The following is a 56,395-nucleotide window of genomic DNA, read 5'->3' as shown; positions in this document are numbered from 1 at the left end:
ATGCGGTGACCTGGCGACGGGAGGCGCCGAGTGCTCGCAACAGGGCGTTCTCGCGGGTGCGTTGGGCGACGACGATCGCGAAGGTGTTGTGGATGGAGAAGGTGGCGACGAGCAGGGCCACGCCCGAGAACACCAACAGGAAGGCTGTGAAGGCGGTCAGGAACTGGCTGGAGATCATGTCGGTGTTCTCCTCGGTCGACTCCTGACCGGTGATCGCCTCAACGCCCTGGGGCAGTACGCTCGTCAGCCGGTCGACGAGCTCCCGCTGGCTGACACCGGGGCCTGCGCGCACCTGGATGCTCGACGCCTCGCCGGGCCGGGCCGTAAGGTACTTCTCGGCGTCGGCCTGAGTCATGCCCGTGAACGTCACCTGGGCCATGCCGTCTTCGCCGCCGAAGGTCGCGAGACCGACGATGGTCACCTCGACGGGGTCGGGTGTGCGCAGGATCGTCGTGTCGCCGATCCTCAGGTGGCCCTTCTCGGCGGTACCGCGGTTGACGACGACCTCGCCGCGCCTCTTCGGCGCGCGGCCCTCGGCGAGTTGGTACGGGTTGAGCTTCGGGTCGTCGATCCAGTTGCCGGCGAGGGTGGGCGGACCCTGGCCGCCGATGGGCTTGCCGTTCTTGCCGACGAGCTGGCCGGCGCCCTGGATGTCGGGGGCGGCGGCCGCGACGCCGGGTACCTGTTCGACGGTCTCGACCAGGTCGGTGGCGACCGGCTCGCGCACTCCCTGGCTCTCCCCCGGCGTGCTGATGGCCTCGGCGCTGCGGACCACGGCGTCGGTGCCGCCGGTCGCGTTGCCGAACATGGTGTCGAAGCCGGCGCGGAGGGTGTCGCCCATGACGAGTGTTCCGGCGAGGAAGGCGACCCCGAGGAACACGGCGAGGAAGGTCCCGGCGAAGCGGCGCTTGTGGGCACGCAGGGACGACACGCTCAGGCGGAGGGAGGCGTTCATGAGGGATCCTCCGCCCGGGTCGGAGAGAGAGACTCCGGTGCCGCGGTTGGAGAGGGAGTCTCCGGTCCTGTGGTTGGAGAGGGAGTCTCCGGTCCCGGGAGGGATCGGGTCCGCGAGGGCGCCTGCGGCTGCGTGGGGGCTTGCGTGCGTGGGGGCGCCTCGGTCCGGGGGGGACGCCTCCGTCTGGGGCGTCGGCTCGGACCGGGAAGCCCCCTCCGTCCGGGAGGTCGGCTCGGACCGGGAAGCCCCTTCCGTCCGGGAGGTCGACTCGGACCGGGAAGACCCCTCCGCCCGGGAGGTCGACTCGGACCGGGAAGACCCCTCCGCCCGGGAGGTCGACTCGGACCGGGAGGCCTCCTCCGCCCGGGAGGTCAGATCGGTCCGAGAGGGCACCACCGCTCGGGGCGACACCTCCGACCGAGAGGGCATCCCCTCCCCGGAGAGAACCCCCACCCGGGACGACACCTCCGCCCTGGACGACACCCCCGCCCGTGAGGACACCCCCGTCCTGGAGGGCACCCCCGCCCGGGACGTCACCTCGAAGGCCTTCAGGCGGTCCAGGACCCTGTCGGCGGTCGGGGATTCCATCCGGTCCACCAGGCGTCCGTCGGCGAGGAAGACGACCTCGTCGGCGTGGGCCGCGGCCACCGGGTCGTGGGTGACCATGACGACCGTGCGGGCCGTCTGGCGCACCGTCCTGCCGAGGAGACCGAGTACCTCGCCGCCGGAGCGGGAGTCAAGGTTTCCGGTGGGCTCGTCGGCGAAGACGACGTCGGGACGGCCGGCGAACGCCCGGGCCACGGCGACGCGTTGCTGCTGCCCGCCGGAGAGCTCGGAAGGCCGGTGACGGAGCCGGTCACGCAGGCCGACCACGTCGATCAGCGCGTCGATCCACTCGGGGTCCCCCTTGCCTCCCGCGAGGTCCAGCGGCAGTCGGATGTTCTCCTCGACGGTCAGCGTCGGCACCAGGTTGAACGCCTGGAAGACGAAGCCGACGCGGTCCCGGCGCAGGAGGGTCAGGCGGCGGTCGTCGAGGGAGCCCAGATCGGTGTCGCCGATGTAGGAGGTGCCCTCGGTGAGCGTGTCGAGGCCGGCCGCGCAGTGCATGAGGGTGGACTTGCCGGAGCCGGAGGGCCCCATGATCGCGGTGAAGCGGCCGGCCGGGAAGTCGACGCTCACCCCGTCCAGGGCCCGCACGCCGGTGTCGCCGCTGCCGTACACCTTCACGGCGTCGACCACCCGGGCGGCCGGCAACGTCCTCGTCGAGGCGGTCGTGGCGGTCATGCCGCACCGCCCTTGCCCGCCGCACGGCCGAACTGCTCGTCCAGGACGGACAGTCGGCGCCAGTACTCGTCCTCGTCGATCTCGCCGGAGGCGAAGCGGCGGCCGAGCATGGCGATCGGCGAGTCCCCGGAGGGGCCGGCGTCGGCCGGAGTGCGCCAGGGGCCGCGGCGGCCGCGCCAGGCGGTGCGGCGCAGGACCGTGACGACGCCGAGCACGACGGCCGCCCAGATCAACGGGAAGAAGAGGATCCACGGGCCCGGGCCACCGTCCCAGTTCGCGAGAGTCTGCATGTCGGTTCATCTCCCTGGAGTTTCTGAACGTGTCGTTCGGTGCTGCTTCGAGACTGGCTCCGGGGAGGGGGTCGGGTCGTCGTACGGCCAGCGGCAGTGCGCGTACCTCACGGGGAGTACGCGGAGGACTTCCGCCTGCTCCCCAAAGGCCTCGACTTCTGTAACTACTAGTATGTACAGTGAGAGCATGAGCACCTCGGACCGACTGATCGAGTCCACCCGTGAGCTGCTGTGGGAGCGCGGCTATGTGGGGACGAGCCCCAAGGCCATCCTGGAGCGCGCGGGGGCCGGACAGGGCAGCATGTACCACCACTTCAAGGGCAAGCCCGACCTCGCCCTCGCCGCGATCCGAAGGACCGCCGAGGAGCTGCGCGCCACCGCCGAGGGAGTACTCGGCGGGCCCGGCACGCCGTACGAGCGCATCGAGGCGTATCTGCGGCGTGAGCGCGACGTGCTGCGCGGCTGCCCGATCGGTCGGCTCACGATGGATCCGGATGTCGTCGCCAGCGACGAACTGCGCGCGCCGGTCGACGAGACGATCGACTGGATCCGTGAGCGCATCGCCGGGATCGTCGAAGAGGGCAAGGAACAGGGCCAGTTCGCGGCGTCGCTGGACGGCGAGGAGATCGCGGCGACCGTGCTCGCGACCGTCCAGGGCGGCTATGTCCTGGCCCGTGCGTCCGGCTCGCCCGCCGCGTTCGACAGAGGTGTGCGGGGCCTGCTCTCGCTGCTCACTCCCCAAGCGCCGTAGAGGAGGCGACCGATGCACGCGATGCAGTACGAACTCACCCTGCCCACCGACTACGAGATGGACGTCATCCGCGCGCGCGTGGCCCGGGTCGGGCATGTGCTGGACGACTGGGAGGGGCTCGCCCTCAAGACATATCTCATGCGCGAGCGCGGGGTGAGCGGCTCGCCCGTCAACCAGTACGCGCCCTTCTACCTCTGGAACACCGTGGAGGGCATGAACGCCTTCCTCTGGGGAGGTGCCTTCCAAGGACTCAGCGACGACTTCGGGCGGCCGTCCGTGCGTCAGTGGACAGGCCTGTCGTACGAGGAGGGAGGCGCCGCCCGCTCTCCTGCCCGGTGGGCCGTGCGGCGGTGTCAACCTGTGCCGCAGGGCGTGGAGTTGACCGAGGCGATGGCGGACGCCGTGGGTGAGACGGAGCGGCTGGCCGGGCAGGAGGGCGCGGTGCTCGCGGCGGCCGTGGTGGACACGGCCCGCTGGGAGCTCGGGCACTTCTCGCTCTGGGCGCATCAGCCGTCCGGGGCGGACGGCGAGGTGTTCGAGGTGCTGCATGTGTCGGCACCGGGCCGGGGGCGGCTGCCGCGGGGACGACAGTGGTGAGCGCGGTTGCGGTCCGTACGGTGGCCGGTGACGTGCCCGCCGGGCAGCTCGGGGTGTGCGACGCTCACGACCATCTGTTCTTCGGAAGTCCCCGACTGCCGGGTCAGGAACTGCGGAGTGTCTCCGCGGCGCGGGCCGAGCTGGCGGCGTTCGCCGCGCAGGGCGGTGGCGCAGTGGTGCAGTGGACGCCGTACGGGCTGGGGCGGCGAGCCGCCGATCTGCCGCCCCTGGTCCGGGAGACCGGGGTGCGGATCGTCGCCGCCACCGGGCTGCACCAGGCGATCCACTACGACGACGCCACGCTCTCCGGGCTGCGCGGCAGGCTCGCCGATGTCTTCGTCGCCGAACTGACCGAGGGCATCGGGGTGTCGGGGGTCCGCGCGGGACTGATCAAGGTGGCGGGCGGTTTCCACGCTCTGGACGCGCACGCCCGCTGGACCATGTCCGCGGCGGCCGAGGCACATCGTGCGACGGGGGCGCCGATCGCCGTCCACCTGGAGCTGGGGACCGGCGCGCTGGACGTACTGGACCTGCTGTGCGGGGAGTTGGGGGTGCCACCGCGGCAGGTGATCCTCGGTCACCTCAACCGCTCCCCCGACCTCACCGTGCACGCCCAGGCCGCCGCGTCGGGCTGCTACCTCGCCTTCGACGGGCCGTCGCGCGCCAACCACGCCACGGACTGGCGCATGCCGGACGCCGTACGCGCCCTCGCCGAGGCGGGTCACGGGGACCGTCTCCTCCTCGGTGGCGACACCACGACCGCGGCCGCCCGGTCGGTCGACGGGGGCCCCGGGATGCCGTATCTGCTGCGCCGGGTGCGTCCGCGACTCGCCCTCGAGCTGGGTGAGGAACTGGTGCGGCACATTTTCGTCGACAACCCCGGTCGGGCCCTGGCCGTGGAGTGGAGCCGCCCTTGACGCCGCTCACCGGCCGGGCGCTCACCAGGGGAGGGCACTCACCGGCAGAGGGCGTCGATGTCCTCGGAGAAGGCCGGGAACTCGGAGCGGGCGGAGGTGACGATGTCGCGGGTGGGGCGGCGCGGGGTGCTCGCGTGACGCTCGGCGAGTTCGGTCAGCGCCGGGTTCGGGCGGGCGTCGTACTGCTCGTGCTCCACCACCTCCATCGGGCCCAGGCCGTCGGCCAGCACCCACAGGAAGTCGGACAGGTTCGCCGCGACCACACCGCGCTCGCCCTCCGAGCCCAGGAACACCACGGGCTGCTCGACAAGGGGCCGCCCCTGCCGCACGCACCACAGGGCGGCGAGGCCCCCGGTGCCGTCCTGTCCGAAGACCCGGTAGTCGTCGCCGTCCAGTTCGTGGTTGCCGGTCCAGTGGCGCAGCCAGTCGGTGGTCTCCTCGGCGGAGTCGAAGGCGTCGTACGGCTCGAAGTCCACGCCCTCGCCGTCGGCGTAGTCGAACTCCACGCGGGCCACGTCGGCCAGGGCGGGCGGGAAGGCGCGGTCGTCCTCAGTCCTGTCGATCATGCCCGCAGGCTAGTCGCCGCCACTGACAACGGCCCTGCGCCCACCGAGATGTCCACCGAGGGCCGGCGCAGGTCGGCGCACGTCGGCGCACGTCGGCGCTGTGGAGCTTGACGGCACCGCCGGGCGCTCGACCAGACTGACCTGACCGGCCTGACAGCGATGGGATGAACATGCGAGTCGTCGTGATCGGCGGAAGCGGGCACATCGGCACCTTCCTGGTCCCCCGCCTGGTGCGGGCCAGCCACGAAGTGGTCAACATCAGCCGCGGCACGCGCACCGCCTACGCGGAAGCCCCCGAATGGCAGCAGGTGCGTCAGGTGGTCGCCGACCGGGAGCGGGAGGACAGGGACGGCGGCTTCGGGGGCCGGGTGGCCGGGCTGGGCCCGGATGTCGTCGTCGACCTGGTCTGTTTCACCCTGGACTCGGCCACCGCGCTGGTCGAGAGGTTGCGCGGCGAGGTCGGGCATCTGCTGCACTGCGGCAGCGTGTGGCGCCACGGCCCCGCCGACAAGCTGCCGATCTCCGAGAGCACGGGGACCCCGCCCGTCGGGGAGTACGGCATCCAGAAGGGCCGGATCGCCCGGATGCTGAAGGAGGAGACCGCTTCCGGGGGCCTGGTGACCACCTCCCTGCACCCCGGGCACATCGTGGGCCCCGGCTGGCATCCGGTCGGCCCGCTGGGGAACCTCGACCCGGCGGTCTGGTACGCGCTCTCGGCGGGACAGCCGCTGCGGATCCCCGGCAGCGGTGTCGAGCTGATGCACCATGTGCACGCGGACGACGTGGCACAGGCCTTCGAGCGAGCGATCGAGCACCGGGACGCGGCGGCGGGAGAGGACTTCAACGTCGTCGCTCCCAGCGCGCTGAACGTCCGCGGATACGCCCGCGTCGCGGCCGGCTGGTTCGGCCGGGCCGCGACGCTGGAGCCGGTGACCTGGGAGCAGTTCCGCAGGACCACGGCCCCGGAACACGCCGACGTGAGCTGGGAGCACCTGTACCGCAGCCAGTGCTTCACCATCGAGAAGGCCAGGACCCTTCTCGGGTATGCCCCGCGCTACGAACCGGAGGCCGCCGTACTGGAGTCGGTGCGATGGCTGATCGACCACGGGGAGCTGAAGGTGGCGGGCGCGCTCAGCGCCTGACCGGAGCGCGCGCTTCTAGGACCGGCCGGCGTCCAGGCGCTCCACCCGGGCCACATTCTCCCGGTCCTCGGCGTCCTCGCTCGGCTCGGCGGTGAACCAGGCGTCGAGGATCTCCTTGAGGAGCGGCTCGGAGGTGAGGCGGAGGCTGAGCGCGAGGACGTTGGCGTCGTTCCAGCGGCGGGCGCCGTCCGCGGTGTAGGCGTCCGTGCACAGGGCGGCCCGTACGCCGGGGACCTTGTTCGCGGCGATGGAGGCGCCGGTCCCGGTCCAGCAGCACACGACGGCCTGGTCGGCCGTCCCCGCGGCCACCTCACGGGCCGCGGCCTCCGAGCAGACGGCCCACTGCGGGTCGGCGCCGGGGCTCAGGGCGCCGTGGGCGACCACGTCGTGGCCCCGCGCGCGCAGTTCGTCGACGAGGGTGCGCGCGACTGGTTCGTCCATGTCCGAGGAGACGGAGATCCGCATGTCACGAGCCTACTCGGCGGTTTGCCCAACGGACGACGGGTTCCAGGTAGGCGACGTGCGGACCGGCGAGGTCCGGCAGGTCGGCGGGTGCGCCGACGAGGGCGACCCGGTCGAACTCCGGGGCCTGCCCTCGTGCCGTCTCGACGGCCACGAGTGTCTCGAAACGCTCGTGGAGGCGGGGCGCGGGCAGGGGCGGCGCCAGGTAGTGGACACCGACCTGTCCGTCCTCGCCGTGGGTGATCAGACAGCGGGTGAGGTCGGCGGCCGGGAGGTCGACGCCCGTCTCCTCGGCCAGTTCAACGGCCGCGTGGCGGCGCAGTGCGTCCTCGTCGAGCGGCGCCTCACCGGTGGGCGGTTCCACGGAGCCGCCGGGGAACTGCCAGCGGCCGGGCGTGGCGGTGGACGACGACATACGGCCCACCAGTACGCGCCCGTCCTGCGTCGGCTGCACCACGCTCACGAACAGGGACCGCAGAGCGGTGGCGCCCGGGACGCGGCGCAGGGCGAAGTAGCGATAGGTGACGCGGGACCAGGAGACGAGCAGGGTGTCCGGGGTTTCCCGGGACAGTCCCGCGCAGACCACCACCGGACCGTCGAAGAGCGCCGGGTTGGCCAGGACCGCCCGGTCCCACTCGCGGTTCATGGCCGTCCGCGTCCCGGCCGGGACCACCGGGGGCGCCACCTCGACCAGGCGCAGCCCCCGCGTCTCGAGCAGCTCAGCCACGGGTCAGTGCCCGCAGCGGATCGTCCAGCACGGGCTGCCACGCCAACTCTGCCGCTCCGACAAGGCTGTTGTGGTCCAGGGTGCAGGCCAGGATGGGGACGCCGCCGCTCTGTCCCCACAGGCTGCGCTCGGCGACGACGGCCCGCAGGCGCTCGGGGTCGGCGTCCAGGAGGGTGCGGTGGAGGCCGCCGAGGATGATGCGGTCCGGGTTGAGGATGTTGACGAGACCGGCGAGACCCAGTCCCAGGCGGTCGATCAGCGACTCGGCCGCCGTACGGACGGCGGGGTCGTCGTAGTGGTCGCGGACGAGGTCGTCGGCCTGCCGGAGCAGGGACTGTTCGGGGCCGGGGTCGAGTCCCGCCGCAGTGAGCAGGGCCAGCGGGTCGGCCTCGACGTCCAGGCAGCCGCGGCTGCCGCAGTAGCAGGGGCGGCCCTCGGGGTTCACGGTGAGGTGGCCCACTTCCAGGGCCAGGCCCGAACTGCCCGTGTGCAGACGCCCGTCGAGCACCAGCGCCCCGCCCACACCTCGGTGTCCGGTCGCCACGCACAGCAGGTCGCGGGCGCCGCGGCCCGCGCCGTGCCGGTGCTCGGCGAGAGCGGCGAGGTTGACGTCGTTGCCCGCGAAGGCCGGTCCGGTGATGCCGGCGGCGCGCACGCATTCGTCGAAGGTACGGCGGACGGGGGCGCCCGCGGGCCAGGCCAGATGCAGGGGGTTGAGGGCGAGGCCCTCGGGTTCGGCGACCGCGGACGGCACGGCGAGTCCGGCGCCGACGCAGCGTCTGCCGGTCGTGCGCAGCAGGTCGGCGCCCGCCTCCACGACGGAGCCGAGGACCTTCGCGGGGTCGGCGTCGACGGTCTCGCAGCCGGGCGCGGTGGCGACGATACGGCCGCCCAGCCCGACCAGGGCGGCCCGGAAACCGTCGGCGTGCACCTGCGCGGCCAGCACGACAGGACCCTCCTTGGCGACCGCGAGGCGGTGCGAGGGCCTGCCCTGGGAACCGGCGGCCGCGGTGGGCCTCGCGTCGACGCGGATCAGTCCGAGCGCCTCCAGCTCGGCGGCCACCGCGCCGGCCGTCGCCCGCGTCACCCCGAGCTCGGCGGTGAGCACGGCCCGGGTCGGGGCGCGCCCGGTGTGCACGAGCTCCAGCGCGGGCCCGAGCGCACCGCGCCCCCGGTCCAGCCGCGCCCTCGAGGTGGTCCCTTCCCCCGCCGGCCGGGGGTCCGCCTTGCCGCTCATGAGGGCGAGTCTCCCATGATCCGTTCGTCACTCCGGTCAGAGGCCGCTGACGCGCAGCGTGATGTTGAGCCGCCCGGTCAGCCCCAACTCGGGCGGGGCGGTGCCCGGATGCACGCGGGGCACCCCGTGGTACGCGAGTCTCGACGGGCCGCCGAAGACGAACAGGTCGCCGGTGCGCAGCTCGACGTCCGTGTACGGCCTGGTCCGGGTCTCGGGGTTGCCGAAGCGGAAGACACAGGTGTCCCCGAGGCTCAGGGAGACCACGGGGGCGTCCGACTTCTCGTCGCTGTCGCGGTGCATGCCCATGCGGGCGTCGCCGTCGTAGAGTTTGTCAGTGCGATGTCGTAACCGGAGACCTCGGTGTCCAGGGCGTCCCGCACCGCTTCCCGGCCCAGTTCGCCCAGCCAGTCGGGGAAGGGCTTCACCGGTGCCCCGTCGCCGTCGACGACCGTGGGGGCGTAGCCGTACGGGTACCAGTGCCGGCCCAGGCAGACCTGCCGGGCGGTCATCGTGCCGCCGCCGGGGGTGCGGACCGTGCGCGGTCCGGCGGGCGGGCGCGCCCACTCCCGGCAGGCCGCGAGCAGCTCGCGCTGTCGTGCCGGGTCCAGCCAGTCCGGCAGGTGCACCGCGCCCGGCGCGATCTCCGTGCGGGCTCTGGGGAACAGCTCGGCTTCCATGGTTCCATCCTGCCCGAGCGGGCCTGAGCTGCGGCTCGGCTAGCCTGGACGCACGATGGACGACCGAATGACGACGCCCTGGGGCGAGCTCGCCCTCACCCGCTTCCCCGAGGACCCGCGTGACCGGCTGCGCGCCTGGGACGCCTCCGACGCGTATCTGCTGAGGCATCTCGCGGACGAGGGGGTGCCGCTGTCCGGCACGGTCGTCGTGCTCGGCGACCGCTGGGGCGCCCTGGTGACCGCGCTGGCGGCGCACCGGCCGGTGCAGATCACCGACTCCTTCCTCAGCCAGGAGGCGACCCGCGCCAACCTCGAACGCGCAGGTGTCGAGCCCGGTGCCGTCCAGCTCCTCACCACGCAGGACCCGCCACCCGGCCGCGTCGATGTCCTGCTGGTGCGCGTGCCGAAGAGCCTGGCCCTGCTGGAGGACCAGTTGTCGCGACTGGCGCCCGCCGTGCACGAGGGCACCGTGGTGGTCGGCACCGGCATGGTGAAGGAGATCCACACCTCGACGCTCCGGCTGTTCGAGCGGATCCTCGGGCCGACCCGCACCTCGCTGGCCGAACAGAAGGCCCGGCTCATCTTCTGCACACCGGAGCCGTCGCGCGCCCGGCCCGCCAACCCCTGGCCGTACGGCTACACCCTCCCGGACGGTATCGGTGCCGCCTCCGGGCGGACCGTCGTCAACCACGCGGGCGTCTTCTGCGCGGACCGGCTCGACATCGGCACCCGCTTCTTCCTCCAGCACCTGCCGGACAGCCGCGGCTCCCGGCGGATCGTGGACCTGGGCTGCGGCAACGGAATCGTCGGTACGGCCGTGGCCCTGGCCGACCCCGAGGCCGAGGTGCTGTTCGTCGACGAGTCCTTCCAGGCCGTGGCCTCGGCGGAGGGGACGTACAAGGCGAACGGGGTGCCGGGGCACGCGGAGTTCCGGGTCGGGGACGGTCTGACGGGGGTCCCGGCGGGCAGCGTCGACCTCGTGCTCACCAACCCGCCGTTCCACTCCCACCAGGCCACCACCGACGCGACTGCCTGGCGAATGTTCACGGGAGCGCTCGGGGCGCTACGGCCCGGCGGCGAACTGTGGGTCGTCGGGAACCGGCACCTCGGGTACCACGTGAAGCTGCGGAAGTTGTTCGGCAACAGTCAACTGGTCGCCAGTGACCCCAAGTTCGTGGTCCTCAAGGCGGTAAAAAGGCCGAGTGACTGATTCCTCGGCGCGGGACTTCTACGACTCGCTGGCTCCGGACTACCACCGGATCTTCGCGGACTGGGACACGAGCATGGCGCGGCAGGCGGCGGTACTGGGCGCCCTGCTGGGGCCGGGCCCGCACCGGGTGCTGGACTGCTCGTGCGGGATCGGGACCCAGGCGATCGGACTGGCGCTGGCCGGGCACCGGGTCGTCGGCAGCGATCTCAGTCCCGTCGCCGCGGCCCGCGCCGGCGCGGAGGCCGCAGCGCGCGGGACCCGGCTGCCGACGGCGGCCGCGGACATGCGGCGGCTGCCGTTCGTACCGTCCGTCTTCGACGTGGTCGTCTGCGCCGACAACTCCCTGGCGCATCTTCTGACGGCCCCGGACGTGGAGGCCGCGCTCGCGGAGATGCGGCGGGTTCTGCGGGACGGGGGTCTGCTGCTGCTCACCCTCAGGGACTACGACGAGATCCGCCGGACCAGGCCCGGGGCCGCACCTCCGCAGGTCTCCGAGAGCCCCGACGGCCGGGTGATCACCTTCCAGCTGTGGCACTGGCACGAGGACGGCGAGCACTACGACCAGGAGCACTTCCAGCTGCGGCCCGGTGACCGGGACGACTGGGCCGTCCGCGTCCGGCGTACGACCTCGTGGGCGCTGACCCGCGCGCAGCTGACGGAGTTCGTGACCGCGGCCGGTTTCGTCGACGTGCGCTGGCACGATCCGGCCCCCGGCGGGTTCTATCAGCCCGTCCTCACGGCCCGAGCAGCCGGATGATCCGCCGGGCCGCCTCGACCATGGCGTCCCGCCCCGCGCTCAGGTACTTCCGGGAGTCCACCACCTCGGGGTGAGCCGCCAGGAACTCCCGGATCGCGCCGGTCATCGCGAGGTTCAGCGCGGTGCCGACGTTGACCTTGGCGATGCCGCCCGCGACGGCCGCGGTGAGTTCCTCGTCGCGGACTCCGGAGGAGCCGTGCAGGACGAGGGGGACGTCCAGGGTCGTGGAGAGTCGTTCGAGGAGGTCGTGGTCGAGCGTGGCGGTGCGCTCGGTCATCGCGTGGGCGCTGCCGACGGCCACGGCGAGGGCGTCCACACCGGAGTCGGCGACGAAGGCGCGGGCCTCGGCGGGGTCGGTGCGGGCGCCGGGGGCGTGGGCGTCCAGCGGGGGCCGGCCCTGCTTGCCGCCCACCTCCCCCAACTCCGCCTCGACCCACAGCCCTTGGGCATGCGCCCAGTCGGCCGCGGCCCGGGTCGCCGCGAGGTTCTCGGCGTAGGGCAGGTGGGCCGCGTCGTACATCACGGAACCGAAGCCGGCGTCGGCGGCCTGGTGGAGCAGGTCGTCGCTCTGGACGTGGTCGAGGTGCAACGCGACGGGTACGGCAGCGTGTTGGGCCGCGGTGACGGCGGCGTGGGCGAACGGGAGGAGGTTGCCGTGGCGGAACTTGACGGCGTTCTCGCTGACTTGGAGGACGACGGGCGCGTCCAGGGACTCGGCGGCGGCGATGACGGCCTCGACGTGCTCCAGGGTGATGACGTTGAAGGCGGCGACGGCGGAGCGGGTGGCGGCGGCGCGGGTGACGAGCTCGCCGGTGGTGACCAGGGGCACGAGTCTCCTAGGGCCTGTGGTGGGGATCAGGTCGGCTGCGAGGGACGGGAGCGGAGGAGGGAGTCGACGCCGCGCGCACTCCGACAGGCTTTCGGGCCCTTCTTATGGATCTCCGTGCAAGACGGAGCGGCGTTCGGTGCGTGCGATCGGTGAGCGTGCGTGCCGGGCGTCACGATGCCGCGGAGATCCATCAGACGGGCCCTAGGGGCGGGCGAGGATCACCGAGCGGGTGAGGTGGCGGGGTCGGTCCGGGGCGAGGCCGCGGGCCGCGGCGACGGCGACCGCGAGGCGCTGCACGCGGACCAGTTCGGCGAGCGGGTCGAGGGTGCCCGGCACCCACAGTGCGCCGGTCTCCCGGACCTGTGCGGCCAGACCCTCGGGCGCCTCGCCGAGTATCCAGGTGGCGGTGCCGTGGGTGGTGATGCTGATGGGGCCGTGCCGGTACTCCATCGCCGGATAGGCCTCGGTCCAGGCGAGGGACGCCTCGCGCATCTTCAGCCCGGCCTCGTTGGCCAGCCCGACCGTCCAGCCCCGACCGAGGAAGGTGAACTGCGTGCACTCGACGAGGCCTTCGGGCAGGGGTGTCGAGAGTGCGGTGCGGGCGTCGGCGACGACGGCGTCGGTGTGCAGGCCCAGGTGGGCGCGGAGCAGGGTGAGGGCGGTGGTCGCGAACCTCGTCTGGACGACGGAGCGTTCGTCGGCGAAGTCGAGGACGACGACCTCGTCGGCGGCGGTCATGACCGGGGTGGCGGGGTCGGCGGTGAGGGCGGTGGTGCGGGTGCTTCCCTTCAAGTGCCCCAGCAGGTCGAGGACTTCGGTCGTCGTGCCGGACCGGGTGAGGGCGACGACACGGTCGTACGAGCGGCCGTGCGGGAACTCCGACGCGGCGAAGGCGTCCGTCTCGCCCTGGCCGGCGCCCTCGCGCAGCGATGCCACCGCCTGCGCCATGAAGTACGAGGTGCCGCACCCGACGATCGCGACCCGCTCCCCGGCCACCGGAAGCGCGCGGGCGTGATCCGCGGCCTCCGCCGCCGCCCGGGTCCAGCACTCGGGCTGACTGGTCAGCTCGTCCTCGACATGAGTCATGCCGTACCTCTCTGTCATCGTGATTACTCTTGCAAGATATAGCCCTTTTTCGAGCACAAGCAAGCATTCGCACGCAGGCACGGTGCACCCCGTAGTGCTCGGGCCGTTTCCGTGACACCCGCGGCCGATCCTGCATAGGCTGATCCGCAGGAGGCTGCGATGAGCGGATCACCTGGGGATCACACGGGCTACCTGCCGATCGCCGAGCACGGTCTGATCGGCGATCTGCGCAGTGTGGCGCTGGTCGGGACCGACGGCACGATCGACTGGTACTGCTGCCCGTCCTTCGACGCGCCGAGCGTCTTCGCGTCGATCCTGGACGCGGAGCGCGGGGGCGCCTTCGAGCTGGCGGCGGCCGTGCCCGCGCGGACCAAGCAGTTCTACTTCCCCGACACCAACGTCCTGATCACGCGGTTCTACACCGAGGACGGGGTGGGCGAGGTCCAGGACTTCATGCCGGTCGACGGCGACATGGTGGAGACCGACCGGCACCGGCTGATCCGGCGGGTGGTGTGCGTGCGCGGCTCGATCCCGTTCCGCACCCGCGTGGCACCGCGCTTCAACTACGGCGCCCAACCGCACACCCTCCGCATGGTCGGGGACGTCGCGGTCTTCGAGTCCCCCAAGCTGTCGCTGGGCCTGACCGCGACCGTGCCGCTGGAGACCGAAGGGCCGGACGCCCGCGCCGACTTCAAGCTCTCCGAGGGCGAGTCGGCGGTGTTCGCACTGGACCAGGTCGGCGGTGAGGTGACCCCGCGCCGGTGCGCGCGCACCGAGGCCGAGGAGCAGTTCAACAGCACGGTCGCCTACTGGCGGCACTGGCTGTCCGCCTCCAAGTACCGGGGCCGCTGGCGGGAGATGGTGCACCGCTCCGCCCTCACCCTCAAGCTGCTCACCTACGCGCCCACCGGCGCCATCGTGGCCGCGCCGACCACGAGCCTGCCCGAACAGCTCGGCGGCGAGCGCAACTGGGACTACCGGTACGTGTGGGTGCGCGACGCCGCCTTCTGCGTGTACGCGCTGCTGCGCCTCGGCTTCACCAGCGAGGCCGAGGCGTTCATGGACTTCCTGATCCGGCACGTCAGCCCGTCCGCTGACGGCCACGCCGGGCCCTTGCAGATCATGTACGGCATCGACGGCCGCACCGATCTGACGGAGCGTGAACTAGGCCATCTGGAAGGGCATCGGGGCTCCGCGCCGGTCCGGGTCGGCAACGCGGCCGCCGACCAGCTCCAACTCGACATCTACGGTGCCCTGATCGACTCGATCTACCTCTACGACAAGTGGGCCAAGCCGATCTCCAGCGGCCAGTGGGACGACGTGTGCACGCTGGTGGAGTGGGTGTGCGAGCACTGGGACCAGCCCGACGAGGGCATCTGGGAGACCCGCGGCGGCCGCAAGAACTTCCTGTACTCGCGGCTGATGTGCTGGGTGGCGATCGAGCGGGCGATCCGCATGGCGAACCGGCGCGGGCTGCCCGCCGACCTGAACCGCTGGCGGGAGTGCCGCGACACGATCTACCGACGGATCATGGACCGGGGCTGGTCGGAGACCCGGCAGGCGTTCGTCCAGCACGAGGACGGTGACGTGCTCGACGCGGCCGTCCTGATGATGCCGCTGACCAAGTTCATCGCGCCGACCGACCCCAAGTGGCTGTCCACGCTCGACGCGCTGACCGAGGAGCTGGTGTCGGACTCCCTCGTCTACCGCTACGACCCGACGGCGAGCCCCGACGGACTGCGCGGCGACGAGGGCACCTTCTCGATCTGCTCGTTCTGGTACGTCGAGGCGATGGTGCACGCCGGGCGGATCGACGAGGCGCGCCTGGCCTTCGAGAAGATGCTCACCTACGCCAACCATCTGGGCCTGTACGCCGAGGAGATCAGCAACACCGGCGAGCAGCAGGGCAACTTCCCGCAGGCGTTCACGCACCTCGCCCTGATCAGCGCGGCCTTCAACCTGGACCGGGCCCTGGGCTGAGGACCTGGTCGGGGAATAGCTGTCGGCCCGCCCCTCGTTTCTGTCAGCATGACGACGAACGCGCCGCGCACCGAGGTCCTGCGGTACACCGCCTTCTCCAGCAGCCCCGAAGGCGGGAACCCCGCCGGAGTCGTACTGGACGCCACCGGCATGGACGACGGCGAGATGCTGGCCGTCGCCGCCGAGCTCGGATACTCCGAGTCCGCGTTCCTGACCGCGCCCCCGGAGGGGCTGGCCGGGCCGGAGGGGCGGGTGTTCACCATCCGTTACTTCAGCCCCAAGGCCGAGGTGCCGTTCTGCGGGCACGCCACCGTCGCGACCGCTCTCGCGCTGGCGGAGCGGATCGGACCCGGGGAGCTGGTGTTCGCGACGCGCGCCGGGACCGTGCCGGTGGCGGTGACCGAAGAGGGCGGGACGGCCGTGGCCACGCTCACCAGTGTCGAGCCGCATGTCGAGGCGGTCTCCGAGACCGACCTCACCGAGGCGCTCGCCGCGCTCGACTGGCCGGCCGCCGATCTCGACCCGGCGTTCCCGCCCCGGATCGCCTTCGCCGGCGCCCGCCACCTGGTCCTGGCGGCGGCGACCCGTGCCCGCCTCGCGGACCTGGCGTACGACTTCGCCCGCCTCGAGGCCCTGATGCACCGACTGGACCTGACCACTGTCCAGTTGGTGTGGCGGGAGTCGGACACCGTCTTCCACGTGCGTGACCCGTTCCCCGTCGGCGGCGTCGTCGAGGACCCGGCCACGGGGGCCGCGGCCGCCGCGTTCGGTGCGTACCTCCGCGAGTTCGGCCTGGTCCCCGAAGATGCCGTCCTCACCCTGCACCAGGGTGAGGACCTGGGCCGCCCCGGCGAGCTCACGGTGACCCTGCGCACGGGCGACCCCAGGATCCGGGTGAGCGGCGCGGGGACCCGCATCGGCTGAGGACCGGGGCCGTGCCCGCCGGAGGCACCGTGGGAGCCCCCCAGGTCCTCACCCTGACGCGGAGTGAGGACCTCGCCCGCAACGGCGACCTCACGGTCACCCTCCGCGCGGGGCCCCCCGGATCCGGGTCAGCCGCGCGGGAACTCGCATCGGCTGAGAGCCGGGGACCGTGCTCACCGGAGGGCCCGTGAGGAGCCCCAGGTCCCCGGATGACCCGCCGGCCGCGACGGACGCCATCCGCCTCGGCCGTGGTCGCTTGTGCCCTGCCCCGGGCCCGGGATCCGGCGATCAGGCCTGGGACGGCGCCGGTTCCGTCGCTCGGGGCAGCCGGCCGAGGCCCCGGTCGAAGCGTCGTAGGAGGAGCACGGCGGTGGTGGCGAGGCCGGTGAGGAGGCCGAGCCAGAGGCCGAGGGTGTCCAGGCCGAAGGCGAGGCCGAGGAGGGCCGCTGCGGACAGGCCCACGAGCCAGTAGCCGACGAGGGTGATGCGGAAGCCGCCCTTGGTGTCGTCGAGGCCGCGCAGCAGACCGACGCCGATGTTCTGGGTGCAGTCGAAGAACTGGAGGACCGCGGCGACCAGGAGCAACTGCGTGGCGATCTCGACCGCCCGGTCGTCACCGTTGTCGAAGAAGGGGGCGAGCACCAGGCCGGGCACGGTCACGTACACCAGTCCGACCACGGCCGTCACCGCCGCCGCGCAGGCCAGGGCCGTGCTCTTCAGCCGCTGGGCCGCGGCCGGGTTGCGCAGCGCCAGCTCCCGGCTGACGCCGATGGACGCGGCGTGGGAGAGGCCGACGGCTATCTGGAAGACGATGTAGACGAGCTGGTGACGGCGGTGTGCGCGGCCGTTTCACTGCAGGATGCCTGCGGTGCGGGCGGCAGCCAGCCAGTCCGGGAATTCTTGCAGTAGCTGGTCGAAGAGTTCGTGGTTCGGGATGGCTTGTGGGGTGCGGCCGGCGTGGAAGTAACCTGCATTGTCGACGATGCGGCGGGCCGGGACGGCGAGAGTGTCCATCTTGCGCAGGAAGGCGAACTCGTTGTCGTCGGGGTCGCCGAAGCCGATGAACTGCCAGAACAAGGGAAGGCGAGCGGCCTTGCACAGGTAGCGTTCGGCAGCGAACTTGCTGGTAGGGCCGCCGTCGGTTTGGAAAATGACCAGGGCGGGGCAATGACTGCCGGATTCCATGTAGTGGTCGATGACCTCGTCCATGGCCCAGTGATAGTTGGTGCGTCCCATGTGACCGAGGTTTTCGTGCAGCTTGTTGATTCGCCCGCGGTAGCCGCTGAGCGTCAGGTCCGTGGATCCGTCGACGTCGGTGGAGAAGAACACCACGGGAACGGTGCCGTCGTCATCGAGGTGAGCCGACAGCGACAGAACCTGCTCAGCCAGGTGCTGCATGGTGCCGTTTCGGTAGTAGGGCCGCATCGACCCGGAGCGGTCCAGCACGAGATATACCGCCGCCTGCACGTCCTGCAGCCCATGCGTGCGCACGCTGGTACCCGCCGCCTTGTACAGACTGACCAGATCAGGTGCCCTCTCCTGCACCTTGGTCAGACTGATGGCCGTGGCGCGCTCAATGCTGTTCGTCGGGATCACTCCTCCATGGTGGTGCCCTGAGCTTCCGAGCAGGTGATCAGTGCAGCTTGCCTGAGATCGGCCCAACCTGCAGTGGGACAGGTCAGTTGATGGAGCAGCGCCGGGCCGCTGAACGGGAGGCACGGCGGCCGGTCTGCCAGGAGCGCGGGGAGAAGTTCACCGACCAGCGCTGGGAGGAGACCACCACACGCGATCCCTGGAAGACCGGCAACCCGTACCTGGGCCGCAGCTGCTGGACCGACTACCTCGCAGGCAGGAAAGCTGCCGCCGAAGCCGCCCGCGTCCAGACCGCCGCACCTGCCCTCGCGGAGCCGCTCCAGGGTGCGTGACAGCAGCCGGGAGACATGCCTGGTGGAGACACCGAGCCGTTCACAGATCTGGGCCTGGGCCGCTTCTTCGACGAACCTCCAGTACAGGATCTTGCGTGACCGTTCGATCTGCGGCTGTCCGACGGGCGTCGTGGTGCGGTCGGGAGGAGACTGGAACAGTACGGGCGCGCCGGGGGGACCACGGAGTTCGTCATGCATGTACACAAGGTGGGCAGTGACACCACCGTTCTCGCGGACAGTCTCGACGTACCGGGCATCGGATTTCTCCCTGCCAACGCCTTCGTCCTGTTCGCCAGGGAACCGGTCGTCGTCGACACCGGGCTCTCCCTGTCCGACCGGGACTTCGTCGCCACGCTGGGCTCGGTCATGGACCCCGCTGATGTCCGTTGGATCTGGCTGACCCATCCAGACCGCGACCACACCGGTGGAATCTTCGCCCTGCTGGAAGCCGCCCCGCGATGCAAGGTGGTGACCACCTTCATCGGCGCCGGAATCATGTCGACCGAACGGCCACTGCCCCTGGACCGGGTGTGCCTGGTCAACCCCGGCCAGAGCCTCGACGCCGGTGACCGCACGCTGCACGCCTTCCGGCCTCCGCTCTTCGACAACCCCGCCACCGTCGGCTTCTACGACGACCGCACCCGGGTCTGCTACAGCTCCGACTGCTTCGGCGGGCCGATGCCGAGCGAGGACATCGCCGAGAACGGGCACGCCTCCGACCTGTCGCCCGACGATCTCCGGGCGGCGCAGTTGATGTGGGCCACCGTGGACAGCCCCTGGGTGCACATCGTGGATCCCGGGAAGTACCGCTCGACGGTCGAGCAACTGCGGCGCATGGACCCGGAGATCGTGCTTTCCACTCATCTCCCGCCGGCCGTCCGGCTCACCGACCGCATGATCGACACCATCATGGGCGCGCCCGACGCGGACCCGTTCGTCGGGCCGGACCAGCGCGCTCTGGAGCAGATGCTGGCCACCTTCGAGCCCGGGGCGACCACCACACCGCCAGCCCCCGCGTAACGGGCGTGCGTCGGCAGGTGGTTCATGACACGCTCCCGGGACTGCGGCTGCGGCTCCCAGATGACGAGGCGGTACTCCGCCGCGCGCTGCTTCCTGGTGCGGCACCGGCTGACTTGACGCTGTTCGATCGCGTGAAAGGGCTTCCCGTCGGCGGCATCCGCGCCGCTGGGACGGGCACAGCTCTGCCCCGAGGGGGCTGCACCTAGGCGGACAGATATGTGAGTGCCGGATAGGAAGGAACTCGCCAAGGACGTGTCCGCCATGGCCAACCCCGCTGGCGGCATGGTCGGATCCAACCCGCCGGTCCCGACGTGGGCGTCCGGGTCGTGAAGTCCGAGACCAAGGCGGGCAAGATCTACTGAGTGATCACGCCGTTAAACGGTTTCGCGGGGACCCGTCACCGCGCGGGTCGCGTCGCTCACGTGCCTGGCCGGTTTCGCCGCTCCCACGGCTCGCTCCTCAGGAAGTGGTTGTCGTAGAGCTCCTGCACCTCGAGGAGGCTTTCCGGGGTGACCTCGCCGAGCGCGACGCGCTGGAGGTGGCGGAAGTACTCGAAGCGTTCGACGCCCGGGGTGATGACGATGAGCAGGTCGGCGTCGGCGCCGGGGACGGCCGCGAAGGCGTGCGGGCGGCCCGGCGGGACGATGACGAGGTCGCCCCGCTCGGCGGTGACGACGTCCTCCCCGGACAGGAGCTCGGCGGCGCCGTCGAGCACGAAGAACATCTCGGCGGAGTTGTCGTGCCAGTGCGGGCGCGCGCCGTCGGCTCCATCGGTGAGGGTGACGCGCTGGGTGGACAGCGCTCCTCCGGTCGCACTGCTGTCGGCCAGCAGCTTCACCGCGGTGGAAGCGCGCCCGACCACCTCGGCCTCGGCATCGCGGACGATCACGGTCTGGTCGAACTTCGGTATGAACAGCGACATTCCTGGACCCCCTGACATCGGTACGGACCTGCTCAGACGAGGAAGAGCAGCACGGCACTGATCAGTACAACGACCGCCGTGGCGAAGTGGATCCCGAACGCCACGGCCTTGGTGCCGCCGTGCCGCAGCACTATCAGGGTGTCGCCGAGCGGGGTCAGCGCCACGACGAGCATGTACCAGGCCTCGGCCCGGGCGCCCACGAAGAGCAGGAGGGCCAGGCCCAGGACGCCGTAGGTGGCGTCCCGCAACCCCTTGATCGCGAGGTAGGCGGCGTCGCCGTCCGGCTTGGCGGGCACGCCGTAGCCGGCGGCGGCAAGGCGGGGCTGGAGCAGGAAGCGGGCTCCGATGAACAGGATGAACAGGTTGAGCAGAACCGCGACGGTGTACGGGTGGCAGTCATGCCGAGCTCCGTTTTTCTAGCATCGCTAGGGAGACAGGATCGACGCTAGCAGAGCATCGACATATTTTCTAGCAGCGCTAGCATCACTGTATGTCGATCCAGACGCGCCGGGAGCGCGAACGAGCACTGAGGTCAGATCGGACACCGCCCGCGAGGGCCGGTGTCCGCGTGACTCGGGCCACAGGCAGGCGAGCTGCACACCGTACGACCTGGGGAACCTATGGCAACGGGGTGGCGACCGACGGTGTCCTGTGCTGCGATGGACCTCAACGGGTGTTCGGCGTACGGGAGTTCGCGGTGACCGACGGGGTCGGAACGACGAAGGTACGGGACGTGGTGCGTGCGGTGGTGACCGAGCGCGCGCCGAACGAGCTGCCCCTCGTCGAGGGGCTGTTTCGGTTCGACGACGAGGAGGCCGTGCGCGTCCTCGCCGGGCGGGGACCACGCAGGGAACCGCTCGGATTCGGTCTGGCCGAGGCCACCGCCCTGGTCACCGCCGTGGTGTGGCTGACCCTCGACCAGGTGGCCCGGCGCGCCCTCGACGCCGCCGCCGACGGTCTGCTCGCACGGTGCCGCTCCGGTCTGCGCCGGGTCCTGCGCCGGGGAGCCGCCGCTCCTCCGTGCACGCTGCCCGAGCTGGACCGCGACCAACTCACCCTCGTACGCGCACAGATCCTGCGGCTCGCGATCGAGCGCGGTATCGACACGGACGAGGCGGCCTCGCTGGCGGACGCGGTTGTGGTCCACCTGGCGACGGCGGATCCGGCGGCGGACGGGGCTTCCGGCAGCGCTGACACGGGCGGTGAGGTCGACCGGTCGGTCGCCGGCACCGATTCGTGAACGCGGTGAACACGCCCGTCGGCGGGGCGTCCTCAGGACCGCACAGACCCCGGCGGCGCGGCATCGCCGACACCGGGCCCCGTTTCGCGCTGCTGATGACCGTCGTGACAGCGTCCAGCGTGAACATGCTGGACACCGTCCTGACGCCGAAGCCCAACGACACCCCGGGCGACCCGCTGGGCTGTCTGCTCGCGGCCGGGATGGACCCCGACGGCCGCAACCTGGACAACCTGCTGGTCACCATGCGCAGCTCCGAGGCGCTGTCGAAGTGCATGTCCGGGGTACCGACGTTCGAGTACTGGAAGGGCATGGCCGCGACGCTGCTGCTGTTGGCGGTTGCGGCGGCGGTGTACTGGTGCACACCACGGCTGCGTGAGCTCAGGCAGCGCACGGTCCCGGTCGGGGACGTGGACACCGACGGTACGCTGGCCGCCGAACTCGCCGAGCTGCGCGCCCGCTCCGGCATCACCTACGGCCTGGCGTTCCGGGTGGAACCGGCCCGGACCACCGCCGGTGCCGTCGTGTACGGACGGTTCGGGAACTACACGGTGTGCCTGCACGCCGGCCTGCTGGTGCGGCGCAGTACGGACCCGGAGGGCTTCCGCGCGGTCGTCCTGCACGAGCTCGCCCATATCCGTAACCGCGACGTGGACTTCGCCTCCGCCAGTACGGCCCTGTGGCGGGTGTTCGTGGTGCTCGCGCTGCTGCCCTACCTGTACCACGAGGGCCGCCTGCTCTTGAGGGGCCTGTTCGGCACGGCCGACTCACCGTTCTGGCCCGGGACCGCGTCAATGCTGGCGTACTCCCTGCTGGCCGGTCCCGTCCTGGTGGGCCTGGTGCACCTGGCCCGCGCCGACCTGCTGCGCCGCCGCGAACTGCACGCCGACGCCGGGGCCGTCGACTACGGCGCGTCGCCCGCCGCATGGCAGCACCGGGACCCGCCCGGCACGGTGGCGGCCTCGGTGCGCCGTGTCACCGCGCTGCTGCGGACGCACCCGACATGGGCCGAGCGGCGCCGCGCGCTCGCCGACCGCACCCGGCTGTCGGGGGTGGGCGCACTGTCCATGTTCCTTGTCGGAGTGAGCGCCACGTTGCTGGTCAACGCGCTGCAGGTGGTGCCGGGGCTGTCCGCGGACAGCGGCGCCGCATGGTGCACGGCTGCTTTCATGGCGCCGATGCTCTGGTTCCCGTTGGCGCGTTCGGTGGCCGCGTCCCAGGGCGCGGGGCAGGGCGAGTCCGGCGTGCGGTCGGGGGTGTGGCTCGGCTGCGGCCTGGTCCTGGGCGAATTCGCGCGCGGCAGGCACGGCAACGAGTGGCTCGCCCCCGAGCCCTGGTTCCTGCTCGGCCTGCTGCTCGCCGCGACGGTCGCCGCGGTGTGGTCGGCACAGTGCACACGGCTGGCACTCGCCCTGCCGCGCAGCTGGGCGCGGCGGGCGGCGGGCCTGCTGAACCTGCTGGTCGTCGCGGCGGTGCTGGGGTCCGGGTTGCGCTGGTGGTACTGGGCGGGCCAGTACCTCTCGGTCGGCCCGTACAACCGGACCGACCTGCTCCGCCACCGGGTGACGTCGACGTTCCCGGGCACGTGGCAGGCCTACTCCCGGGAACTGTCTGCCTACGTCACGCTGCAACCCAACCTGGTGGCCTTATCGAAGAGCATCCCGGTCGAGGCCGCTGCCCTCGCTCTGTGGCTTGTGCCGCTCGTGGTCTGGGCGTGCACGGGCACTCCGGGACTGCGGGTCCGCCGGACACTCCTGGCCGGCCTGGCGGGCGGTGCGCTGTGCTGGGCGGGGCTGCTCGCGGTCGGTTACGTCCAGCACGGCCGCCGCCCCGGCCCCCTGGCGGAACGCACCGGTGCGTACGACTTCTTCCACACCTGGCTGGTGGTATGGGCCATCGTCGCCTCGAGCCTGCTCACGGCCACCGCCGTGGCAGCCGTCTCCCGGCACTTCTGGCTCCCCCGCGCCCTGCTGGCGGCCGCGGTGGCCCAATTCCTCGGCGTAGCCGGGTGGTTCGTCCTCTTCTCGGCCGACGGCTGCCTCGGCCGGTACAGCGTCCTGACCGACCGTTGCCGGTGGTTGCCGGCCCTCGGTCTGAACCACCTCGACCTGATCACCCAGGCCACCCTGGCCCCGACGATCCTCCTCGCAGGGTGCGCGGGGCTGGTCGGTGCCGGGGTCGGGTGGGGCGTACGACGGTTGCGGTGCGGGTGGCACGTACGGCCGGCCCTGGCCGATCGCCCGGACGAGACACCGGGCCGGGCGCAGACACCACCCCCGCCTCTTGCCGTCCCCGCGCCGCGAAGGCGGAGGCTGCTCTCCTCGGGCGTGGTCCTCGTGCTGGCCGTCTCCGCGTCACTGCTCACGGTGGCGGCGCACGAGTCCTCGTCCGGTGTGAAGCCGGCCAGTGCATCGGTACCGGTCGACACCGCGGGTGAGAGGATCGACGATCTGGTCGACTCACCGCCGACGGCGAGGACGGCGAAGATCCGTGAATGGCAGGCGCTGGCGTGGCTCCAGCACGGCGGCTTGACGCACTCCAAGCGAATCGTCGACGCCGCACAAGGCATCAGCCACGCATACGCCGCCGCCGTGCAGAAGCCGCGCGACAACGGAAAGATCATGCTGGAGACCAAGAAGTTCAGCCGACTCTGCGGGGCCCTGGCGAAACGAGCCGACGACGCCCTGGCCTACTTCCCCGTGCCGGACAAGAAGCTGCACAAGACCTGGTCCGTGACGTTGAAGGGGATCGCCCGGCAGGGCCGGATCTGCCAGGACGCGATGACCCCCGGCGACGACGACCCGTACACGCCGGAAGCGGACCGGGCACGGGCCTTCGATCAGGCCCTCGACGAGATAATCGACGCCTTGGACTCCCTCGGCTCCATGATGGAAGAGATCACGAAGGTGGCGACGAGCTCGACCTGACGACCGCCCACGCTCAGGCCGGACACGTGCTCCGGCCGAGGGGCCTTTCACTATGCGCGCCTGATGGAGGTCGCGTGGTTGCTGCCGTGTATGGCAAGGCGCCGGAGGCCTTCGTAGCGGAGCCACTAACGGGACTGCGTGCTGCTTCGGCCCGGATGACTGGGCGCAGGGCCTCCCACGGACAGCTCGCCCTGGATCCCCACCCCGGAGTCCGAGCCGACCTCGCCGAGAATCCAGCGATCGACGACGCCCTGATCCGCGTACTGGCCGGCGACCGTGACCACGACGTGCGGCGCAGGCTCGCCCACAACCCCACGTGCCGCTGGACGTGCTCACGCACTTGGCCGGGGCTGCCAACATCGGCGCCACCCTGCTGCCGCGGATCGCCGCCGCCTCCCTTGACGAGGTCAAGGAGCTGGCCCAGTCGCCGAACCCGGCCGCGCGGATGCTCGTGGCCCAACGACGCGATCTGCCGCCCGCGATACGCGACGCGCTGGCCGCCGACCCCGACGCGAAAGTGGTCAAGTCCATCGCGCCCCACCCGGGCCTGTCCGAAGCCCAACTGCGCGCCATGCTTGACCGGCACGGAGTCCGGGTCGTCGCCGAGGTGGCAGTTAACCCGGACGCGACTTTGGCGCTGCTGGAGGACCTGGCCCGGCACGAACCATCGGTACAGAAAGCGTTCCGCGAGGTGGCCCGGCATCGCCGTGCGACAGCCCCGGCGCTTCTCGCCTGCCTGGCTGACAAACAGGCGAGGCCCATAGCCGCCCGCCATCCGGTCCTCCCGCCGCCGGTCGTCGTAGAGCTGCTCACCGACACCGACTGGCAGGTGGCGCAAGCGGCGGCCGCCAACCCGTCGCTGCCGCTCGCCGTGATGTCGGAACTGGTTCCCCAGCTGTCATTGCCTTGCCCACCAACTGAACGCTCAGCCCCGCCAGCTCAAGCGCCAACCCGCCAACCGAAGCGGTCAGCCACAACCGAGTGTGACTGAGTGCTTGAGTTGGCGGATCCCGTCAACTCAAGCACTCAACCGCGTTCGATGGTCGGTAGTGCGTCACGCTGGTTCGACGGGAAGCCACAGCTCGCAGGTCGCGGTGCTGAAGTCGTCCGCGCGCTCGATGACCGCGACGACCGAGGGGCCCGGCCGCAGCCGCCACGGGTTGGAGGGGAACCACTCGGTCGCGGTCGCCGCCCAGGTCGTCTGCAGGGCCTGCGGATGCGGCCCGCTGGTAGGGAAGACTGCCCACATTCCAGGTGGTACCTCGATGGCGTCGAGCCCGTCCGGGACCGGCGTGTCCCGGCTGAGGGCGACTCCGTGCAGGTAGGTCAGTTCACTGCCCTCTCGGCTGTCGGGATCGAGGTCATCGGTGACCTGCAGCAGGCCCTTCGGTTCGGTGTCGCTGAGGGCCTTCAGCCGCAGATGCTCCTGCGGCGGTAGCGCAGCGATGTGCTCCTGGATGTGCGGGTTGACGCCCTGGTGAATAAGCGGAACCCGGGTTGCGTGTCCGGCCAGCCGGAATGCGGGGCGGTCGACGAGGCGGGTGTCCATGGGGATACTCCCTTCAACAGTCAGGCGGAACCTGAGCTGCGGTTGTGTGCGCAAGGGGCCTCCATTACGGCGCACGTCACTGGGGCCGGCACCGTGGACTGCCCGGAACGCGCGTCCGAACGCCTCGCTCGATCCGTATCCGTGCCGGACGGCGATGCCCAGCAGATCCCCCTTGCCCCGCACGACGTCGGCGGCGGCAACTGTCATGCGGCGCCGCCGCACGTACTCCGACAGCGGCATACCGGCCAACGACGAGAACATCCGACGCAGGTGGTACTCGGTGGTACCGAGCTCCCCGGCCAGCTTGTCGACGTCGAGCTCCTCGGCGAGGTGCTCCTCGACAAGATCGACAAGTTGGTTGAGTGCCGAGATCATTGGGAAGCCTCCGTTTCGACTCCCACCCTGACAGCAGGCACCCCGGCAATACCCGACCACTGCGATCCGATCTGGTCAGGCGCCTGGACTGAGACCGCGTTCGAGATCTGCTCTGTCTCGTGGACGAAGTGCCGCCGGAATGCCGCACCCTCGGCACGATCCGGTCCCGCCTCTTCAGGGCCTTCGCCCACAGCGTCGCCGCCCATCAGCTCCGGGACATGACCGACAGCCGGACCTGAATGGCGGTCAGCGCCAACGCCAGCGGGCCGGGCGCCAGGAAGGCCAGCGGTACCAGCATCCAGGCGCACAGGGCCGCCGTGGCCACCGCGAGCAGCACCAGGGCGCTCCCGCCGACGTCCCGCACGGCGTCTCTGGCTGCCTCCCGCACGGCGCTCCGCCAGTCGGTGAGCGACTCGGGGCGGGCGCAGGCCCGCAGGCCCACGACGAGAGCGCCCGCACCGATCGCCGCGGCCACCACCGCGAACAGCGGTGCCCCCGGCAGTCCGGCCCCGGCCAGCGCGAGGTCCGCCAGGAGCAGCAGCGCACCGGCGAGGGCGACGGCTCCCGCCGCCAGGTCGCCGGCCCGCAGCCGTCGCCGTAGGGCCGCGAAGTACCATCCGGCGGTGGCGGGTTGCCCCTCCCCCGCGCCCCGCAGCACCGCGCACGCCGTCGACAGCGCGGCCGGGGCTGTCACCACCGGCAGGGACACCAGGGTGGTTGCCAGGCCGACGCTCAGCATGTCGGCGAACAGGGTCATCCTGGGCCCGAAGACCTCGCCCGGTTCCCGGGTACGCATCCCGCTCATCCCTTGAGTCCCGAGCTCGCCATGCCCTCCACCAGGAATCGCTGGAAAGCGAGGAAGAACAGCACGATGGGCAGCAGCGCGATCACCGACATCGCGAACATCGGGCCGAACGCCGACTGGCTGGAGGCGTCCACGAACGACCTGAGGGCGAGCGTGAGCGTGAACTTGTCCGGGTCGAAGAGGTAGATGAGCTGGGTGAAGAAGTCGTTCCAGGTCCAGATGAAGGTGAAGATCGCCGTGGTGATCAGCGCGGGCCTGGTCAGCGGCAGCACGATGAGGAAGAAGCTGCGGAAGGGCCCGCAGCCGTCGATACGGGCGGCCTCCTCCAGCTCACGCGGCAGACCCCGCATGAACTGCACGATGAGGAACACGAAGAACGCCTCCGTGGCCAGGAACTTGGGCAGGATCAGCGGCCAGTAGGTGTTCACCAGGCCGAGCTTGTTGAAGATGATGTACTGCGGGATCAGGATCGCGTGGTGCGGCAGCATGATCGTGGCGATCATGAAGGCGAACATCGGACCACGGAACCGGAAGCGCAGCCGGGCGAAGGCGTAGGCGGCGAGCGAGCAGCTGATCACGTTGCCGAGGACCGCGCCGCCCGCGATCAGCAGGGAGTTGGACAGCAGCCGCCAGACGGAGACGTCGTTGACGCCCTCGAACGCGGTCTCGTAGTTCGACCACTCCAGGTGGCTGGGCAGCAGGTCGAGGCTCGCGATGACCTCGTTCGCGGGCTTGAGCGAGGTGGCCAGCAGCCAGGCCAGCGGGTAGAGCATCACGAGCAGGGCGGCCAGACACCCCAGGTGCAGAGCGACCCGGCTCCAGCGAACGGGCTTGCGGACGGCGGCAGTTGACATGGAGGTCATCGGTCCCCCTCGGACGCGTAGAAGACCCAGGAACGCGAGGTGCGGAACAGCACCGCCGTGACGACGCCGATGACCAGCAGCAGCACCCAGGCCATGGCGGAGGCGTAACCCATGTGGGAGGCGACGAAGCCGCGGTCGTAGAGGTACATCGTGTAGACGAGCGTGGAGTCGGCGGGGCCGCCCTTGCCCGCGCTCACCGCGAAGGCGGGCGTGAAGACCTGGAATGCCTGGATGGTCTGCAGCACCAGGTTGAAGAAGAGCACCGGGGACAGCATGGGCACGGTGACCGACAGGAACTGCCGCCACCGGCCGGCCCCGTCGACCGCCGCCGCCTCGTACAGCTCCGCGGGGATCTGTTGCAGGCCGGCCAGGAAGATGACCATCGGCGCGCCGAACTGCCAGACCGTCAGCAGGGCCACGGCCAGCAGCGACCAGCCGGGCTTGTTGACCCAGCCGCCGGTGCCGAACAGGTTGTCCACGGTGCCGCCGTCGTTGAAGACGGCCCGCCAGACGAGCGCGATCGACATGGACGCGCCGAGCAGCGAGGGAGCGTAGAACGCGGACCGGTAGAAGGCCTTGCCGTGCTTCATGGACTTCAGGGCGAGCGCGACGACCAGCGCCAGCGCCAGCTGCAGCGGCACGGCTATCACGACGTACGTCACCGTCGTGAGGACCGAGCGCCAGTACCGCGGGTCCTCGGTGAACATCTGCGTGTAGTTGCGCAGGCCCACCCAGTGGGGCGGGTCGAAGAGGTTGTAGTCGGTGAAGGACAGGTACAGGGAGACGGCCATGGGCAGCAGGGTGAGGACGCTCGCGCCGAGGACCCACGGGGAGAGGAACACCCAGGCGGCGCCCTCCCGTTCGCGCTCGGGGCGGCGCTTCGACGTGGTGGCTGTGGCGCGCTTGTTCGACGTCGGGATCGCGGTGGTGGTCATGACCTCAGCTCCGCCTTCGCCTCGGTGACATAGTTCTCGGCCGCCTCGCGGGGTGACATGCGCTCGTAGGACACCTGGTCGTAGTCCCGCTGGAAGGTGCTCTGCAGGGCGTTGTCGCCGGAGGGCGGGGCCTGCGGTGGATCCTTCAACTTCCCTTCCAGGAACGCCTGGTAGTCGGCCACCGTCTTGTCGAAGTCCTTGAGAAGAGGTGCTGTCTCCTTGCGGATGGCCTCGTTGACGGGGATGCCCCGGGTGGCGCCGAGGATCTTCGCCGCACCCTTGTCGTTGAGGAGGAAGTCGACGAGCCGGCCTGCCTCCTCGGCGTGGCCGGTGTGGGCGGAGACGCCGAGGAACATCGACGGCTTGAAGTACTGGCCGGGCGTGCCGGCGGAGCCGGACGGCATCGGCGCGAGGGCGATACCCGTGGGGACCAGCGCGAGGTAACCGCTCGACGGGGCGTCCCAGTTGGTGTCGGAGACCGCCTTGCCGCGGCCCAGCGGGGTGTTCTCCACCGATCCGTCGAGCTGGGTGGTCTGCTCGGCAGGGGACACGGCCCCTTCACGCCTCAACTCGTCGGTGAAGGTCCACCACTTGGTGAGGTCGTCCGCGGTGAAGCCCAGTCCGCCGCTCTTCGTGTACAGGGCCTTCCCCTGCCCGCGCAGCCAGACCTCGAAGGCGTCCTCGCTCTGACCGGGATCGGTGGCGCCGGGTTCGCCGGTCTTCTTCTTGAGCGCGCGCAGGGCCCCGGCCCAGTCGTCCCAGGTCCAGCCCGCGCGCGGGAGCGGTACTCCGGAGCCCTTCCACGTCTTGACGTCGTAGACGACGGTCTCGGTGCCCCGGCCCTGCGGGATCGCGTACTGGATGTCGTCCACGCGGCCGGTGGCGAGCAGCCCCGGGTCGATCTCGGAGGTGCGCAGGACGGCCTTCTGCTTCGCCAGGTCGAGGAGGACCCCGCCGGAGGCGTACTGGTCGATCTGGCGGTAGTCGAGCTGCATCACGTCGGGTGCGTCACCGCCCGTGGCCTGTACGGCGAGCTTCTGCTTGTAGGCGTCGTAACCCGAGAACGACGTCTGTATGGATATGTCCGGGTGCTGTTTCTCGAACAGGGCGACGGCCTGTTCGGTGCGCTCCGCGCGGTCGGGGTTGCCCCACCACGTGTAGCGGAGCACGACCTTGCCGCCGCCGACCGATTCCCCGGATCCCCCGCAACCGGCCGCCAGCGCGCAGAGCGCCAGTGCGACGGCCGAAGCGCAGAACCCCTTTGTCCTGTGTCCGGGCATGCCGAGGTCACCTCATCCCTTTGTCGGACTTTCTACGACCCCCCTCGGAACTCCCCCCAGAACAACCGGTGTTACTCGCCGTGGGACGGCAGTGTCGTCCCCGGCAGGTTGTACTCGTCGCGTCTGCCGCACATCCCGAAGCCGCCGAGCCGGGTCGGCGCGGCCCCGTGGGCGGTCGCCTCGCCGAGGTACGACGGTTCCCCGGACGCCAGCGCGTCGAGCTGGGTGCCGGTGCGCTCGGCGGTGGCCAGGGCGCCGGCCTGCCACAGCTCGCGCCAGTGGGGCACCTTGTCCCGCACCAGGCGGGCGGCGGCCCGCTGGAACTCCAGGTACGGGCCGTTGTCGCCGTCGGCCAGGGCCTCGCGCAGCACGAGGTAGCCCTCGACGGCGAGGTCCCTGCGGCGCCGGGCGGCGGCGGCCGTCTCCGGCCCGGTGCCGGGTGGGAGCCGGGCCGCCTCGGCGTACCGCGCGGGATCGGCGAGCACCTCGGGCGGGAAGGTGAAGACGGCGTCCCCCGCCTCGGGCAGGCCGCTGTTCTGCATCAGCACGGTGATCCGCAGATCGCCGCCCTGGACCATGCGGTGCACGGTGCCGGGGGTGAACCAGGCGATCGAGCCGGGCTCCAGGGGGATCTCGCGGTATCCGTCGGGGCTCAGGGTCTGCACCGCGCCCAGGCCGCCGGTGACGACGTACGCCTCCGTGCACACCAGGTGCAGATGCGGGCTGCCGCCGCAGACGCCGTCGGCGGCCTCCCAGTCGTAGGCGCTGAGGTGGGACAGGCCCACGGCGCCCGGCAGCGGGTGGGGAAGGTCGGGCTTCACCAGGACAGGCCTTCCAGGCACGAGGACACGCGTTCCTCGTCCCAGGCGCCGTCGGCCACGACCAGCCGGTAGCGGTACGCGAAGGACTCCCCCGGCGGCAGCTCGAACTCCTCGAAGAACGCCCAGGAGAACGCGACCGTCGGGAAGGGCTGGGAGCGCACGAACCAGTGCGACTCGTGAATCGTGTGCTGCGGGTCGAGGTTCTCGGGGGCGTGCGCGAAGACGAGCGTGGAGTGGGCGTCCACGTCGTCGTGCTCGGTGGTGAAGGCGAGCCACGGGCTCTGGCTGCCCATCAGCTTGTCCGCGTCGCCGTCCGTGTCCGGGCCGAAGACCGCACCGCCGGTGAAGTCGCGGGGGCCGCGCCACTGGAGTCCGGTGTAGCCGGCCATGTCACGGCCCGCGGTGGTGGGGGAACCGAAGGCGAGCGGCTCGGCGCGCAGATTGGTGAGCCGGATCGACCAGTCGAGCGCCCAGGAGCCGGTGGCCTCGTCGACCGAGTGCACGGCCAGGCCACGCTCTTCGCGGGCCCACTCCGCGCCGCCGTTCTCCACCCAGGTCAGCGCCTCGGTGACGTCCAGCCGGTCCTCGGCAGCCGTGAACCCGGTGAAGCCGTCGTGCCGCATGGAGCCGACGCGCTCCGGCAGAGGCAGATAACCCTGGCCGTGGACATAGCAGTTGCCGCCCCAGAAGTTCTGCCCCGACAGATGACTCGCCGTCATCTGCAGGCCCTTGTGCCAGCGGTGGTCGTTGGGACGGTAGCCGGTCACCGTGCGGCCGCCGAGGGTGCGCACCGGGTGGGCGTAGGGCTTCTTGGCCTCGAAGGCCTCGGGGTCGGGTCGGTAGACGTAGCGGAGGATCTCCGTGCCGTTCGCCGCCTCGACGGCGATGTGCTCGCCGTGGACGTGGCTGACGCGGATGCTCATGCGCGCTCCTTGGGGGCCCAGTGGGGGTGGTCGCCGTGCATGGCCGGGTAGAAGGGGTCACCCGGCGCGATCTCGCCCGCCTGCACGGGCCGCCCCGTGAACGCGGACTTGTAGAGCGCGGCGGCGAACTCGAGGGTGGCACGCGCGTCGGCGCCGCTGCCGGGAGGCCTGACACCGTTGTCGTACGCGTCGAGGAGCGCGTCGAGCTGGGCGGTGTGCGAACTGGGCACGTCGGCGGCGGGCGTGCGCCAGGCGTCGACGCGGTCGGCGGCCACGTGGGGGGCGGGCGTGTAGGTCCAGTCCTCGTTGCGGTGCCCGTACAGATGGGTGAGTTCGACGGTCGCGTCGGCGCAGTCGATGCGGATGCGGCTCACCTCGTCGGGTGACAGCACACTGTTGACGACGGTGGCGAGGGCGCCGTTCTCGAACCGGACGAGGGCCGTGGAGAGGTCCTCGCTCTCGGTGTCGTGGACCAAGCGGGCCGCCATCGCGCGGATCTCCGCCCACGGGCCGAGCAGGTGCAGGAGAAGGTCGTACTGGTGGATGCCGTGGCCCATGGTGGGGCCGCCGCCCTCACTGGCCCAGGTGCCGCGCCACGGTACGGCGTAGTAGGCGGCGTCCCGGTGCCAGGTGGTCTGGCAGTGCGCGACCCGGGGGGCGCCCAGCTCGCCGCTCGTGATGAGCTCGCGCGCGTGGACGGCGCCGGAGCCGTAGCGGTGCTGGAAGACCACGGAGGCGTAGGCGCCGGACGCCTCCTCGGCCGCGGCGATCTCGTCGTACTCGGCGAGCGACAGGGTCAGCGGCTTCTCGCACAGCACCCAGGCACCCGCCTTGAGGGCCGCCACCGTCTGCTCCCGGTGCAGCGAGGGCGGGGTGCCGATGAGGACCAGGTCGGGGCGTACGGCGTCCAGCATCCCGGCCACCGAGGTGTACCCGGCGACCTCGCCGCCCGCGAGCTCCCGGAAGGCGTCGAGCCGGCCCTGGTCCACGTCGACGGCGGCGACCAGTTCTGTGCGCTCGGCGTGGGCCCTGAGCGCGGGCAGATGGCTGCCGCTGACGATGGCGCCGGTGCCGACCACGGCTACGCGGCGGCGGGCTGGGCGGGGCATACGGGTCCTCCTCGGACGTCCGGCAAGGGGACGCTGACGTGCGGGGAAAGCGCTTGCTCCCCGGAGTCGACCCTAGATCCCCGGCGATTGTCCTAACAAGACCCCCGGCGGTGATATCGGTGAACACGGCACGCACACAACTCGGAGATCCCGGGCGAAGAGCCCGGTCAGAGAGCGGCGAAGAGGTCGTCGAGCGGGGCGGGTACGCGGTCGGGGTCGAGGGCCTCGACGAGGACGCGACCGTAGTGGATCTTGCGGCCCTTCTTGGTGCCGAGGAAGCGCCGCAGCTGCTGCTGTGGGGTGCGGCCGCGCTGGGCGGGCTGGGACAGGAAGGTCTGCAGGGGCCGCAGGTCGCCCTCGTCGCGCACGAGTTCCGTCACCCGTGGCACACCCAGCGCGCGGATCAGCTCGTCCTCCAGGTCCGCCGCGCAGACGAAGTACCCCTCCGGTGCCGCGCCGGCCCGCTCCCAGCCCCGGTCGTAGAAGGGCCGCTCCCGCTCGTCGCACAGGCCCGTCAGGCGCAGGCCCAGGCCGGACGGGCCGAGCAGGTGGGCGAAGCGTCCGACGCTCATCGCCCCGCCCATCGCCAGGACGCAGAGACCCTCGGCGGCCAGGTCCCGGTCCCGGCTCGCGGCGAGCGCGTCGACCGCCGCCACATCGCTCGGTCCTTCGAGCAGGACGACGGTCCGCACGGACAGCCGGGCGGCCAGTTCGCGTGCCGGGTCGCCCGGACCACCGGCCGCCCACGCCGTGACCGCGTCCCGGAACTCCCCCATGTCAGCCATGGCACGAGTCTGTGCCCTCACCGGCCCCGACGGTAGGCGATTTCCCCCCGACCGGCCGGCCCGGCTCGCTTCTCCGTGCGGGGCTCCTCCCAGTCGCCCATGAAACGGGCTCACAGCCGGTGCCGCTCGGCCGTGACCGCGTCCCGCACTACCGGCACGTCAGCCACGGAACCAACCTGCGCGCGCACCCACCCGTCCCCCGCCGTAGACACACTCCCCTGGCGCTCACCGGCTCGCCCGCCCGTGCGGGGTCCCCCAACCGCCCATGAACCGCACTAGCAGCCCGTGACGCTCAGCCCTGACCGCGTCCCGGAATAACCGCACGTCAGCCACGGAAACAACCTACGCGCGCACCCACCCGCCCCGGCCGTAGACACTTCCCCCACCTCACCGGCTCGCCCGCCCGTGCGGGGCCCCCAACCGCCCATGAACCGCACTAGCAGCCCGTGACGCTCAGCCCTGACCGCGTCCCGGAACTTCCCCATCTCAGCCACGGAACCAACCTGCGCGCACCTACCCGCCCCGCCATCGGCGCGCATTCCCCCAACCCTCACCGGACCACGTCCCCGTGCGTCACGCGGATCTTGGACTGGCCGTGCGGGAGTTTCTCCCAGTCGTCCATGAAACGGGCGTGCAGTCCGTGCTTCTCGGCCAGGGACACGAGCGTCTCGACGCGGTAGTAGAAGTCCTCCCGGAGCACATGGTGTTCCTCGCCCTCGGTGCGGTCGAAGGTGAAGTCGAACCAGCCGCCCGGAGCGAGGACCCGGCCGACATGGGCCAGGCACTCCTCGATCACCGGCAGCGGCGAGTGCGAGAAAACGCTGTGCGCGTGGACGACGTCGAAGTGGGCGTCCGGCAGGAAGCGCAGCGTCAGGTCCCGGACCGGGGTCAGGTTCGGCAGCCGCTTCTGGAGGGACATCTCGGCGATCGTGTCCTGCGCGGCGAAGAGGATGTCGGGCGAGATGTCGATGCCGTAGTAGTGGCCCGGCTCCAGATGGCGGATGAAGCGCCAGCCGCCGCGCAGGTTGCCGCAGCCGATCTCCAGCATGCGGTGCTCGGGGCGCAGACCGTGGCCGAGCAGGTAGTCGAACTGCATCGCGCCGAGCGCCAGCCAGCGTTCCCGGCTGCGGCTGCCGACGGCCGCGTCCGGGTCGGCGCGGGTGTCCGAGCGCATCACGGCGCGGTAGTAGGAGATGTGGTCCGGGTGCCGGCGGCGCAGCCACAGGTCGCGGGCGGCGCGGGCCACATGGCGGGGCACGCGGCCCGGGTGGCGCAGGGCGTAGCCGACACGGTGGCCGAGGGCGGCACGGTTGGCGGTGAGGTTCTTGGCGGGCATCGAGAGGCCTTTCGGAGGTCTTCGCTCTGCTGTCAAGCCTCGGTGCGGCGGCCCGAGGTCCGGCTCGGTCAACAGGCTCTCGCCCCGGAGAGCTCCGGGCTACCGGCATGTCAGCCGATCGGCTGATGCGGTGCCGCCTCCGGCAGGTTAGACACGGAGCATGAACCACACCGATCCGGACGAGCGCTGGCTGGGCGCCGTCGTGCACGGCGCGTTCTTCGTGCTGCTCGGCTCGTCGTTCGTCCGCTTCCTGAGCCGCGACCAGGGCGGGGCGCGCACCGGCTGGACGGTGGCACTGTTCGCCTTCTTCTGTCTGCTGTACGTCCTCGGACATCTGCTGGCCCCGCCGCCGCGCCCGGGACTGCCGCCCACCCGGCGTCATCTGGCGTGGCTGGGCTCCGTCACCGGCGTCTGGGTCGTCCTGCTCGTGCTCGCGCCGAGCGCCACGTGGTGTGTGATGCCCCTGCTGTTCGCCGGACTGCACGCGCTGCCGCCGAGGATCGCGGTGCCGGCGGCGGCCGTGCTCACCGCGCTGGTCGTGCTCTCGGAGATACGGGTGGCCGACGGGCCGCTCAACCCGAACATGGTGGTGGCGCCGCCTGCCGTCGCCGCGGTCGCCACCGCCGTACTCGTGCATCTGCAACGGCAGGGCGCCCGGCAGCGCGTGCTGATCGAGGACCTGGTGCGCACCCGGCACGAACTCGCCGCCACCGAGCGGCGGGCCGGTGTCCTGGCGGAGCGGCAGCGGCTGTCCGCGGAGATCCACGACACCCTCGCGCAGGAGTTGTCCAGTCAGCGGATGCTGCTCCAGGCCGCCGAGCGGGTGTGGGGGACCGACCAGGGCGCGGCCCGGGAACACGTCACGGCGGCGGCGGAGATCACCTCGCGCAGCATCGCCGAGGCCCGCCGCTTCGTGCACGACCTTGCCCCGGCCGACCTCGCGGAGCGTTCCCTCACGCAGGCCCTCGGTGAACTCGCCCGGCGCGCGAGTGGCCCGGGGCTGACCGTGGAGTTCCGGCTCGACGGGGAACAGGGGCCGCTGCCGGAGCGGGTCGCGGCGGCGCTGCTGCGGATCGCCCAGGGCGCGCTGGCGAACGTACGGGAGCATGCGGCGGCGACCCGGGCGGCGCTCACGCTGACGTGGCTGGAGGACCAGGTCTCGCTGGACATTGCCGACAACGGGCGGGGATTCGAGCAGATCGCCGAACCGGAGGCGTTCCGGTCGTCGACGCGTGGGCACGGGCTTCCCGCCATGCGGATCCGGGCCCGCCAGGCCGGCGGCACGCTCACCGTGGAGTCCACGCCGGGAGAGGGCACCGTGGTGTCCGCCGCCGTCCCGCTCGTCGTCAAGGAGCCCGCCCTGTGAGCACATCGCCGCCCTCCTCGCCCGTCCGGCTCCTGCTCTGCGACGACCATGCCGTCGTACGCGCCGGGCTGCGCGCCCTGCTCTCCAGCGCGGACGGCATCGACGTGGTCGGGGAGGCCGCGACCGGTGAGGAGGCGCTCGCCATGGCGGCCCACCTGAACCCCGATGTCGTACTGATGGATCTTCAACTGGACGACGGCATGGACGGGGTGACGGCCACCCGGCAGTTGACCACATCCGGCAACGGCCCCCGCGTACTGGTGCTCACCATGTTCGACACCGACGCCGACATCACCCGGGCCATCGAGGCGGGCGCCACCGGCTATCTCCTCAAGGCGGAACAGCCCGAGGAACTGTTCTCCGCCATCCGTGACGCGGCGTCGGGCCGCAGCACGCTGTCCGCCCCGGTGGCCGACCGGCTGCTGACCCGGCTGCGCAGCCCCCGCCCGTCCCTGTCCGCCCGCGAGCACGAGATCCTCGCCCAACTCGCCCGTGGCCTCGGCAACCGGGAGATCGCCCGGGCCCTGTTCATCAGCGAGGCGACGGTGAAAACCCATCTGGGACGGATCTACGGCAAGTTGGGCGTCGAGACCCGGGCGGGCGCGGTGGCCGTCGCCAAGGAACGACGGCTGCTGCCGTGACCGGCGGCGGGAACCGGGGCCGTCCGATCCGCACTCTTCCGTTACGGCATGCACCCTTGACAGCATGCGTACTGTTTGGCGACGTTTGATCCTTGCCGGCACTTCGATCGGCGGGACGCGGACGCCGCGTCGTGGGGGGAAACTGGGGGGAACGATCGCCCATGCGATCCATGAGCAGTGATACGGACATATCCATCCACAGACCCGAAGAACTCGCCGCGTCGCTCCGCACGGCCTGGCACCGGGCGATGGAGGAGTCGCCCGAATACGCCAACCCGTTCCTGGCACCGGAGTTCGCGGCCGGAATCGGCAGACACCGCGGCGGCGCCCGGGTGGCCGTCCTGCACCAGCACGGCGAGGCCGTGGGGTTCCTCCCGTACGAACGGGGTTCCTTGGGCGTCGGCCGGGCCATCGGGCTCGGACTGTCCGACTGCCAGGGCCTCGTGCACCGCCCCGGGGTCACCTGGGACATTCCGGCCCTGCTGAAGGCGTGCCGGCTCTCGGTGTTCGAGTTCGACCACCTCGTCGAGGAGCAGGAGCCCTTCGCCCCCTACGTCACCGGGATGTTCGCCTCCCCGGTGATCGATCTGAAGGTCGGCAGCGACAGTTACCCGGAGTGGCTGCGCGGCGCGTACCCGGGGCTCGCCAAGACGACCCTGAAGAAGGAGCGCCGGCTCACCCGCGACCTGGGCGAGCTGCGTTTCGTCTTCGACGAGCGCGACCCGGGTGCGCTGCGCACGCTGATGCGCTGGAAGTCGGCCCAGTACCGCAGGACGGGCCGGATGGACCGGTTCGCGCGACCGTGGATCGTGAACCTCGTGGAGGACCTCTTCCAGGTCCGCGAGGAGCACTTCACCGGGGTCCTGTCGGTGGTGTACGCCGGTGACCGGCCGGTGGCCGCCCACTTCGGGCCGACCTCGCGCACGGTGTTCGCCCCCTGGTTCACCGCGTACGACCCCGAGCTGCGCTACTACTCCCCCGGCCTGATCATGCATCTGCGGATGGCGGAGGCGGCGGGCCGGCGCGGGGCCCGGCTCATGGACATGGGGCGCGGCGACAAGGAGTGGAAGGACTGGCTCAAGACCCGTGAGCTGCGGGTGGCGGAGGGATTCGCCACCCGTCCCCACCCGGTCGCGACGGCACACCGTCTGTGGCGTCGGCCGGTACGGGGTCTGCGCAACACGGTCAACGCCCACCCGGCCCTGCGCCGGCCCGCCGACCGCCTCCTGAAGACGGTCGGCACCCTGCGCACGTCCGGGCACCGCTCGGACTCCGACCGCGCGGGCCCGCCGGCGAGCTGAGGCTGTCGGCTCAACCTTCCCCAGCGGGCGTGTTGTTCTCCTTCACGGTCCTTTCCTGGCCCATCGACACAAGGGGTGCCGATGCCGTACGGCTCGCGGCTGGCTGCGACGATGACCCGGCGACTGGGACGCGAGTGCGTCTACACACCCTCGGCCCGGCTGGCCCTGTACCTGGCGCTCCGGCGCTGGTGCCGGCCGGGGGCGCGGGTGCTGATGTCACCGGTGAACGACGATGTGATCCTCTTCGTGATCCTCGCGGCCGGGCTGCGCCCCGTGCAGGCGCCCGTGTCCGTGTGGGACGGCAACATCGACCCGGCCGCCGTGCCGGAGTCGACCTGGCGCAACGTGGACGCGGTCCTCACCACCAACCTGTACGGCGTGCCCGACCGGGTGCTCGAACTGCGGCGCCGCTGCGATCAGTTGGGGATCCCGCTGTTCGAGGACGCGGCACACGCGATCGGCAGTCATGTGGACGGGCAGCCGGTCGGGACCTTCGGCAGGGCGGCGGCGTTCAGCCTGTCCAAGCACGTGGCCGGGATGGCGGGCGGCTTTCTCGCCGTCGAGAACGCGCGCACCCGCCGGGAGCTGGAGCTGCTGCGGGACGACCTGCTGGCCCCCGGCCGGCTGCGGGAGGACCTGACCACCACCCTGCGCCCGCTGGCCCGCTCCGCCGTCCGCTCGCTCCATCTGGTGCGCCCGGTCTGGCGGACCATGGAGCGCCTCGGGCTGAGGGAGCGCGACGCGTTCCGGATGGACCTGCACGCACCGCGGCTCGCCGCCTCCGCCCGGGAGGCACCGAGCCTGACCGCCTACGAGAGGTGGGTCCGGGTCGATCTGCACGGTTACCGCTCCCGGCACGGCTCGCTGGTCCGCGGCCAGCTGAGCCTGCGGATGGCCCGGCTCGACGAGGACCTGGCCCGGCGCAGGGCCGGAGTCGCCCTGCTGGCGGGCACGCCATGGGCCTCGCCGGCACTGCGCGACCGGACGGCGCACGACGGCCCCCTGCCCCTCTTCCGGGTGCCGCTCCTGGTCCACGACCGCGACGCCCTCGTCCAGCGGCTGGTACGGCACGACGTGGTCTGCGGCTACATCTACGACCCGCCGCTGGACGACTACGCGGGCGCGGAGTTCGTCGAGCCCTCTCCCGATCCGGCGCCCGCCCGCTGGTTCGCCACGCACACGCTGCCGGCGGATCCCCTGCTGGCCCGCCGGATCGTGGCCGCGTTCGCGAAGGAACGGGTTGCCGACGCGCACCCCTCGCTGCTGCGGCCGGTCCGGGACGCCGCACCGCCGCGACTGCTGGGCCAGTGAGCCGTGACACCCCGCCGATCGATCACCACATCAGGGGGTTAGCATATGAGCGCCGCCTAGCTCGAAAGAGAATTCTGTGACTGTCAAGGACGACTCGTTCACCGACTGGAAGAACCGCGAGGAGATCGCGGAATCGATGATCCCGATGATCGGGAGGCTGCACCGGGAGCGTGATGTAACGGTTCTCCTGCACAGCCGTTCCCTGGTGAACAAGTCGGTGGTCAGCATCCTCAAGACCCATCGGTTCGCCCGGCAGATCGCCGGCGAGGAACTCTCCGTCACCGACACCCTGCCCTTCGTCCAGGCCCTCACCACGCTGGACCTCGGCCCCTCGCAGATCGACATCGGCCGGCTGGCCGAGATCTACCAGGCCGACGACCGCGGCCTGTCGGTGGCCGAGTTCACCGCCGAGGCCGTGGCCGGCGCGACGGGCGGCAACAAGATCGACCGCCGTGAGCCGCGGGACGTCGTCCTCTACGGCTTCGGCCGCATCGGCCGCCTGGTGGCCCGGCTGCTGATCGAGAAGGCGGGCTCGGGCAACGGCCTCCGGCTGCGCGCGATCGTCGTGCGCGGGGGTGGCGACCAGGACATCATCAAGCGGGCCTCGCTGCTGCGCCGGGACTCCATCCACGGCCAGTTCCAGGGCACGATCACCGTCGACGAGGCCGAGAGCGCAATCATCGCCAACGGCAACACCATCAAGGTGATCTACGCCAACGACCCCTCCGAGGTCGACTACACGACGTACGGCATCAACAACGCGATCCTCATCGACAACACCGGCAAGTGGCGTGACCGCGAGGGTCTGTCGCAGCACCTGCGCCCCGGTATCGACAAGGTCGTGCTGACGGCGCCGGGCAAGGGCGACGTCCCCAACATCGTGCACGGCGTCAACCACGACACGATCAAGCCGGACGAGCAGATCCTGTCCTGCGCGTCCTGCACCACCAACGCGATCGTGCCGCCGCTGAAGGCGATGGCCGACGAGTACGGTGTGCTGCGCGGCCATGTGGAGACGGTCCACTCGTTCACCAACGACCAGAACCTGCTGGACAACTACCACAAGGCCGACCGTCGGGGCCGTTCGGCGCCGCTCAACATGGTCATCACGGAGACGGGCGCCGCCTCCGCCGTCGCCAAGGCCCTGCCCGACCTCAAGGCGCCGATCACCGGCAGCTCGATCCGGGTCCCGGTGCCGGACGTCTCCATCGCGATCCTGAGCCTGCGCCTGGGCCGTGAGACCACCCGCGAGGAGGTCCTCGACCACCTGCGGGACGTCTCGCTGACCTCGCCGCTCAAGCGCCAGATCGACTTCACCACGGCCCCCGACGCGGTCTCCAGCGACTTCATCGGCTCGCGCCACTCCTCGATCGTCGACGCCGGCGCCACCAAGGTCGACGGGGACAACGCGATCCTCTACCTCTGGTACGACAACGAGTTCGGCTACTCGTGCCAGGTCGTCCGGGTCGTACAGCATGTGACCGGCGTGGAGTACCCGACCTATCCGGATCCGGCGCCGGCGGTCTGACCCGTCCGTCGCCTATGTCACCGACCGTCCGACCACGACGGGCCCCGGATCGGACGATCCGGGGCCCGTGGCAGGTGTGCGGTCAGTTCACGCCGACGTGGGCGGTGACGCCGAGTGCGACGCCCTCGGCGAAGACGAGGGCGCCGGCGTCGGCGCAGACCTCGAGGTGCGCCACGCGCAGGTGGAGACCGGCAGCGGTCGCGGCGGTGACGCCACCGGAGACGTTGTCCAGGTCGGCTTCGCTGAGCTCGGCGGCCTCGATGTGGGGGGTGACGTTCATGGCGCGCGGTTCCTTTCGCATGAGCAATCCCGAGGAGGGGGCACCGGATGGAAGCACGCCGGACACGGACACGGCCACTCAGCCGACCGCGTCTCACGGCACGTTCCGGTCGCCGCCTTCACCGGTGTCGCCACACGGTCACCCAACCCACCCGTTTCTTCACAGGATTTGCGGCAGCAGGGTCCCGGTCCGGTGCGGCCGTGGCCACTCTTCGGTTTCCGCGTGACCGAGGGGTGAACGGTGTGCAGGTTCACCGGATTTTCGATGCACCTCACTCCTGGCCCCTGGGACGGAAAACGTTTTATACGCGACCGGGGTAGACTTGCGTCGCCCATGGGGAGCAGCGAGGGGGTGGACGCCATGTCGGTTCGCCCCGCCCGTATCCAGGACGTCGCGGCCGCCGCCGGGGTCTCGGTCTCCACGGTGTCGAACGTCCTGAACCGGCCCGAGCGGGTCAACGCGCGCACCGCCGAGCGGGTCCGCGTCGCGGTCGCCGCCCTCGACTACGTCCCCCATCCGGGAGCCGCCGGTCTGCGCACCGGCCACTCGTCGTCGATCGGCCTGGTGCTGCCGGACGTGGCCAACTCCTTCTACTCGCGCATCGCGCGCGGCGCCGCGGACGCGGCGTACGAACACGGCTACTCCCTCGTCCTGTGCGACAGCGGGGACGCGCCGGAGCGCGAGCAGGGCTACTTCACGATGCTCATCGAACAGCGGGCGGTCGGCGCGGTGGTGGTCCCGCTCAGCGCCGACCCCACCCGCCTGTCGCGGTTGCGCGAGCGCGGCATCCCGCTGGTGCTGGCGGACCGCGCGATGCCCGCCCAGGAGGGCTGTTCGGTCTCCGTGGACGACATCGCCGGCGGCCGCATCGCCGTGCAGCACCTCCTGGACCGCGGGGCCCGCGACATCCTCGTGGTGAACGGCGAGCGCACGATCCGTCAGTGCTCCGACCGCTACCAGGGCGCCCGTCAGGCCGTGCGCACCCGGCGCGAGGCCCACCTCGGCCAGGCCGTCGCCGAGGAGATGACGGTGGCGTACGGCAGCGAGATCGGCCACGGCCTCGACGAGCTGCCCGACGGGGTGTTCTGCACCAACGACTTCCTCGCTGCAGGCCTGTGCCGGGCGCTGGGCGAGCGTGGTGTGAAGGTCCCGGAGGACGTGCAGGTGGTCGGCTACGGCGACCTGGACATCGCGAGCATCGTGGGCACGCCCCTGACGACGGTCCGCCAGCCTGTCGAGGAACTCGGCCGGGCGGCCGTCGAGATGCTCCTGGACGAGGTGGAGGCCCGCGCCGAACACGCCCATGAGGCAAGGGTGTTCGCGCCGCAACTGGTCCTGCGGGACTCCACGCGGACTTCCTCAGACGCGCCTTTCTAGCCGCACCGGCCCCAGCAGTCCCGAGGGAAGCTGGGAGGGGAAGGCCCAGGCGGTCGGCGTGGCCTCGGCGAGGTACGGGGCCAGGGTGTTGTGGACGGTCACTTCGAGGCGGACGGTACGCCCGGCGGTGCCGCTCAGTTCGAAGCGGTACGGCGCGCAAAACGCCTCGCCGACGGGCTCGCCGTCGACCCACACCTCGACACTGCCGCGCACCCGCCCCAGATCCAACACCGGGTCCGATCCGGCCGGCACCTCCAGGGTCCGGGTGTAGGTCACGCCCCCGCTCCAGCCGCCCAGGCCCCGCTCGCCCCACTCCCCCAGCGGCAGGGGCGCCGGTACCGTGCGCACCCGTACGGGTCCCCGCCAGGCGGAGCCACCGCGCAGAAAGGCCGTGGGGGCGGTGACGACTTCGCACTCGGCCGCCTTGTCGAGCGGCCGGTCAAGCGTCAACTCATCCCCAACGAGGGACAGTTCGGGGTCGCCGTCGATCCTCACCCGCGCGGGAAGCTCCAGGGGCAGGTCGAGTGACGCGGTCCCCGCCGGCAGGGTGAACCGGAAGCGCTGCTCGGCCTCCCGGAGCTCGTCGGTGGACCGCAGCGGCAGTACGGCGGAGCCGAGCACCGGGGCGCCGGCCAGCCACTCGGCCCCGGGCAGCGGGTGCGGTCGTACCGCGGCGGCACAGTGCTGCAACTCCCCCCAGCGGCCCTCGTGTTCGACGGTCCGCCCGTGCCACTCCCCGGTCCGGGCTTCCCAACCCGGGCCGCTCACCAGGGCAGTCGTGCCCGCCACGAGGTCGACGTAGATCCCGTCCCGCGCATCGACGCTGTCGACCACCAGGTCGAGAACGTGATCGCCGCCGTCCGGCGTCAGTTCGTGCCGGAAGAACGCGGGGACCGCGCCCCAGTCGGACTCGTAGTACTCGACCTTCTCCTGCCGTGCCACGACGGCTCCGTCGAGCAGGACGGTCACGCCCACCGCGGCGCCCACGACGAGGACCGCCGCCGCTCCCCGGTCCGGGGCGGTGATCCGGCCGCGGTAGGTCACGCTGCCGTCCGGTCGTACACCCTCGGGCAGGCGCATCAACAGCGGGCGCGGCGCGAACCCGTCCGGGCGGGACAAGCAGAAGTAGCTGCCCAGCGGGGTGTCGGCGGCGCCCGAGATGGTCTGTGGCCGGTCCTGGGCGTCGGACAGCTCGTACTCCAGCACGTTGCGGGCCCGTCCGACCTCCACCCGGGCCGACGCCAGATAGCCGCCGCTACTCTCGAGCAAACTGCCGTTCCACCACACACGTTTGACCGCCGCCGCGCCGACGTGCAGGTCGGCGGGCCCGCGGTGGTCGGTCTCCACGACGGCCCTGACTCGGGCGACCGTCCCGCTCACGGGTACCGGTACCCGCACGAACTCCTCCGGCACCAGGCCCTTGTTGCCGAGCAGACCGTCGGGGTCCGGGATGCCACGACTCGACGAGTACAGCGAGACACCCCAGTCCGCCGGAGCCAACTCCCGCTCTCCGGATAGGACTTCTTCGGCGGTGGCACTGTCCAGAGGCGCCGGCGCCTGCGCGTGGGGCACGGGCGCCAGGACGCGGACACGGTTGCCGTAGGTGGCCCGTGCCGGCTCCCAGGAGGCTTCGGTCTCGGTCCACCGCATGGTCCAGATCTGCGGTTCAGTAAGGGGGGATCCGGCGGGCAGGGCCAGGTCGCCCCAGGTGTTGTCCATGGTCGGAGCGAGACGGCCCTCCCAGCCGGTCGACAGGTCGACGGACTCCGTCCGACCCGTGGACGGCGGGGGTACGTCGTCCACCGGAGGGCCTTCGCGCCATACGACGAGGGCGGCGGGGGCGCCCTCCAGCGGCACCTCGATGGTCGAGACGCCGTCGGTGACGGTGACGTGCCCGGGGCGGCGGGTGCCGGTCGCCGGGTTCCAGATCTCGGCCTCGGCGACCGGGGCCCGCACGGTGACGGAGGAGGTGCGGGCGTAGCGTGCGGGGTCGATCTCGTGGTGGTCCCCGGGCGGATGCGTCCGGGCGTCGGGGAACGCCCCGGTGACCAGCGCGACCGCCGCGTCGCCCTTCCTCCTGACGAGCAACGGCACCTGGCCCGTCGCGTATCCGGCGGGGTCGGCCACCGCCGCGGCACCGGCCTCGGCGTCGGCCACCCGCTCCAGGCGCGGATGGTCCCGCAGCGCGGCCACGACGGAGTCGTCGCTGGCGAGCCCGGCCGCCCGTGCCGGAGGGCGGCCGACGACCACGACCCGTCCTCCGGCGTCGAGGAGTTCGACCAGCCGGCGGGCCGTCTCGTGCTCCAGGACGCTCGCCGAGGGCAGCAGGACCGCGGTGTACGCCAGATCCCTGATGCGCAGGGCCCCGTCGTCGGCCTTGGCACCCTGGATCGAGGCGTCGTCGATGACGTCGAAGGAGACGCGGTGACGGTCGAGGGCTCCGACGGCGGGCCTGAGCCAGTTGTTGGTGCCGCACAGCTCCAGGTAGTGGCGCTGGGTCTCGTCGACGTCGGCGTGGGCCCCGCCGAGGCGGCCGTCGCCGAAGTGCTGGACGGGGGCGTCGAGGGGGATGAGGGACTGCATGGTGGCGGTGGGGTGCAGAACCGCGACGTCGGCGCTGTAGGTGCCCCAGGACAGGATCGAGCAGATCCGGGCGACGGCCCGGGAGAAGGCGAGGTACTGCCGCCAGTAGGGCTGGCGCCAGTCGGTGGACGGCGGCGCCCACTCGAACCAGCCGCCCGCGGTGCCGAAGTAACTGGCGTGCGGGTTGTAGAGATTGGCCCCGCTGCGCAGGAACGGCAGCAGCCAGTCGTAGGTCTCCTCCAGGGTGCCGCCCCAGCCGGAGGAGTGGAACGACTCGATCCAGACGCGCTCGTGGCCGTAGAGGTGGGCCATGGAGGAGTGCACCTTGGCGTCGCCGTGATGGTCGCTGCCGGCGGCGCTGTACCAGCGGTGGGTGCGGAAGTAGTCCGTGTAGAGCTGCGTCGACTGGGCGGGGAAGCCGGAGCGGGCGGGGTGGCTCTGGTCGCAGCCCAGGAGCAGGCCGCGCTCCTCGTGCCAGGCGGCGAGGGGGCGGAAGAGTGCCTCTTCGGTGAGTTCGGCGCGGATGGCGTAGTAGTCGGCGCGGATCCTCCCTGCCCGGTCGGAGTCGTCCCCCGTGAAGAGGGCGGGGAGGTGGTCGAGGAGGTCGTAGCCGCGCCGGGAGCGGAACTCCTCGGGGAAGCGGCCGGTCCAGGAGTTGGTGGCGGGCAGCTCGTCCTGGAAGCTGCCGGCGATGACGTTGCCCAGGTGGTCGGGTACGCGGCGGTCGTACTCGTGGTGGATGGCGTCGAACAGGAGACCGACGGCCGCGGGGTTCAGATAGTCGAAGGCCGTGGGGACGGCGAGGACCAGGCGTACCTCGGTACCGTCGGGGGCCTCGATCCGTGGCGGTCCTCCATGGCCGGCGGGGCCGGGCCGCCCGGACACCGGACCGGTGACCGGCAGGCGTGCACCCGTGCCGTCGTAGGCCCCCAGCAGGGTCTCCGTGCCCTTCAGCGCGACCGTGCCGCCGGTGACGACCGCCCGGCGCGAGCGCAGGGCGCGGCCCGCCGCCTCGGGGTGCCGGCGGGTGATGCCGCCCTGGACGTTGGCGCCGGAGAAGCCGATCTGGTCGTAGAACCACAGGCGCGTGCCCAGGTCCCCGGCGATCTCGCAGGCGTCCTGGAAGCGGGCCCACCACTCCTCGCCGAACCAGACCGGGTCGTCGGTGCGGGCGCCGAAGGTCGGGCCGGCCGGTGCCAGGTTGATCACCACGAGGTTGTGGACGCCGCCGTCCGCGAACCGGCGCAGCTGCCAGGCCAGACGGTCACGGGTGACCTTCGCGCCGGACCACCACCACAGCGGGGTGGGGCCGAAGTCCCGGGGCGGGTTGTCGAACAGCTGTCGCAGGGCTGGAGAGATCACGGATGGGTCCTTCCGAGTACGGCCCGGACACTCTCACGGATCAAAAACGTTTTACGTCAGTTTCACCGTAGGACACCCCCACGGCCTCCACCAGAGCTGCGGGGCCGTCAGGTCGTTTCCACGGATGGCCGCATGACGTCTTGTTGGAACGTTTTTACCCTCCTATAGTCGCTGGACATCGGCCGAGAACAGCGACGTCCCCCTCCGCTCGGACCCCTCTCCCCAGACGGAGCCGCATCATGGCCCGAACCTCGCCTGCCCCGAACCAGCCGGAACCGCCCATCGAGAAGCGCCTGTGGAAGGTCGCGACCCTCTCCGGCATGGCGTCCTACCTGGATGCCGCACTCATCGTCAGCATCGGTGTCAACCTGGCCATCTACCGCGACGCCTACGACATGGGCGTCTGGATGGCCGGTGCGATCAGCGCGATCGTCACCATCTGCATCGCGGTCGGCTCCCTGGTCGGAGGACGTCTCGCCGACGTCTTCGGCCGCCGCCGCCTCTACAACCTGGACATCCTCTGTTACGCCGTCGGGGCGATCATCATCACGCTGGCGCCCGACGACATCACCCTGCTGGTGGGTGTCCTGCTCGCCGGTCTCGCGGCCGGTGCCGACCTGCCGACGTCCCTGGCCGTGGTCTCGGACGCGTCCCCCGACCACGCCCGCGGACGGCTCATCGCCTTCACACAGGTCATGTGGATGCTGGGCATCATCGTCGTGGTCTTCGTCGGCTTCGCCCTGTCGGACACCGGCATGCTCGGGGCCCGCCTCATCACCGGCCATCTGGCGGTCGCCGCGCTGGTCACCTGGCATCTGCGCGCCCGGCTGGAACTGGCCACCGGGCCGGATCCGGAGCAGGACCAGGTCCCGGCCGAGCAGGGCGTCGCGCTGAAGAACGTCTGGACCCGGGCCGCTCTGGTGCCGATGCTCGCGACCTTCGCCTTCTACGTCACCTGGGGTCTGGGCGCCAACACCATGGGCCAGTTCACGACGTATCTGCTGGTCACCGTCAGCGGTGCCTCGCAGAGCGTGGCGACCGGCATCAATCTCGCCTGTCTCCCGATCGGTCTGGTGCTGACGCTCGCCTTCGTCCGGATCGCCGACGGCCCGCGGCGCGACCGGATGTTCTACGTCGCCACCGTCGTGCAGATCGCGGCCTTCGCCATCGCCTCGCTCACCCTGGGCGCCATCGTCGGCTTCCTGGTCTTCTACATCCTGTACCAGCTGTCCTATCCCTTCGCGGGCGAGGCCAACTACAAGGTGTGGTCGCAGCTGACGCTGCCCGCGGAGACCCGGGGCACCACGCAGGGGATCACCTACGCCGTCTCGCGCGGGGTCTTCGCGGGCGTCGCGTTCGTCACGCCCGCGCTGCTCGACCGGAGCCCCAGCCTGCTGCTCTGGGTGATCACCGGCTGCATGGCGCTGTCGGCCGTCGCGGGTCTCTACATCGTGCGTGTCCTCGTTCCCCGCTCGTCCGCGGCCGCCACCGCGCCGGCGGACCTGAAGGTCGCGCAGGCCTGAACCGAATCCGAAGGAGCGCCGACCATGGCGACGACCGAATCCACCACGACGTACGCCGGTGAACGGGAGGCCGGTCTGGGCGAGTTGCTCCCGCCCGTGACCCGGCGCCGCCCGCGGATCGGGCTGGTCTCCGGCGGGCTCGGCACGTACTGGCCGCAGTTCCCCGGACTGCTGCCCCAGTTGAAGGAGTCGGCGGCCTATGTCGCCGAGCGGCTGGGGCAGTTGGACGCGGAGGTGACGGACGCCGGGTTCGTCTCCGACGCACAGGAGGGCGCGGCCGCCGCCGAACGGCTCCGGCAGGTGGACTGCGATCTGATCGTGCTGTTCCTGACGACCTATCTGACCTCGTCGATGGTGCTGCCGATCGCGCAGCGCACGCACACACCGGTGCTGGTCGTCGACCTCCAGCCGTCCGAGCGGATGGACCACGCCTCCTTCGACACCGGCGACTGGCTGGCGTACTGCTCGCAGTGCTCGGTGCCGGAGGTCGGCAACGTCTTCCGCCGGGCCGGTATCCCCTTCCGGTCGGTGTCGGGCTGGCTGCGGCAGGAGTCGGCGTGGCGGCGCATCGAGCGGTGGGTGCGGGCCGCGCACGTCCGGGCCGCGCTCCGGCACGCCCGGCACGGACTCATGGGGCATGTGTATCCCGGGATGCTCGACGTGCAGACCGATCCGACGCTGCTGTCGGCGACGTTCGGCTCGCACGTCGAGGTGCTGGAGTTCGACGATCTGCGGCATCGGGTGGAGAAGGTGACGGAGGCTCAGACCCGGGAGCGGGTGGAGCTCGCCCGGCGGATCTTCACCGTGGACGACAGCGTGGTCGACGAGGACTTCGCGTGGGGCGCGACCGTGTCGGTGGCTCTCGACCGGCTGGTGGAGGACTTCGGCCTCGACACCCTCGCGTACTACCACCGGGGGCTCGACGGCGAGCAGCACGAGCGGCTGGGCGCGGGCATGATCCTGGGTGCCTCGCTGCTCACCGCCCGGGGTGTGCCCGCAGCCGGTGAGTTCGAACTGCGCACCAGTCTCGCTCAGTTGGCCTCGCAGAGCGTCGGCGCCGGGGGCTCCTTCACGGAGATCCAGGCACTGAACTTCGAGGACGGGGTGGTGGAGATGGGCCATGACGGACCCGCCCACCTCGCGCTGAGCGCCCGCGATCCGCTGCTGCGCGGCCTCGGTGTCTATCACGGCAAGCGCGGCTGGGGTGTCAGCGTGGAGTTCGACGTCCGGCACGGCCCGGTGACCCTGCTGGGCCTCGGCCAGGACGCCGACGGCAGCCTGTCGTTCATCACCTCCGAGGGCACGGTCGTCCCCGGGCCGCTGCTGGAGATCGGCAACACCACCAGCAGGGTGGACTTCGGGCGGGACCCCGGTGAGTGGGTGGACGCGTGGAGCGCAACGGGGGTCGGGCACCACTGGTCACTGGCAGTGGGTCACCACGGCGCCGATTTCGGGGCCGCGGCGAGTCTGCTGGGGATCGATCACCGGGAGGTCTAGGGCCCTTCTGATGGATCTCCGTGGAAGACGGAGCGGCGTTCGGTGCGTGCGGTGAGCGTGCGTGCCGGGCGTCGCGACACCGCGGCGGCAGAGGACATCGTGGCGGTGGACACGGACGCACCGCCCGCCGGAGAGGTCCTCCTGAGGGCCACGGGCGTCACCAAGCACTACCCCGTGCGCGGAAGGCGTCGTCAGGTGCTGCGTGCCGTCGACGGGGTCTCCCTGGCGGTGCGTGGCGGTGAGACCCTCGGCGTCGTCGGGGAGTCCGGCTGCGGCAAGTCCGCGCTCGGCCGGTGTCTGGTCCGGCTCACCGAACTCACAGGCGGGCGTGTCGAGTTCGACGGGCAGGACATCTCGAGGTTGTCCGCGCGACGGCTGCGTCCGGTACGGCCGGGCATCCAACTGGTCTTCCAGGACCCGACCCGCAGCCCCGCTCAACCCCCGCCGTCGCGCCGGGGACATCGTGGCCGAACCGCTGCTGGTGCACCGGTAGGGCAACGGGTCAGCGGTCCGCCGCAGAGTGCGGGAGCTCTCCGACGTCGTAGGGCTGGCGGCGGCCCATCTGGACCGCTACCCGCACGAGTTCTCCGGCGGTCAGCGCCAACGGATCGGTACCGCCCGCGCCTTGGCGACGAATCCGAAGCTGATCGTGGCCGACGAGCCGGTGTCCGCGCTGGATGTGTCGATCCAGGCGCAGGTGCCGAACCTCTTCGCCGATCTCCAGGAGGAGTTCGGTCTCACGTACGTCTTCATCGCGCACGATCTCGGCGTGGTCCGTCATGTGTCGGACCGGATCGCCGTCATGTATCTCGGTGAGATCGTCGAGCTCGCCGGCACGGAGTCGTTGTCCTCGGATCCGGCCCATCCGTACACGCAGGCCCTGCTGTCGGCGGTGCCGGACATCGACGACGGGACGTTCGCGGAGGACGGGCCGCCCCGGGAGCGCATCGTGCTGACCGGTGAGGTGCCCAGTCCGGCGGAGAAGCCGACGTGGAACCCCCGCGGCTCACGGCGAACGCCTCCGGCCGTCAGGTGGCCTGTCACTACCCGCTCGCCGGTTGACGTGGTGAGGTCGGGCCCGGGGTCTGCAGCCCCCGGGCCGGTCACCCGGCCGTCAGGTCCTCAGTAGGTCCTCAGGTTCAGGTCCTCAGGTTCAGCCGAACTGACCGACCACGTAGTCGCCGGCCGGCTGCTGGGTCATGACGTTCAGCCGGTTGAAGGCGTTGATGACGGCGATCAGGGAGACCAGCGCGAGGAGTTGGTCCTCGTCGTAGTACTTGGCTGCGTTCTCCCAGACCTCGTCCGAGACGCCGGTCCCGTCGGCGAGGCGGGTGCCGTGCTCCGCCAGCTCCAGCGCGGCCCGCTCGGCCTCGGTGAAGACCTTGGCCTCACGCCACGCGGCGACCATGTGGAGACGCTGCGCGGTCTCGCCCGCGGCGGCGGCCTCCTTGGTGTGCATGTCGAGGCAGAACCCGCAGCCGTTGATCTGGCTCGCGCGGATCTTCACCAGTTCCTGGGTCGTCATCGGCAGTCCCGAGTCCGTGACCACCTTGCCCGCGGAGGCGAAGTGCTTCAGCAGCTTGCCGGCGAGCGGGCTGGCGAAGACGTCGAGTCGGGCTTCCATGGTGTGCTCCTTCTGCCGTTGTCGATGGCTACACACCTATGACCGAATGGACCGGCGGATTGTGACAGGCTCAGATGTGACCTACGTCTCCCTGGGACGGGTCCCCTAGCCGCCGTACGCCTTCTTCCAGCGGGCCCGATGCCGGGCGTCGCCCTGGCCACGGCCGTTCACCGGGCCCAGCGACACGAGGGAGGCCCCGTTGTTCCACAGGCCGAGGAGGTCGCGGTGCACGGCGAGGATGTCGTGCTCCACCGCGAACCTCTCGGAGGGGCCGGTGAAGCGGGAGGTCGTCACGAACACGGCCACGTCGGCGCGGAAGTGCACCCGGGCACCCAGCAGATCACGCAGCTCGCGGTTCGGGATCGCCCTGCTCGGTGCGTACCGCTTGCACTGGACGACCATCGTGCGGCCGTCCGGCAGCCGCCCGAGAACATCGGCGCCGTTGTCGCCCGCGCCGCCCACCCGGCGGACCTCGGTGCACCCGTCCCGTCGGCACAGCCCCGCGACCAGTTCCTCGAACTCGGTGCCCGTCATGACGTCCACCTCGGCGAGAGTCCGGCGGCCCGCCTCCACCGCGTCCTCCTGACGCCAGCGGCGGTCCCGGCCGCGCAGCAGCCGGTCCGTCCGCCACAGCCACCACCCGATCGCCCCGGCGACACCGACCAGCAGGAAACCCAACAGATACGGCCACACGCTCGCCCAGAACACCACCAGGAGGACCAGCGCCACCGCGCCGCCCCCCGCGGCCCACTTGATCCTCAGCGCCCGCTGCCTGCGAGCGGCCGTACCCCGTCGACGCCTGGCCACGGCGGCCTCCCCCCGGTGTCCCTGTCCAGGAGTCTGGGCAGTGCGGGAGGGCGTGGAAAGGGCGCGAGTCGGCCATGTCCGAACGGCCGCCGTGGACAACGGCCAGCCGCGGTACCGGAAGGCACCGCGGCCGCCGGGGAACGGGTCAGCCCTTGACGGGCTTGCCGCGGCCCCAGGCCCAGGCGAGGCGGTCGGCGCCCGACTGGTTGGTGGTCTCCAGCCACGGCTTGCTGGGCGGCCCGACGAGCTTCTGCACCGAGTAGATGTCGTCGGTGCGCAGGCCCGGCCAGTACACCGAACCCATCTTCAGCTCGCGGAAGGTGTCGGTGACGGCCTGGATGAAGTTGACGAAGTTGTCGTCCGGGGTCTTCACGTTGTAGTTCAGACCGGTCGTCATCGGCGCGCCGAACTCGTCCGCCACGGTCCGGTTCGCGCAGTCGCCGATGCGGACCTTCAGGTCGGCCACCCACTCGTCGTAGGTGGCGTACGACTTCCAGAAGCCGTAGTGGTGCAGCGACAGGTAGGTGCCCTTCAGGCGCGGGTCGGCACAGACCGTGGTGACGTGATCGTTGTAGCCGGCGCCGCTGACGAAGACGCGGTTGCGCGGCACCGACTTGTAGGTGTTCAGCCACTTCGCGGCGATGTCGGCCCACTGGGTGTCCGTGTAGCCGTGCGGTTCGTTCATCGGCTCGAAGTAGACCCGGGAGTTGTTCTTGTAGGCCTTGACAACGGTGTTCCACATCGGCCAGTAGGTGGCCTCGTCGTCGATGAAGCCGTCCTTGCGGTCGCCCGTGCCCTCCCAGTAGGACACGATGACCTTGAAGCCCTGGGCGGTCGCTGCGTCTATGACGCCCCGGTACGACTTCCAGTAGGAGCCGTTGACGGTGTACGGGTTGATCGGCAACCGGACGGTGTTGGCGCCGAGGTTCGCGCGGAACGCCGAGATGATGCGGCTCGCCTTGGTGTACGTCTGGGCGTAGGTGTCGGTGGTCGACAGTCCCGACAGCTGGAGCTCGTCGTCGGCGAAGTTGTCGCGCGGGTCAGCCCAGTTGACGCCCTTGAACTGGGTCGTGTCGGTGGTCGGCGCGGCGGCGGAGGCGGGGCTGCCGGTGAGGGTGGCGCCGCTGACCGCGGCGATCGCGAGGGCGACGAGGGAGGAGCGCAGCCTCGGGGCGCGACGGGTGCTGACGGGGGTCTTGCGCATCGACCAAACCCTTTCGGAATGACAGCATGTTTACGTAAACATGACGGCGCCGGAATCGTGGCATCCGCCTCGGCGACCGTCAAGGTTTCCCACACGTAACATCCGGTGCGACACGCAACACGTTCGTGTGCGGACGAAGGAGGCAGCAGTGGTGGAGCGGGGCGGTTCCGGTGTCCCCGGAGGCCGGCGCAAGCAGCGCGTGTCCATGGCCGACGTGGCCAAGCTCGCGGGCGTCTCCTCGCAGACCGTTTCGCGGGTCGCCAACGGTCAGCCCGGGGTGATCGACTCCACGCGCGAGCAGGTGCTGGCGGCGATGCGGGAACTGGGGTACCGGCCCAACAGTGCCGCGCGGGCGCTGCGGTACGGCCAGTTCAACACCATCGGCGTGATCCTGTTCAGCCTGTCCTCCACGGGCAACAGCCGGACGGTAGAGGCGATCGCCACCCACGCGGCGGCCGAGGGGTACGCGATCACCCTGATCCCCATCGACGTCCCGACGCAGGACAACGTCCTGGGCGCCTTCACGCGCATGGGCGAGCTGGCCGTCGACGCGGTCATCGTCATCATGGAGATCCATCTCCTCGACACCGGGACGGTGCAGCTGCCACCCGGGGTGCATGTCGTCGTGGTGGACTCCGACGCCGGCGACCGCTACAGCGTGGTCGACACCGACCAGGCCGACGGCGCGCGGCAGGCTGTACAGCATCTGCTCGACCTGGGCCATCACACCGTGTGGCACGTGACCGGCCCCCAGGAGTCCTTCGCGGGGCAGCGCCGGGCCCAGGCCTGGCGTGCGGTGCTGCGGGAGGCCGGGCGGCCGGTGCCGCCCGCGCTGTACGGGGACTGGTCGGCCGAGTCCGGTTACGCCGCCGGGCTGGTGCTCGCCGAACCGCCGGACTGCACGGCGGTGTTCGCCGCCAACGACCAGATGGCGCTGGGCCTGCTGCGCGCCTTCCACGAACGGGGGCTGTCCGTGCCGTACGACGTCAGCGTGGTCGGTTTCGACGACATCCCCGACGCGGCGTTCTTCGTGCCGCCGCTCACCACCGTCCACCAGGACTTCGCGGAGGTGGGCCATCGCTGCGTCCAGAAGGTGCTTCAGCAGATCCGCGCGGGCGGAACCGGACAGCCCGGCACCGACCTCGTCCCGACCCGCCTGGTGGTGAGGTCGAGCACCGCGTCACCGCGGGGGTGAGTGGGGGGCGGATCTTCGTGCATGATCCGACCAGGTGTGCTGTACGCGAGGACCGGGGGTTCGGCTGTGATCGTGTGGGTGAACGGGGCGTTCGGCAGCGGCAAGACGACGCTCGTGGAGGAACTGCGGGCACGGTGGCCCGAGGCGCTGGTCTTCGACCCGGAGATGGTCGGCTATGTGCTGCGCGAGATCGTGGACGTGCCGACCGGTGACTTCCAGGACCTCCCGCTGTAGCGGCGGCAGGTCGCCCACCTGGCCGTCGGCCTGGTCCAGGAGTACCGACGCCCGGTCCTGGTCCCCATGACACTGGTGAACCCGGCCTATCTGGACGAGGTCTTCGGCGCTCTGAAGGACGCGGACGTCGTCGTCCACCACTTCTTCCTCAAGGTCGCGCCCGACGTCCTGGCTCGGCGGATCGACGCCCGGAGCTTCTTCCCCGACGACCCGGCCAGGGAGGAGCGGGTGCGGGCATGGTGCAAGGCCCGCATCGAGGCCTGTACGGCTGCGGTCGACACCCTGCCCGGCGACACGGTGTTCCTCGACGGCGAGTCGACCCCCCGGGAACTGGCCGACCACGTGCTCGTCCGCGTTGGTTGACCTTGCCCCAAGGGGAGCCCGCAGCATCGCTGCATGGTGCGGAGCAGACGGCTGCTGGTCGACGTCGGGCCGCTGCGGACGGGCGCGTTCCGGCGGTTGTGGGTGGCGGGGATCGTGACCGCCCTCGGGGCTCAACTGACCGCGGTTGTCGTGCCGTTGCAGATCTACGAGGTCTCCGGTTCGTCGGCCTGGGTGGGTCTGGCCGGTCTGGTGGGCCTCGCCCCGATGGCCGCGGCGGCACTGTGGGCAGGGGCGCTCGCCGACGTACGCGACCGGCGGCGCGTGCTGCTGACGACCACGATCGGCGTCGGGGTGACGTCGTTGCTGCTGTGGGCGCAGGCGTGGGCGAATCTGCGGTCGGTCGCTGTACTGCTCGTGCTGGTCGGTGCCCAACAGGCCCTGTTCGGTGCCCACTCCACGGTGAGCAGGGCCGTGACACCGCGTCTGGTGCGGCCCGGGCTGCTTCCCGCCGCCAACGCGCTGCAGTCGATGGCCTTCCTGTCGGCCGGGATCGCCGGACCGCTGCTGGCCGGCGGCCTGCTCCCGGTCGTGGGGAGCCGGACGCTGTACCTGGCGGACGCCGTCGCCGTCTGCGCGACGGTATGGGCGGTGTGGCGGCTGCCGGCTCTACCCCCGGTCGGCGGCGGTGAGCGACAACAGGGCGCGGTTCTGCGGCAGATAGCGGACGGGGCACGGTTCGTGACGAAACGTCAGGTACTACGGACGGTCTATCTCTGCGACTTCGCCGCCCTGACCCTCGGTCTGCCCACGGCGCTGTTCCCGCAACTGGCGGCGGAGACCTTCCATCCGTCGGACATCGGGGTGTTGTACGCCGCCGTCTCGGCCGGGGGTGTGCTGGCGGGGTTGTTCTCCGGGGCCTTCGCGCGCGTTCACCGCCACGGTGTGGCGGTGGCGGTGTCGGTCGGGCTGTGGGGCCTGGCGGTGGCGGGGTTCGGGTCGGCCCACTCGCTGCCCGCCGCGGTGGTGTGGCTGCTG

General features: G+C 71.2%; 49 protein-coding genes and 7 pseudogenes (2 of these 56 only partly in view). 26 read left to right on the top strand and 30 right to left on the bottom strand.

Annotation, left to right across the window (positions count from 1 at the left end; all coding sequences use genetic code 11):
- The 3 genes and pseudogenes from ACZ39I_RS19130 to ACZ39I_RS19120 form a co-directional block, all read right to left on the bottom strand.
- Window positions 1-955, bottom strand: the 5' portion of a protein-coding gene (locus ACZ39I_RS19130) for an ABC transporter permease (RefSeq protein ID WP_467245706.1). The gene continues 1,607 nt to the left of window position 1, outside the view; 955 of the gene's 2,562 nt are visible here — the first part of the coding sequence; it begins with the start codon at window positions 953-955; its stop codon lies off the left edge, out of view.
- A gap of 528 nt (window positions 956-1,483) precedes the next feature.
- A pseudogene (locus ACZ39I_RS19125) lies at window positions 1,484-2,239 on the bottom strand (ABC transporter ATP-binding protein); the annotation flags it as partial.
- On the bottom strand, window positions 2,236-2,529 hold the full coding sequence (locus ACZ39I_RS19120; protein WP_467245520.1) for an SHOCT domain-containing protein: 294 nt from the start codon (window positions 2,527-2,529) through the stop codon (window positions 2,236-2,238). The pseudogene ACZ39I_RS19125 and the gene ACZ39I_RS19120, both read right to left, overlap by 4 nt.
- 172 nt (window positions 2,530-2,701) lie before the next feature.
- Between ACZ39I_RS19120 and ACZ39I_RS19115 the strand changes: the two genes are divergently transcribed.
- The 3 genes from ACZ39I_RS19115 to ACZ39I_RS19105 are packed head-to-tail and all read left to right on the top strand — an operon-like array spanning window position 2,702 to window position 4,794.
- On the top strand, window positions 2,702-3,280 hold the full coding sequence (locus tag ACZ39I_RS19115) for a TetR/AcrR family transcriptional regulator (protein ID WP_467245519.1): 579 nt from the start codon (window positions 2,702-2,704) through the stop codon (window positions 3,278-3,280).
- Between the two features lie 12 nt (window positions 3,281-3,292).
- Window positions 3,293-3,877: a DUF4865 family protein gene (locus ACZ39I_RS19110; RefSeq protein WP_467245518.1), complete on the top strand. Its 585-nt coding sequence runs from the start codon at window positions 3,293-3,295 to the stop codon at window positions 3,875-3,877.
- Window positions 3,871-4,794 carry a phosphotriesterase family protein gene (locus ACZ39I_RS19105; protein ID WP_467245517.1) on the top strand — a complete coding sequence of 308 codons (924 nt, stop codon included), beginning with the start codon at window positions 3,871-3,873 and terminating at the stop codon, window positions 4,792-4,794. The genes ACZ39I_RS19110 and ACZ39I_RS19105 overlap by 7 nt, the downstream gene beginning before the upstream one ends.
- A 38-nt stretch (window positions 4,795-4,832) precedes the next feature.
- On the opposite strand, the gene ACZ39I_RS19100 is transcribed toward ACZ39I_RS19105, so the two are convergent.
- Window positions 4,833-5,360 (bottom strand): SMI1/KNR4 family protein, encoded by a 528-nt coding sequence (locus tag ACZ39I_RS19100; RefSeq protein WP_467245516.1) that lies wholly within the window; start codon window positions 5,358-5,360, stop codon window positions 4,833-4,835.
- Window positions 5,361-5,524: 164 nt separating this feature from the next.
- Between ACZ39I_RS19100 and ACZ39I_RS19095 the strand changes: the two genes are divergently transcribed.
- On the top strand, window positions 5,525-6,502 hold the full coding sequence (locus ACZ39I_RS19095; protein ID WP_467245515.1) for an NAD-dependent epimerase/dehydratase family protein: 978 nt from the start codon (window positions 5,525-5,527) through the stop codon (window positions 6,500-6,502).
- Between the two features lie 15 nt (window positions 6,503-6,517).
- Here ACZ39I_RS19095 and ACZ39I_RS19090 read toward each other — a convergent pair whose 3' ends face one another.
- The 4 genes and pseudogenes from ACZ39I_RS19090 to ACZ39I_RS19075 form a co-directional block, all read right to left on the bottom strand.
- Window positions 6,518-6,967, bottom strand: a complete 450-nt coding sequence (locus ACZ39I_RS19090; protein WP_467245514.1) for an RpiB/LacA/LacB family sugar-phosphate isomerase — start codon at window positions 6,965-6,967, stop codon at window positions 6,518-6,520.
- A gap of 1 nt (window position 6,968) precedes the next feature.
- Entirely contained in the window at window positions 6,969-7,691 is a 723-nt protein-coding gene (locus ACZ39I_RS19085; protein ID WP_467245513.1) for an NUDIX hydrolase, read from the bottom strand.
- A complete protein-coding gene (locus tag ACZ39I_RS19080) occupies window positions 7,684-8,928 on the bottom strand; it encodes an ROK family protein (protein WP_467245512.1) in 1,245 nt (414 codons plus the stop codon). Before ACZ39I_RS19080 ends, ACZ39I_RS19085 begins: the two co-directional genes overlap by 8 nt.
- 36 nt (window positions 8,929-8,964) lie before the next feature.
- Window positions 8,965-9,605: pseudogene (locus ACZ39I_RS19075) on the bottom strand (alpha-ketoglutarate-dependent dioxygenase AlkB family protein).
- 67 nt (window positions 9,606-9,672) lie between these two features.
- Here ACZ39I_RS19075 and ACZ39I_RS19070 point away from each other — a divergent pair.
- Entirely contained in the window at window positions 9,673-10,815 is a 1,143-nt protein-coding gene (locus tag ACZ39I_RS19070; protein ID WP_467245511.1) for a methyltransferase, read from the top strand.
- Window positions 10,808-11,572: a class I SAM-dependent methyltransferase gene (locus ACZ39I_RS19065; RefSeq protein WP_467245510.1), complete on the top strand. Its 765-nt coding sequence runs from the start codon at window positions 10,808-10,810 to the stop codon at window positions 11,570-11,572. Before ACZ39I_RS19070 ends, ACZ39I_RS19065 begins: the two co-directional genes overlap by 8 nt.
- On the opposite strand, the gene ACZ39I_RS19060 is transcribed toward ACZ39I_RS19065, so the two are convergent.
- Entirely contained in the window at window positions 11,550-12,401 is an 852-nt protein-coding gene (locus ACZ39I_RS19060; RefSeq protein ID WP_467245509.1) for a class II fructose-bisphosphate aldolase, read from the bottom strand. The genes ACZ39I_RS19065 and ACZ39I_RS19060 overlap by 23 nt on opposite strands.
- A gap of 201 nt (window positions 12,402-12,602) precedes the next feature.
- Window positions 12,603-13,487 carry an SIS domain-containing protein gene (locus ACZ39I_RS19055; protein ID WP_467245705.1) on the bottom strand — a complete coding sequence of 295 codons (885 nt, stop codon included), beginning with the start codon at window positions 13,485-13,487 and terminating at the stop codon, window positions 12,603-12,605.
- Window positions 13,488-13,646: 159 nt separating this feature from the next.
- On the opposite strand from ACZ39I_RS19055, the gene ACZ39I_RS19050 reads away from it, so the two are divergent.
- The gene (locus tag ACZ39I_RS19050) at window positions 13,647-15,467 is read left to right on the top strand and encodes a glycoside hydrolase family 15 protein (protein ID WP_467245508.1); all 1,821 of its coding nucleotides are present in this window, start codon (window positions 13,647-13,649) and stop codon (window positions 15,465-15,467) included.
- Window positions 15,468-15,515: 48 nt separating this feature from the next.
- Window positions 15,516-16,391: a PhzF family phenazine biosynthesis protein gene (locus tag ACZ39I_RS19045; protein WP_467245507.1), complete on the top strand. Its 876-nt coding sequence runs from the start codon at window positions 15,516-15,518 to the stop codon at window positions 16,389-16,391.
- Window positions 16,392-16,679: 288 nt separating this feature from the next.
- Here ACZ39I_RS19045 and ACZ39I_RS19040 read toward each other — a convergent pair.
- A pseudogene (locus ACZ39I_RS19040) lies at window positions 16,680-17,236 on the bottom strand (MATE family efflux transporter); the annotation flags it as partial.
- Between the two features lie 4 nt (window positions 17,237-17,240).
- Window positions 17,241-17,987 carry a vWA domain-containing protein gene (locus ACZ39I_RS19035; protein ID WP_467245506.1) on the bottom strand — a complete coding sequence of 249 codons (747 nt, stop codon included), beginning with the start codon at window positions 17,985-17,987 and terminating at the stop codon, window positions 17,241-17,243.
- A gap of 89 nt (window positions 17,988-18,076) precedes the next feature.
- Between ACZ39I_RS19035 and ACZ39I_RS19030 the strand changes: the two genes are divergently transcribed.
- Window positions 18,077-18,316: a hypothetical protein gene (locus ACZ39I_RS19030; RefSeq protein ID WP_467245714.1), complete on the top strand. Its 240-nt coding sequence runs from the start codon at window positions 18,077-18,079 to the stop codon at window positions 18,314-18,316.
- On the opposite strand, the pseudogene ACZ39I_RS19025 reads toward ACZ39I_RS19030, so the two are convergent.
- Window positions 18,287-18,421, bottom strand: a pseudogene (locus ACZ39I_RS19025) (sigma factor-like helix-turn-helix DNA-binding protein); the annotation flags it as partial. The gene ACZ39I_RS19030 and the pseudogene ACZ39I_RS19025 sit on opposite strands and share 30 nt — an antisense overlap.
- Window positions 18,422-18,508: 87 nt before the next feature.
- Here ACZ39I_RS19025 and ACZ39I_RS19020 point away from each other — a divergent pair.
- Complete coding sequence (locus ACZ39I_RS19020; RefSeq protein WP_467245505.1) at window positions 18,509-19,336, top strand: MBL fold metallo-hydrolase; 828 nt, start codon at window positions 18,509-18,511, stop codon at window positions 19,334-19,336.
- Between the two features lie 418 nt (window positions 19,337-19,754).
- Here the strand turns inward: ACZ39I_RS19020 and ACZ39I_RS19015 are convergent, their stop codons facing one another.
- Both ACZ39I_RS19015 and ACZ39I_RS19010 read right to left on the bottom strand, forming a co-directional pair.
- The gene (locus ACZ39I_RS19015; RefSeq protein ID WP_467245504.1) at window positions 19,755-20,258 is read right to left on the bottom strand and encodes a cupin domain-containing protein; all 504 of its coding nucleotides are present in this window, start codon (window positions 20,256-20,258) and stop codon (window positions 19,755-19,757) included.
- A gap of 32 nt (window positions 20,259-20,290) precedes the next feature.
- Window positions 20,291-20,629, bottom strand: a complete 339-nt coding sequence (locus ACZ39I_RS19010) for a DUF4267 domain-containing protein (protein ID WP_467245704.1) — start codon at window positions 20,627-20,629, stop codon at window positions 20,291-20,293.
- A gap of 260 nt (window positions 20,630-20,889) precedes the next feature.
- Here ACZ39I_RS19010 and ACZ39I_RS19005 point away from each other — a divergent pair, with 260 nt between their 5' ends.
- The 3 genes and pseudogenes from ACZ39I_RS19005 to ACZ39I_RS18995 form a co-directional block, all read left to right on the top strand.
- Window positions 20,890-21,498, top strand: coding sequence for a hypothetical protein (locus ACZ39I_RS19005; RefSeq protein ID WP_467245503.1), 609 nt, complete (start codon window positions 20,890-20,892; stop codon window positions 21,496-21,498).
- 5 nt (window positions 21,499-21,503) lie between these two features.
- Window positions 21,504-24,422: a M48 family metalloprotease gene (locus ACZ39I_RS19000; protein ID WP_467245502.1), complete on the top strand. Its 2,919-nt coding sequence runs from the start codon at window positions 21,504-21,506 to the stop codon at window positions 24,420-24,422.
- Between the two features lie 182 nt (window positions 24,423-24,604).
- A pseudogene (locus tag ACZ39I_RS18995) lies at window positions 24,605-25,413 on the top strand (hypothetical protein); the annotation flags it as partial.
- A 63-nt stretch (window positions 25,414-25,476) separates the two neighbouring features.
- Here ACZ39I_RS18995 and ACZ39I_RS18990 read toward each other — a convergent pair.
- The 10 genes from ACZ39I_RS18990 to ACZ39I_RS18945 form a co-directional block, all read right to left on the bottom strand.
- On the bottom strand, window positions 25,477-26,346 hold the full coding sequence (locus ACZ39I_RS18990; RefSeq protein ID WP_467245501.1) for an AraC family transcriptional regulator: 870 nt from the start codon (window positions 26,344-26,346) through the stop codon (window positions 25,477-25,479).
- A gap of 205 nt (window positions 26,347-26,551) precedes the next feature.
- Window positions 26,552-27,151: a hypothetical protein gene (locus ACZ39I_RS18985; RefSeq protein ID WP_467245500.1), complete on the bottom strand. Its 600-nt coding sequence runs from the start codon at window positions 27,149-27,151 to the stop codon at window positions 26,552-26,554.
- Entirely contained in the window at window positions 27,148-28,014 is an 867-nt protein-coding gene (locus ACZ39I_RS18980; protein ID WP_467245499.1) for a carbohydrate ABC transporter permease, read from the bottom strand. The genes ACZ39I_RS18985 and ACZ39I_RS18980 overlap by 4 nt, the downstream gene beginning before the upstream one ends.
- On the bottom strand, window positions 28,011-28,949 hold the full coding sequence (locus tag ACZ39I_RS18975; RefSeq protein ID WP_467245498.1) for a carbohydrate ABC transporter permease: 939 nt from the start codon (window positions 28,947-28,949) through the stop codon (window positions 28,011-28,013). The genes ACZ39I_RS18980 and ACZ39I_RS18975 overlap by 4 nt, the downstream gene beginning before the upstream one ends.
- Window positions 28,946-30,229: an ABC transporter substrate-binding protein gene (locus tag ACZ39I_RS18970; RefSeq protein WP_467245497.1), complete on the bottom strand. Its 1,284-nt coding sequence runs from the start codon at window positions 30,227-30,229 to the stop codon at window positions 28,946-28,948. Before ACZ39I_RS18970 ends, ACZ39I_RS18975 begins: the two co-directional genes overlap by 4 nt.
- Window positions 30,230-30,300: 71 nt before the next feature.
- Window positions 30,301-31,071 carry a cupin domain-containing protein gene (locus ACZ39I_RS18965; RefSeq protein WP_467245496.1) on the bottom strand — a complete coding sequence of 257 codons (771 nt, stop codon included), beginning with the start codon at window positions 31,069-31,071 and terminating at the stop codon, window positions 30,301-30,303.
- Window positions 31,047-31,973 carry a DUF6807 domain-containing protein gene (locus ACZ39I_RS18960; protein WP_467245495.1) on the bottom strand — a complete coding sequence of 309 codons (927 nt, stop codon included), beginning with the start codon at window positions 31,971-31,973 and terminating at the stop codon, window positions 31,047-31,049. The genes ACZ39I_RS18965 and ACZ39I_RS18960 overlap by 25 nt, the downstream gene beginning before the upstream one ends.
- Window positions 31,970-33,082, bottom strand: a complete 1,113-nt coding sequence (locus ACZ39I_RS18955; RefSeq protein ID WP_467245494.1) for a Gfo/Idh/MocA family protein — start codon at window positions 33,080-33,082, stop codon at window positions 31,970-31,972. The genes ACZ39I_RS18960 and ACZ39I_RS18955 overlap by 4 nt, the downstream gene beginning before the upstream one ends.
- Window positions 33,083-33,249: 167 nt before the next feature.
- The gene (locus ACZ39I_RS18950; protein WP_467245493.1) at window positions 33,250-33,867 is read right to left on the bottom strand and encodes a TOPRIM nucleotidyl transferase/hydrolase domain-containing protein; all 618 of its coding nucleotides are present in this window, start codon (window positions 33,865-33,867) and stop codon (window positions 33,250-33,252) included.
- A 550-nt stretch (window positions 33,868-34,417) separates the two neighbouring features.
- Window positions 34,418-35,203, bottom strand: a complete 786-nt coding sequence (locus tag ACZ39I_RS18945; RefSeq protein ID WP_467245492.1) for a class I SAM-dependent methyltransferase — start codon at window positions 35,201-35,203, stop codon at window positions 34,418-34,420.
- A gap of 160 nt (window positions 35,204-35,363) precedes the next feature.
- Between ACZ39I_RS18945 and ACZ39I_RS18940 the strand changes: the two genes are divergently transcribed.
- From ACZ39I_RS18940 to ACZ39I_RS18920, 5 genes are all read left to right on the top strand, one after another.
- Entirely contained in the window at window positions 35,364-36,569 is a 1,206-nt protein-coding gene (locus ACZ39I_RS18940; protein WP_467245491.1) for a sensor histidine kinase, read from the top strand.
- Window positions 36,566-37,210, top strand: a complete 645-nt coding sequence (locus ACZ39I_RS18935) for a response regulator (RefSeq protein ID WP_467245490.1) — start codon at window positions 36,566-36,568, stop codon at window positions 37,208-37,210. The genes ACZ39I_RS18940 and ACZ39I_RS18935 overlap by 4 nt, the downstream gene beginning before the upstream one ends.
- 161 nt (window positions 37,211-37,371) lie before the next feature.
- Window positions 37,372-38,511, top strand: a complete 1,140-nt coding sequence (locus tag ACZ39I_RS18930; protein WP_467245489.1) for a GNAT family N-acetyltransferase — start codon at window positions 37,372-37,374, stop codon at window positions 38,509-38,511.
- Window positions 38,512-38,592: 81 nt separating this feature from the next.
- Window positions 38,593-39,822 carry a DegT/DnrJ/EryC1/StrS family aminotransferase gene (locus ACZ39I_RS18925; protein WP_467245488.1) on the top strand — a complete coding sequence of 410 codons (1,230 nt, stop codon included), beginning with the start codon at window positions 38,593-38,595 and terminating at the stop codon, window positions 39,820-39,822.
- A gap of 76 nt (window positions 39,823-39,898) precedes the next feature.
- Complete coding sequence (locus tag ACZ39I_RS18920) at window positions 39,899-41,350, top strand: glyceraldehyde-3-phosphate dehydrogenase (RefSeq protein ID WP_467245487.1); 1,452 nt, start codon at window positions 39,899-39,901, stop codon at window positions 41,348-41,350.
- A gap of 82 nt (window positions 41,351-41,432) precedes the next feature.
- Here the strand turns inward: ACZ39I_RS18920 and ACZ39I_RS18915 are convergent, their stop codons facing one another.
- Entirely contained in the window at window positions 41,433-41,630 is a 198-nt protein-coding gene (locus ACZ39I_RS18915; protein WP_467245486.1) for a hypothetical protein, read from the bottom strand.
- Window positions 41,631-41,981: 351 nt separating this feature from the next.
- On the opposite strand from ACZ39I_RS18915, the gene ACZ39I_RS18910 reads away from it, so the two are divergent.
- Window positions 41,982-43,007, top strand: a complete 1,026-nt coding sequence (locus ACZ39I_RS18910) for a LacI family DNA-binding transcriptional regulator (protein WP_467245703.1) — start codon at window positions 41,982-41,984, stop codon at window positions 43,005-43,007.
- On the opposite strand, the gene ACZ39I_RS18905 is transcribed toward ACZ39I_RS18910, so the two are convergent.
- Entirely contained in the window at window positions 42,990-46,952 is a 3,963-nt protein-coding gene (locus ACZ39I_RS18905; protein ID WP_467245485.1) for a glycosyl hydrolase, read from the bottom strand. The genes ACZ39I_RS18910 and ACZ39I_RS18905 overlap by 18 nt on opposite strands.
- A gap of 239 nt (window positions 46,953-47,191) precedes the next feature.
- Between ACZ39I_RS18905 and ACZ39I_RS18900 the strand changes: the two genes are divergently transcribed.
- From ACZ39I_RS18900 to ACZ39I_RS18885, 4 genes and pseudogenes are all read left to right on the top strand, one after another.
- A complete protein-coding gene (locus ACZ39I_RS18900) occupies window positions 47,192-48,475 on the top strand; it encodes an MFS transporter (RefSeq protein WP_467245484.1) in 1,284 nt (427 codons plus the stop codon).
- 24 nt (window positions 48,476-48,499) lie between these two features.
- Window positions 48,500-49,972, top strand: coding sequence for an arabinose isomerase (locus ACZ39I_RS18895; RefSeq protein ID WP_467245483.1), 1,473 nt, complete (start codon window positions 48,500-48,502; stop codon window positions 49,970-49,972).
- Window positions 49,973-50,014: 42 nt separating this feature from the next.
- Window positions 50,015-50,344 (top strand): annotated as a pseudogene (locus ACZ39I_RS18890) (ATP-binding cassette domain-containing protein); the annotation flags it as partial.
- Window positions 50,345-50,492: 148 nt separating this feature from the next.
- Window positions 50,493-51,101 (top strand): ATP-binding cassette domain-containing protein, encoded by a 609-nt coding sequence (locus tag ACZ39I_RS18885; RefSeq protein WP_467245482.1) that lies wholly within the window; start codon window positions 50,493-50,495, stop codon window positions 51,099-51,101.
- A 24-nt stretch (window positions 51,102-51,125) separates the two neighbouring features.
- Here ACZ39I_RS18885 and ACZ39I_RS18880 read toward each other — a convergent pair whose 3' ends face one another.
- The 3 genes from ACZ39I_RS18880 to ACZ39I_RS18870 all read right to left on the bottom strand — a co-directional run bounded on the left by ACZ39I_RS18880 (window position 51,126) and on the right by ACZ39I_RS18870 (window position 53,607).
- The gene (locus tag ACZ39I_RS18880) at window positions 51,126-51,596 is read right to left on the bottom strand and encodes a carboxymuconolactone decarboxylase family protein (protein ID WP_467245481.1); all 471 of its coding nucleotides are present in this window, start codon (window positions 51,594-51,596) and stop codon (window positions 51,126-51,128) included.
- 105 nt (window positions 51,597-51,701) lie between these two features.
- Window positions 51,702-52,352, bottom strand: coding sequence for a restriction endonuclease (locus ACZ39I_RS18875; protein WP_467245702.1), 651 nt, complete (start codon window positions 52,350-52,352; stop codon window positions 51,702-51,704).
- A gap of 196 nt (window positions 52,353-52,548) precedes the next feature.
- Complete coding sequence (locus tag ACZ39I_RS18870; protein WP_467245480.1) at window positions 52,549-53,607, bottom strand: glycoside hydrolase family 5 protein; 1,059 nt, start codon at window positions 53,605-53,607, stop codon at window positions 52,549-52,551.
- Between the two features lie 148 nt (window positions 53,608-53,755).
- Between ACZ39I_RS18870 and ACZ39I_RS18865 the strand changes: the two genes are divergently transcribed.
- From ACZ39I_RS18865 to ACZ39I_RS18855, 3 genes and pseudogenes are all read left to right on the top strand, one after another.
- On the top strand, window positions 53,756-54,802 hold the full coding sequence (locus ACZ39I_RS18865; protein WP_467245700.1) for a LacI family DNA-binding transcriptional regulator: 1,047 nt from the start codon (window positions 53,756-53,758) through the stop codon (window positions 54,800-54,802).
- A 66-nt stretch (window positions 54,803-54,868) separates the two neighbouring features.
- Window positions 54,869-55,399 (top strand): annotated as a pseudogene (locus ACZ39I_RS18860) (AAA family ATPase).
- 33 nt (window positions 55,400-55,432) lie between these two features.
- A protein-coding gene (locus ACZ39I_RS18855; protein ID WP_467245479.1) for an MFS transporter crosses the window boundary here: on the top strand, window positions 55,433-56,395 show its 5' portion. Its footprint extends 297 nt past the window's final position; the window shows 963 of its 1,260 coding nt (coding positions 1-963); its start codon is at window positions 55,433-55,435; the stop codon falls past the right edge of the window.

It is taken from the genome of Streptomyces sp. NPDC024687 (assembly GCF_055559055.1).
Note: the sequence above shows the minus strand (reverse complement) of the source record. Positions and strands in the feature narration are given on the sequence as shown.

Coding starts and splice junctions, on each gene's coding strand:
- ACZ39I_RS19120 (WP_467245520.1), bottom strand. CDS start 2,529: ATGCAGACTCTCGCGAACTGGGACGGTGGCCCGGGCCCGTGGATCCTC.
- ACZ39I_RS19115 (WP_467245519.1), top strand. CDS start 2,702: ATGTACAGTGAGAGCATGAGCACCTCGGACCGACTGATCGAGTCCACC.
- ACZ39I_RS19110 (WP_467245518.1), top strand. CDS start 3,293: ATGCACGCGATGCAGTACGAACTCACCCTGCCCACCGACTACGAGATG.
- ACZ39I_RS19100 (WP_467245516.1), bottom strand. CDS start 5,360: ATGATCGACAGGACTGAGGACGACCGCGCCTTCCCGCCCGCCCTGGCC.
- ACZ39I_RS19095 (WP_467245515.1), top strand. CDS start 5,525: ATGAACATGCGAGTCGTCGTGATCGGCGGAAGCGGGCACATCGGCACC.
- ACZ39I_RS19090 (WP_467245514.1), bottom strand. CDS start 6,967: ATGCGGATCTCCGTCTCCTCGGACATGGACGAACCAGTCGCGCGCACC.
- ACZ39I_RS19080 (WP_467245512.1), bottom strand. CDS start 8,928: ATGAGCGGCAAGGCGGACCCCCGGCCGGCGGGGGAAGGGACCACCTCG.
- ACZ39I_RS19070 (WP_467245511.1), top strand. CDS start 9,673: ATGACGACGCCCTGGGGCGAGCTCGCCCTCACCCGCTTCCCCGAGGAC.
- ACZ39I_RS19055 (WP_467245705.1), bottom strand. CDS start 13,487: ATGACTCATGTCGAGGACGAGCTGACCAGTCAGCCCGAGTGCTGGACC.
- ACZ39I_RS19050 (WP_467245508.1), top strand. CDS start 13,647: ATGAGCGGATCACCTGGGGATCACACGGGCTACCTGCCGATCGCCGAG.
- ACZ39I_RS19045 (WP_467245507.1), top strand. CDS start 15,516: ATGACGACGAACGCGCCGCGCACCGAGGTCCTGCGGTACACCGCCTTC.
- ACZ39I_RS19030 (WP_467245714.1), top strand. CDS start 18,077: ATGGAGCAGCGCCGGGCCGCTGAACGGGAGGCACGGCGGCCGGTCTGC.
- ACZ39I_RS19020 (WP_467245505.1), top strand. CDS start 18,509: ATGCATGTACACAAGGTGGGCAGTGACACCACCGTTCTCGCGGACAGT.
- ACZ39I_RS19015 (WP_467245504.1), bottom strand. CDS start 20,258: ATGTCGCTGTTCATACCGAAGTTCGACCAGACCGTGATCGTCCGCGAT.
- ACZ39I_RS18990 (WP_467245501.1), bottom strand. CDS start 26,346: ATGATCTCGGCACTCAACCAACTTGTCGATCTTGTCGAGGAGCACCTC.
- ACZ39I_RS18985 (WP_467245500.1), bottom strand. CDS start 27,151: ATGAGCGGGATGCGTACCCGGGAACCGGGCGAGGTCTTCGGGCCCAGG.
- ACZ39I_RS18980 (WP_467245499.1), bottom strand. CDS start 28,014: ATGACCTCCATGTCAACTGCCGCCGTCCGCAAGCCCGTTCGCTGGAGC.
- ACZ39I_RS18975 (WP_467245498.1), bottom strand. CDS start 28,949: ATGACCACCACCGCGATCCCGACGTCGAACAAGCGCGCCACAGCCACC.
- ACZ39I_RS18970 (WP_467245497.1), bottom strand. CDS start 30,229: ATGCCCGGACACAGGACAAAGGGGTTCTGCGCTTCGGCCGTCGCACTG.
- ACZ39I_RS18960 (WP_467245495.1), bottom strand. CDS start 31,973: ATGAGCATCCGCGTCAGCCACGTCCACGGCGAGCACATCGCCGTCGAG.
- ACZ39I_RS18955 (WP_467245494.1), bottom strand. CDS start 33,082: ATGCCCCGCCCAGCCCGCCGCCGCGTAGCCGTGGTCGGCACCGGCGCC.
- ACZ39I_RS18950 (WP_467245493.1), bottom strand. CDS start 33,867: ATGGCTGACATGGGGGAGTTCCGGGACGCGGTCACGGCGTGGGCGGCC.
- ACZ39I_RS18945 (WP_467245492.1), bottom strand. CDS start 35,203: ATGCCCGCCAAGAACCTCACCGCCAACCGTGCCGCCCTCGGCCACCGT.
- ACZ39I_RS18940 (WP_467245491.1), top strand. CDS start 35,364: ATGAACCACACCGATCCGGACGAGCGCTGGCTGGGCGCCGTCGTGCAC.
- ACZ39I_RS18930 (WP_467245489.1), top strand. CDS start 37,372: ATGCGATCCATGAGCAGTGATACGGACATATCCATCCACAGACCCGAA.
- ACZ39I_RS18925 (WP_467245488.1), top strand. CDS start 38,593: ATGCCGTACGGCTCGCGGCTGGCTGCGACGATGACCCGGCGACTGGGA.
- ACZ39I_RS18915 (WP_467245486.1), bottom strand. CDS start 41,630: ATGAACGTCACCCCCCACATCGAGGCCGCCGAGCTCAGCGAAGCCGAC.
- ACZ39I_RS18900 (WP_467245484.1), top strand. CDS start 47,192: ATGGCCCGAACCTCGCCTGCCCCGAACCAGCCGGAACCGCCCATCGAG.
- ACZ39I_RS18895 (WP_467245483.1), top strand. CDS start 48,500: ATGGCGACGACCGAATCCACCACGACGTACGCCGGTGAACGGGAGGCC.
- ACZ39I_RS18880 (WP_467245481.1), bottom strand. CDS start 51,596: ATGGAAGCCCGACTCGACGTCTTCGCCAGCCCGCTCGCCGGCAAGCTG.
- ACZ39I_RS18870 (WP_467245480.1), bottom strand. CDS start 53,607: ATGCGCAAGACCCCCGTCAGCACCCGTCGCGCCCCGAGGCTGCGCTCC.